The organism is Streptomyces hokutonensis (genome assembly GCF_000376565.1).
Classification (GTDB): Bacteria; Actinomycetota; Actinomycetes; order Streptomycetales; family Streptomycetaceae; genus Streptomyces; species Streptomyces hokutonensis.
Genome location: NZ_BARG01000091.1, coordinates 1 through 47,458, shown reverse-complemented (window position 1 = coordinate 47,458; position 47,458 = coordinate 1). Strand labels below are relative to the sequence as shown.

Annotated in this window: 31 protein-coding genes and 2 pseudogenes; 20 read left to right on the top strand and 13 right to left on the bottom strand. The window is 70.9% G+C overall.

All coding sequences use genetic code 11. From position 1 onward, the window contains the following. Positions 1-370: 370 nt before the first annotated feature. From SSP08S_RS46320 to SSP08S_RS46305, 4 genes are all read right to left on the bottom strand, one after another. Positions 371-874: an ATP-binding protein gene (locus tag SSP08S_RS46320; protein ID WP_019074483.1), complete on the bottom strand. Its 504-nt coding sequence runs from the start codon at positions 872-874 to the stop codon at positions 371-373. 285 nt (positions 875-1,159) lie between these two features. Further along, entirely contained in the window at positions 1,160-1,927 is a 768-nt protein-coding gene (locus SSP08S_RS46315; protein WP_019074482.1) for an enoyl-CoA hydratase/isomerase family protein, read from the bottom strand. An 85-nt stretch (positions 1,928-2,012) separates the two neighbouring features. Further along, on the bottom strand, positions 2,013-3,263 hold the full coding sequence (locus tag SSP08S_RS46310; protein WP_078532773.1) for a L,D-transpeptidase: 1,251 nt from the start codon (positions 3,261-3,263) through the stop codon (positions 2,013-2,015). Positions 3,264-3,430: 167 nt separating this feature from the next. Next, entirely contained in the window at positions 3,431-4,663 is a 1,233-nt protein-coding gene (locus SSP08S_RS46305; RefSeq protein ID WP_019074480.1) for a L,D-transpeptidase, read from the bottom strand. Between the two features lie 152 nt (positions 4,664-4,815). Between SSP08S_RS46305 and glgX the strand changes: the two genes are divergently transcribed. Beyond that, on the top strand, positions 4,816-7,107 hold the full coding sequence (gene glgX / locus SSP08S_RS46300; RefSeq protein WP_019074479.1) for a glycogen debranching protein GlgX: 2,292 nt from the start codon (positions 4,816-4,818) through the stop codon (positions 7,105-7,107). Between the two features lie 395 nt (positions 7,108-7,502). Beyond that, the gene (locus SSP08S_RS46295) at positions 7,503-8,921 is read left to right on the top strand and encodes a sulfatase family protein (protein WP_019074478.1); all 1,419 of its coding nucleotides are present in this window, start codon (positions 7,503-7,505) and stop codon (positions 8,919-8,921) included. 15 nt (positions 8,922-8,936) lie between these two features. On the opposite strand, the gene SSP08S_RS46290 is transcribed toward SSP08S_RS46295, so the two are convergent. Genes SSP08S_RS46290 through SSP08S_RS46275 form a run of 4 tightly spaced genes read right to left on the bottom strand, consistent with a single transcriptional unit; the run spans position 8,937 to position 12,511 of the window. Next, the gene (locus SSP08S_RS46290) at positions 8,937-9,581 is read right to left on the bottom strand and encodes a response regulator (RefSeq protein ID WP_019074477.1); all 645 of its coding nucleotides are present in this window, start codon (positions 9,579-9,581) and stop codon (positions 8,937-8,939) included. Continuing rightward, positions 9,574-10,842, bottom strand: coding sequence for a sensor histidine kinase (locus tag SSP08S_RS46285; protein ID WP_019074476.1), 1,269 nt, complete (start codon positions 10,840-10,842; stop codon positions 9,574-9,576). The genes SSP08S_RS46290 and SSP08S_RS46285 overlap by 8 nt, the downstream gene beginning before the upstream one ends. A gap of 26 nt (positions 10,843-10,868) precedes the next feature. After that, positions 10,869-11,603, bottom strand: coding sequence for an ABC transporter permease (locus SSP08S_RS46280; protein ID WP_019074475.1), 735 nt, complete (start codon positions 11,601-11,603; stop codon positions 10,869-10,871). Then, positions 11,600-12,511 carry an ABC transporter ATP-binding protein gene (locus SSP08S_RS46275; protein WP_019074474.1) on the bottom strand — a complete coding sequence of 304 codons (912 nt, stop codon included), beginning with the start codon at positions 12,509-12,511 and terminating at the stop codon, positions 11,600-11,602. The genes SSP08S_RS46280 and SSP08S_RS46275 overlap by 4 nt, the downstream gene beginning before the upstream one ends. 183 nt (positions 12,512-12,694) lie before the next feature. Here SSP08S_RS46275 and SSP08S_RS46270 point away from each other — a divergent pair, with 183 nt between their 5' ends. From SSP08S_RS46270 to SSP08S_RS46225, 10 genes and pseudogenes are all read left to right on the top strand, one after another. Continuing rightward, a complete protein-coding gene (locus SSP08S_RS46270) occupies positions 12,695-14,533 on the top strand; it encodes an ABC transporter ATP-binding protein (protein WP_019074473.1) in 1,839 nt (612 codons plus the stop codon). Further along, a pseudogene (locus SSP08S_RS57340) lies at positions 14,530-16,388 on the top strand (ABC transporter ATP-binding protein). The gene SSP08S_RS46270 and the pseudogene SSP08S_RS57340 overlap by 4 nt, the downstream one beginning before the upstream one ends. Positions 16,389-16,605: 217 nt before the next feature. Continuing rightward, complete coding sequence (locus SSP08S_RS46260) at positions 16,606-18,882, top strand: hypothetical protein (RefSeq protein ID WP_019074472.1); 2,277 nt, start codon at positions 16,606-16,608, stop codon at positions 18,880-18,882. Next, positions 18,879-20,024, top strand: a complete 1,146-nt coding sequence (locus SSP08S_RS46255) for a GTPase (protein ID WP_019074471.1) — start codon at positions 18,879-18,881, stop codon at positions 20,022-20,024. The genes SSP08S_RS46260 and SSP08S_RS46255 overlap by 4 nt, the downstream gene beginning before the upstream one ends. 62 nt (positions 20,025-20,086) lie before the next feature. Then, positions 20,087-20,986, top strand: a complete 900-nt coding sequence (locus SSP08S_RS46250) for a hypothetical protein (RefSeq protein WP_019074470.1) — start codon at positions 20,087-20,089, stop codon at positions 20,984-20,986. A gap of 44 nt (positions 20,987-21,030) precedes the next feature. Continuing rightward, positions 21,031-21,522 carry a hypothetical protein gene (locus tag SSP08S_RS46245; RefSeq protein ID WP_019074469.1) on the top strand — a complete coding sequence of 164 codons (492 nt, stop codon included), beginning with the start codon at positions 21,031-21,033 and terminating at the stop codon, positions 21,520-21,522. A 12-nt stretch (positions 21,523-21,534) separates the two neighbouring features. Then, positions 21,535-24,984 carry a CHAT domain-containing protein gene (locus SSP08S_RS46240; protein WP_019074468.1) on the top strand — a complete coding sequence of 1,150 codons (3,450 nt, stop codon included), beginning with the start codon at positions 21,535-21,537 and terminating at the stop codon, positions 24,982-24,984. A gap of 32 nt (positions 24,985-25,016) precedes the next feature. Next, positions 25,017-26,966 carry a caspase family protein gene (locus SSP08S_RS46235; RefSeq protein WP_078532772.1) on the top strand — a complete coding sequence of 650 codons (1,950 nt, stop codon included), beginning with the start codon at positions 25,017-25,019 and terminating at the stop codon, positions 26,964-26,966. 157 nt (positions 26,967-27,123) lie between these two features. Next, positions 27,124-28,848 (top strand): ABC transporter ATP-binding protein, encoded by a 1,725-nt coding sequence (locus SSP08S_RS46230; RefSeq protein ID WP_019074466.1) that lies wholly within the window; start codon positions 27,124-27,126, stop codon positions 28,846-28,848. After that, entirely contained in the window at positions 28,845-30,614 is a 1,770-nt protein-coding gene (locus tag SSP08S_RS46225; RefSeq protein ID WP_019074465.1) for an ABC transporter ATP-binding protein, read from the top strand. The genes SSP08S_RS46230 and SSP08S_RS46225 overlap by 4 nt, the downstream gene beginning before the upstream one ends. 359 nt (positions 30,615-30,973) lie before the next feature. On the opposite strand, the gene SSP08S_RS46215 is transcribed toward SSP08S_RS46225, so the two are convergent. Together SSP08S_RS46215 and SSP08S_RS46210 are read right to left on the bottom strand one after the other, a co-directional pair. Continuing rightward, on the bottom strand, positions 30,974-31,192 hold the full coding sequence (locus tag SSP08S_RS46215) for a hypothetical protein (protein WP_019074463.1): 219 nt from the start codon (positions 31,190-31,192) through the stop codon (positions 30,974-30,976). Continuing rightward, positions 31,189-31,395 (bottom strand): hypothetical protein, encoded by a 207-nt coding sequence (locus tag SSP08S_RS46210; protein ID WP_019074462.1) that lies wholly within the window; start codon positions 31,393-31,395, stop codon positions 31,189-31,191. The genes SSP08S_RS46215 and SSP08S_RS46210 overlap by 4 nt, the downstream gene beginning before the upstream one ends. A 168-nt stretch (positions 31,396-31,563) precedes the next feature. On the opposite strand from SSP08S_RS46210, the gene SSP08S_RS46205 reads away from it, so the two are divergent. The 3 genes from SSP08S_RS46205 to SSP08S_RS60190 all read left to right on the top strand — a co-directional run bounded on the left by SSP08S_RS46205 (position 31,564) and on the right by SSP08S_RS60190 (position 34,275). Beyond that, on the top strand, positions 31,564-32,319 hold the full coding sequence (locus SSP08S_RS46205) for a DUF6879 family protein (protein WP_019074461.1): 756 nt from the start codon (positions 31,564-31,566) through the stop codon (positions 32,317-32,319). A 17-nt stretch (positions 32,320-32,336) separates the two neighbouring features. After that, positions 32,337-33,188, top strand: a complete 852-nt coding sequence (locus SSP08S_RS46200; RefSeq protein ID WP_019074460.1) for a helix-turn-helix domain-containing protein — start codon at positions 32,337-32,339, stop codon at positions 33,186-33,188. 208 nt (positions 33,189-33,396) lie between these two features. Next, on the top strand, positions 33,397-34,275 hold the full coding sequence (locus SSP08S_RS60190; protein WP_158697306.1) for a PIN domain-containing protein: 879 nt from the start codon (positions 33,397-33,399) through the stop codon (positions 34,273-34,275). 68 nt (positions 34,276-34,343) lie between these two features. Here SSP08S_RS60190 and SSP08S_RS46190 read toward each other — a convergent pair whose 3' ends face one another. Then, complete coding sequence (locus SSP08S_RS46190) at positions 34,344-34,679, bottom strand: P-II family nitrogen regulator (RefSeq protein WP_019074458.1); 336 nt, start codon at positions 34,677-34,679, stop codon at positions 34,344-34,346. Positions 34,680-34,700: 21 nt separating this feature from the next. After that, positions 34,701-36,137: an ammonium transporter gene (locus SSP08S_RS57335; protein WP_019074457.1), complete on the bottom strand. Its 1,437-nt coding sequence runs from the start codon at positions 36,135-36,137 to the stop codon at positions 34,701-34,703. A gap of 340 nt (positions 36,138-36,477) precedes the next feature. Between SSP08S_RS57335 and SSP08S_RS57330 the strand changes: the two are divergent. The 3 genes and pseudogenes from SSP08S_RS57330 (at position 36,478) to SSP08S_RS46170 (ending at position 41,010) form a co-directional block, all read left to right on the top strand. Then, positions 36,478-38,506 (top strand): annotated as a pseudogene (locus SSP08S_RS57330) (M4 family metallopeptidase). Between the two features lie 256 nt (positions 38,507-38,762). Beyond that, the gene (locus SSP08S_RS46175) at positions 38,763-40,418 is read left to right on the top strand and encodes a M4 family metallopeptidase (RefSeq protein WP_019074454.1); all 1,656 of its coding nucleotides are present in this window, start codon (positions 38,763-38,765) and stop codon (positions 40,416-40,418) included. 82 nt (positions 40,419-40,500) lie between these two features. Further along, complete coding sequence (locus tag SSP08S_RS46170) at positions 40,501-41,010, top strand: DUF1990 domain-containing protein (protein WP_019074453.1); 510 nt, start codon at positions 40,501-40,503, stop codon at positions 41,008-41,010. Positions 41,011-41,078: 68 nt separating this feature from the next. On the opposite strand, the gene SSP08S_RS46165 is transcribed toward SSP08S_RS46170, so the two are convergent. Next, positions 41,079-43,697: a glycosyltransferase family 1 protein gene (locus SSP08S_RS46165; protein WP_019074452.1), complete on the bottom strand. Its 2,619-nt coding sequence runs from the start codon at positions 43,695-43,697 to the stop codon at positions 41,079-41,081. Between the two features lie 212 nt (positions 43,698-43,909). Between SSP08S_RS46165 and SSP08S_RS46160 the strand changes: the two genes are divergently transcribed. Further along, the gene (locus tag SSP08S_RS46160) at positions 43,910-45,121 is read left to right on the top strand and encodes a S8 family peptidase (RefSeq protein ID WP_019074451.1); all 1,212 of its coding nucleotides are present in this window, start codon (positions 43,910-43,912) and stop codon (positions 45,119-45,121) included. Positions 45,122-45,339: 218 nt separating this feature from the next. Then, a complete protein-coding gene (locus tag SSP08S_RS46155; protein WP_019074450.1) occupies positions 45,340-47,439 on the top strand; it encodes an alpha-1,4-glucan--maltose-1-phosphate maltosyltransferase in 2,100 nt (699 codons plus the stop codon). Positions 47,440-47,458: the final 19 nt, after the last annotated feature.

Here is a 47,458-nt window from a genome sequence, read left to right as displayed (position 1 = left end):
GGCGGGGCCGGTCGTGGCACATCCGGCGGCGAGTGCGCCCCCGGCGACGAGCCCGGCACCCGCACGCAACGCCGTACGGCGGTCGGTCGTGGTCACCCGGTCCATTTAAGGGGCGTCGAGTAAGAAAGCGGGGCATTAACCCGATCGAGGGACCCTCACGGGTCGCACCTCGAACGGTCGTCCGCACGGGGATACTCGGCCGGTCCAACTGCGGTTCGGCAGCGCCCCATAGGGGCGCGGGGCGGTATCGATGTGCGGCTCCGCCGCGCGGGCGCGACCAGCTCGGCAGCGCCCCAAAGGGGCGCGGGGAGCTGCGCGACCAGCCACAACGGCGCCGCAGAAAACCGACGAGCTGCCCCCAGCGGAGCGCTCAGCGGTCGGCGACCCGCATCTCGAACCAGGTCGTCTTGCCCCTCGGCAGCAGGTCGACCCCCCAGCGGTCGGAGAGTTTGTCGACGAGGAAGAGCCCGCGACCGCTCAGGTCCATCTCCTGGACCGGCATCAGACAGGGCAGGCCTCTGGACGGGTCGCGGACCTCGACGCGGATCCAGCCTCGCCGACGCTTCATCCGCAGTCCGAACACCCGGGCGCCAGTGTGCCGTACGGCGTTTCCGACCAGTTCCGAAACCAGCAGGACCGCGTCCTCGGTCATTTTCGGGCTGAGCCCCCAGTGCCGCAGGACGACGATCTGGGTGAGCCGGCGGGCCGCGGCGGCGGACTCGGGGCGGGACGGGAGCGGAACCTCCGCCTCCGTCGGATCGCCGAACAACTCGATCGCTTTGAGCGCCCGCTCGTCCTCGACCGCAGGCGACCAGCGCGCCGCGGTCGCACGGCCTTGTCCCCGCGGCTGTCCGATACCTTCCAGCCCCGCCATGCGTCCATCATGGCCGCCACGGACGGCCTCCGGGGCGGTTCCGGAGGAATACGCCCCCCGGAAGCCCCCGTTCCGCGACATCCGATTGACATATGCCAAGGGCATTTCGGTCTCGGCCGCAACCCCTCCGACCTGCGGTGAAGGCTCTGTTGGCGGCAATCGACAGGCTCCCTCGACAAGGCAGGCTTAAGGTCACCTTAAGGTTCCCATAAACCATCCCGTCGAGGTACCTGTATGAGACGTCGCGTCAATTGCAAGTGGCTGAGCCGTATTTGACCGTCCGGTTCAGCGGAACTTCGCCTTGCCGGGGCCCTCTTCGACGAAACTGCGCATCCCGGTCTCACGGTCCTCGGTCGCGAACAGCCCCGCGAACCAGGTCCGTTCGACCGCGAGCCCGGTCTCGATGTCCGTCTCCAGACCGGTGTCGATCGCTTCCTTCGCCGCACGGAGCGCGATCGCCGGTCCCTGCGCGAGCTTCGCCGCCCACGCGTGCGCCTCGGCGTACACCTCGGCGGCCGGCACCAGCCGGTCCACCAGGCCCAGTTGGAGCGCCTCGTCGGCCTTGACCATACGGCCGGTGAAGATGAGGTCCTTCGCCTTCGACGGGCCGATCAGCCGGGCCAGCCGCTGCGTGCCGCCCGCGCCCGGAATCAGACCGAGCAGGATCTCCGGCTGCCCCAGCTTGGCGTTGTCCGCCGCGATCCGGAAGTCCGCGCACAGCGCCAACTCGCAGCCCCCGCCCAGCGCGTAGCCGGTGACGGCCGCGACCACCGGCTTGGGGATACGGGCCACCGCGGTGAACGAGTCCTGCAGCGCGCGCGAGCGCACGACCATCGCCGCGTGGTCCATGCGCTGCATCTCCTTGATGTCCGCGCCCGCGGCGAACACCTTCTCCCCGCCGTAGATCACCACGGCCCGCACGTCCTCGCGGCGCGTGGCCTCCTCGGCGAGCTCCTTGAGGCGGTCCTGGGTGGCAGTGTCCAGCGCGTTCATCGGCGGGCGGTCGAGGCGGATCGTGCCGACGCCCTCGGCGACTTCGAGATTCACGGTCATGCAGGCAGGTTAACGTGCGCTAACGACAACGGGCCCGGTGCTGTCGGTCACAGCACCGGGCCCGCGGTACGTCTCTAGGAAGGTGTCACGCGGTCCACTTGGCCCACGACATGTTCCAGCCGTTGAGCCCGTTGTCGGGTGCCACGGTCGCGTCGTTGGAGTTCTTGACGACCACGACGTCACCGAGGATCGAGTGGTTGAAGAACCACGCGGCCGGGACGGTCTTGCTGTAACCGCCCTTGACGTCCCGGAGGCCTATGCAGCCGTGGCTGGCGTTGTAGTTGCCGAAGGCGTCGCCGCCCCAGTAGTTGCCGTGGACGAAGGTGCCGGAGTCGGTCAGGCGGGTGGCGTGCGGGACGTCCTTGATGTCGTACTCGCCGCCGTAGCCGACCGTTTCACCGTTCATCCGGGTCACGGTGAGCTTCTCGCTCATGACCATCTGGCCGTTCCAGGTGTCGTAGCCGGGCTTGCCGGTGGTGACCGGGATGGTCTTGATGGTCCTGCCGTCCTGGGTGACCTTCATCGTGTGCTTCTTGGCGTCGACGATGGAGACCTGGTTGCGGCCGATGGTGAACTTGACCGTCTTGGTCTGCTTGCCGTAGACGCCCGAACGGCCTTCGACGCCGTCGAGGTTGAGCTTGACGGTGACCTTGGTGCCGGACTTCCAGTAGTTCTCGGGGCGGAAGTCGAGGCGGTCGTTGCCGAACCAGTGGCCCTCGACGTCGACGGCCGGCGAGGTCGTGATGCTGATGGCCTTCTTGACGTCCTCGGGGTGTGTGATGCCCCGGGTGAAGCGGATGGAGAACGGCATGCCGACGCCGACCGTGGAGCCGTCCTCGGGGGTGAAGTAGCCGACGAAGGTGTTGGCCGGGGTCAGCGTGGTGAAGCTGGAGTCCTCGGCGGCGACCCGGCCCGCGGAGTCCTTGGCGACCGCGTGCACGGTGTACTTGGTGGAGGCGGCGAGATGCGTCGCGGGAGTCCAGGTCGCGCCGCCGCCGGTGATCGCGCCGTCGACCTTGTCACCGCCCGCGTCCTTCACGGTGACCTCGGTCAGCTTGCCCTTCGCGGCGCTGATCTTGAGGGCACCGCTGGTGTCGACGGACTTCGAGCCGTCCTTGGGGGCGATGGTGACGACGGCCTGCGACTGCTTGGTCTGGGCCGTGTCCGAGGCCTTGTCCTTGGCATCGCCGGAGCCGGAACCGGAGTCGGAGCCACCGCCACCGCCTCCGCACGCGGTGACGGCGAGCAGCAGCACGCCGAGGATCAGCGCCAGCAAGCCCTTGTTTCTCCGGCCGCGCGCGTCAACCGACGCCCCCGATATCGGTCGCACGTTCAAGACTTTCTCCCCTCGCCGGGCCCGGTCCGGCCCGCACCCCTTTGCGCATCTGACGTGCGCGTCCGCGCATATTAACTGCCAGGATTTGAGCTTCGTGTCAGGTGATTGTCACCGTTCGGTCGCAACTTCAACTGCCGCCTGACACAGGGAGCCCACCCCTTCTCCGGTCACTTGAGCGAGCTGCCCGCCTTCCACTCCTTCCAACCCATGTTCCACCCGCCGAGGCCATTGTCCGGAGCGACCTGTTTGTCGTTGCTGTGCACGACCTCGACCACGTCCCCGACGATGCTGCGGTCGAAGAACCACCCGGCCGGGGTGTCCGAGCCGCCGCCCTTGACGTCCCTCAACCCCACGCAGCCGTGGCTGACGTTGACGTGTCCGGGGGCGGTCGGCGCCCAGTAGTTGCCGTGCAGGAAGGTGCCGGAGTCGGTGAGCTTCATGGCGTGCGGGACGTCGGGGATGTCGTACTCGCCGCCGAAGCCGACCGTGCGGCTGTTCATACGGGTCACCTCCAGCATCTCCATGACCACCATTTTCCCGTTGTACGTCGTCCTTCCGGGGGCGCCGGCGGTGATCGGCACGGTGGCCAGGAGGTCGCCGTCGCGCCGTACCTCCATGGTGTGCCTGGCCGCGTCGACCAGGGAGACCTGGCTGCGGCCGACGGTGAAGGAGAAGGTCTTGTACTGGAGGCCGTAGACGCCGGGCGCGCCTTCCACGTCCCGCAGGCGGAGGGAGACGGTGACCTGGGTGCCGGGCTTCCAGTAGTTCTCGGGGCGGAAGTCGAGGCGGGCCTTGCCGAACCAGTGCGGGCGGACCTCGACGGCCGGCTTCGCGGTGACGTGGATCGCGCGCTCGACGGCGGCCCGGTTCTCGATCTCCCGGTTGAAGCCGAGGGAGACGATCATTCCGGTGCCGACGGTCGCGCGGTTCTCGGGGGTGACGTATCCGATGAACCGTTCGTCGGGGACGAAGGTCGTGAACGTGGTGTGCCGGGCGGAGCGGCGGCCGTCGCCGTCCTGGGCGACCGCGTCGACGGTGTAGCGGGCGGCCAGGGCGAGTTTCGGGTCCTCGGGTTCCCAGCGCAGTCCGTCGTCGGAGATACGGCCGGGGACAGGGGTGTCCTGGGCGTCCTGCTCCTTGACGACCTGCACCGACTCCAGGCGTCCGCTGGGCACCTTGACCAGCAGCCGCTGGTCGGGTTTGACGCCCTTGGCGGTGTCGTCGGGCGAGATCCGGATCACATCCTCGGGCGCCGGTGCCTTGCCGAAGAGCTCGTCGATGCCGCTTCCGCCGGAACCGTCGGAAGTACAGCCGGTGGCTCCGGCCAGCAGTCCTGCCCATGTCAGTACGGCGGCCAGTGCGACCCCTGCGCGCCGCGCGCGCCCTTGTGCATGCCTCACGGGGTGCCCAACGAGCGGCCCTGCCTCAGGGAAACGTGAGTGCGACCCAAGCTCTGGGCAGAACAGTGGGGAGGATGACAGGACAGGGGTTCGCGACCGGGACGTCGGGCGCCCTTCACCTCGTCGTTCCATGAGCCGCAGGAGGCCGGACGGTGTCGAGCGCAGCCGAGCAGGAGGCCGTGCAGGAGGGGCGCGTCGACGGCGACGGCGTGCCGGTGGAGCGTGCCGTGGAGGCCCTCCCGGCACCACGTGCCGCCCCCGTGCTGAACGGCGCCCCGCACCCGGCACCGACCGTGCCCGTGTGGCCGGGGACGCCGATGCCGCTGGGGGCCCGGTTCCGGGTCGGCCCGGACGGGGTGGCGGGCACCAACTTCGCGCTGTGGGCGGGGGGCGCGGAGGCGGTCGAGCTGTGCCTCTTCGACGAGCGGGGGGTGGAGACCCGCGCCCCGCTGACCGAGCTGACGCACGAGATCTGGCACGGCTTCGTGCCGGGTGTCATGCCGGGACAGCGCTACGGCTTCCGGGTGCACGGCCGCTGGGACCCGTGGACCGGCGCCCGCTGGAACCCGGCGAAGCTGCTCCTCGACCCGTACGCGCGGGCGGTGGACGGCGAGTTCGGGCTGCCGCCCGAGGTGTACGCGCACGTCCGGGACTGGCCGCAGCAGCAGGTCGCCGACACCGTGCGCGACGACCGCGACTCGGCGCCGTACGTCCCGAAGGGCGTCGTCGTCCACGACGACACCACCGACGACGAGTGGATGGACGACCGCCGCCCGAAGACCCCGTGGGCGGACTCGGTGATCTACGAACTCCACGTGGGCGGCTTCACCAAGCTGCACCCCGGGATACCCGAGGAACTCCGGGGCACCTACGCCGGGTTGGCGCACCCGGCGGCGATCGAGCACCTGGTGAAACTGGGCGTGACGGCTGTGGAACTCCTCCCCGTCCACCAGTTCGCGCACGAGGACCATCTGCTGCGCAAGGGCCTGAAGAACTACTGGGGTTACAACTCCATCGGCTACTTCGCCCCGCACGCGGCCTACGCGGCGACCGGTACGGCGGGCCAGCAGGTCGGCGAGTTCAAGCGGATGGTGCGGGCGCTGCACGAGGCCGGGATCGAGGTCATCCTCGACGTGGTCTACAACCACACAGCCGAAGCGGGCGAGTTGGGCCCGATGCTGTCGTTGAAGGGCATCGACAACCGCGGCTACTACCGCCTCCAGAGCGACGCCCGCCGCTACGCGGACTACACGGGCTGCGGCAACACCCTGCACGTCGTCCAGCCGCACGTGCTCCGGCTCATCACCGACTCCCTCCGCTACTGGGTCACGGAGATGGGCGTCGACGGTTTCCGCTTCGACCTCGCGGCGGCGCTGGCCCGCTCCATGCACGACGTCGACATGCTGTCCCCGTTCCTCGCGGTCATCGCCCAGGACCCGGTGCTACGACGGGTGAAGCTGATCGCCGAGCCGTGGGACGTCGGCTCCGGCGGCTACCAGGTCGGCGCCTTCCCACCCCTGTGGACGGAGTGGAACGACCGCTATCGCAACGCCGTCCGGGACTTCTGGCGCGGCGCGCTGCCGGACGTACGGGACCTCGGGTACCGCTTGTCCGGCTCCAGCGACCTGTACGCGTGGGGCGGCCGGCGCCCCTACGCCTCGGTCAACTTCATCACCGCGCACGACGGTTACACGCTCCGGGACCTGGTGTCGTACGAGCGCAAGCACAACGAGGCCAACGGCGAGGGCAATCGGGACGGTACGGACGACAACCGGTCCTGGAACTGCGGGGTCGAGGGCGAGACGGACGACGAGCGCGTAAAGGCGCTGCGGCGAAGGCAGTTGAGGAACCTCCTCACCACGCTGCTGCTCTCCACCGGGGTGCCGATGCTGGTCGCGGGCGACGAACTGGGGCGGACGCAGCGGGGCAACAACAACGCCTACTGCCAGGACAACGAGATCAGTTGGGTCGACTGGGAACTGCGGGACGACCCGGGCTGGCGGGCACTGACCGACCTCACCGCCCGGCTGATCGACCTGCGCCACCGCCACCCGGTGCTGCGCCGCCGGGCGTTCTTCTCCGGCCGGGCCCGATCGGCGGACGGCATAAGGGACTTGGCCTGGTTCACCGCACGCGGCACGGAGATGACGGAACGGGACTGGTACGCGCCCGCCGCCACCCTCGGCATGTACCTCTCCGGACGGGACATCCCCGGCCGCGACGAACGCGGCGACCCGATCCTCGACGACAGCTTCCTCGCCGTACTCCACGCGGGCGACCGCCCGGCGAGCTTCGTACTGCCCGGGCCGCCGTGGGCGGAGCGGTACGAGGTGGTCGTAGACACCTCACGGGAGGAGCAGACGGAGGCACCCGGGGTGGTGCACCGGGCAGGCTCGGCGATCACCGTACCGGCCCGGGCGGTGCTGCTACTGAAGGTCGGCTGAGGGGCGGCTCGGCAACTCGGGGGGGGCGGCCGAGCCGCCGGCTGAGGCAACGGCCGAGGGCGGCCGACGGGACGGCCGACCGACGGCCGGGAGCGCGCCGAGAGGGCGGCTGGGGCGACGGCCGAGAGTGGGCCGACAGGACAGCTGAGACGACAACCGGCCCAGCCCCAGGGACAGTTGAGGCGACAGCCAGGGCGGCCGAAGGGACGGGCGGGGCGACAGCCGGGGCGGCCGATGGAGCGGGCGGGGCGACAGCCGGCGCGGTCGAAGGGACGGGCGGGGTGACGTTTCAGCTCCGTGAACTCCCGGGCAGATGCCTGGGCACGGGGGTGGGTCGGCTGATCGCATGGAGGGCACGCCCCCGTCGATTCCACTGCCTCCCCAAAGGAACCCGCATGCCCGAATTAACGCGACGCGCCTTCGGTGGCCTCGTCGGTGGCGGTGCTGTCACCGCTGTCGCCGGTACGGCCGCCGGCGCCGAGGCCGCCGAACAGGCCCCCGCGGAACGCCCGTTCAGGGCCCGCCCCGCCGCCTCCGGGAGACGTCCCAACCTCCTCGTCATCCTTGGCGACGACCTGGGCTGGGCCGACCTCTCCTCCTACGGCGCCCCGCACATCAAGACGCCGAACCTGGACCGGCTGGCCCGGCAGGGGGTGCGGTTCACCGACGCGTACTCGGGGTCGGCGACCTGCTCACCGACCCGGTTCAGCCTCTACACCGGACGCTATCCGGGCCGTACGCCGGGCGGGCTGGCCGAGCCGATCAACAACCGGTCGCAGGGACTCGACCCCAGCCACCCGACCCTCGCCTCGCTGCTGCGGAAGGCGGGCTACTCCACCGCCATGATCGGCAAGTGGCACTGCGGCTGGCTGCCCCAGTACAGCCCCACGAAGTCGGGCTGGGACGAGTTCTTCGGCAACCACGGCGGTGTGCTGGAGTACTTCTCCAAGCTCGGCCAGCTCGGCGACTACGACCTCTACGAGGGTGACGCCACCTACCAGGACCTGCGCTACTACACGCAGGTGCTGACCGAGCGGGCGGTGGAGTACGTCGGCCGGGAGCACGCCAAGCCGTGGCTGCTGAACCTCAACTTCACCACCCCGCACTGGCCCTGGCTCGCCGAGGGCGACGCGGAGACCGGTGCCGAGATCGCCGCCAAGATCCGGGCGGCGACGAGCCAGCTGGAGATCAGCGACGCCCTCAACCAGTGGGACGGCGGCTCGGTCGCGAAGTACACGGAGATGGTGCAGAGCCTGGACGCGGCCGTCGGCGAGGTGCTGGCCGCGCTGCGCCGGTCCGGGCAGGAGGAGCACACGCTGGTGTACTTCGCCAGCGACAACGGCGGTGAACGCTGGTCGTATCTCTGGCCGTTGAGCGGCGAGAAGTTCGTGCTCCAGGAGGGCGGCATCCGGGTGCCGACGATCCTGCGCTGGCCGCACCGCATCGACGGCAACCAGGTCAGCCACGAACCGAACTTCTCCCCCGACTGGACCGCGACCTTCCTGGAACTGGCCGGCGCCCGCCCCGACCCCGCGTATCCGCTGGACGGCACGAGCCTGGCGGGCTATCTGCTGAAGGGCGAGGAGCTGCCCGAGCGGGACCTGTTCTGGCGGGTGGAGGCCAACCGGGCGCTGCGGCGCGGCGGTTGGAAGTACTACCAGGACGAGGACGGCGACGACCACCTCTTCGACCTCGCCGCCGATCTGCGCGAGCAGGCCGATCTCGCCCCGGACAAGCCGGAGTTGCTCGCCGAACTGAAGGCCGCCTGGGAGCACATCGCCTCCGGCCTCCTCCCCTACCCGGACACGGCCTAGGTCTAGGTCTAGGTCCTAGCCGAGGATCCCCCGGTCGTACGCCGTAGCCACCGCCGCCGCGCGGTCCTTGACGCCCAACTTGCCGTACAGGTGGGTGAGATGGGTCTTGACGGTCGCCTCGCTGATGAAGAGTTCGCGGGCGATCTCGCGGTTGGAGGTGCCCTTGGCGACGAGCGCCAGCACTTCGCGTTCGCGGGCGGAGAGCGGTTCGTTGCCGGGGGTCTGCGGGCCGCGCACCGCGGAGACGAGGCGGGAGGCGACGGCGGGCGAGAGGACCGTACGGCCTTCCGCCGCCGCGCGGACGGCGGTGAACAGCTCGTCGCGGGGCGCGTCCTTCAGCAGATAGCCGGTCGCGCCCGCCTCGATCGCGGGCAGCGTGTCGGAGTCGGTGTCGTACGTCGTCAGCACGAGCACCTTCGCGCGGGCGGCGCGGCGAGTCAGCTCCCGGATGGCGTCGACTCCCCCGCCGGCCGGCATCCGCAGGTCCATCAGGATCACGTCCGGGTCCAGGGCGGCGGCACGCTCCACGGCCTCGACGCCGTTCGACGCCTCGCCCAGGACGCGGAATCCGGGCGCGGACTCGAACATGCCGCGCAGACCGTCCCGTACGACGGGATGGTCGTCGACGATCAGCAGGGAGATCAGGGGCTCGTCACTCATGGCGGACCAACGGTACGCGAGCCGACAGGGCGGTGCCGTGACCGGGCTCGGACTCGACCGCGAGCGTGCCCGCGATGCGCTCGGCGCGGGCCCGCATGCCGTCGAGGCCGAAGCCGCCGGTGCGGGTGCGTTCGGGCAGCGCGAGCGGGTCGAAGCCCTGGCCGTCGTCGCGGATGTCGAGGATGACGTCCTCGCCGAGGAAGGAGAGCGTGACGCCGACCCGGGTGGCCCGGGCGTGCCGGGCCGCGTTCGACAGGGCCTCCTGGGCGATGCGCAGCAGGGTCGCCGAGACCTCGTCGTGGAGCTGTTCGGCGATGCCGGTGACGGTGAACTCGGCGCGGACTCCGGTGCGTTCGCCCCACTCGGCGACCGTGTTCTTCAGCGCCTCGGGCAGTCCGTCGTTCTCCAGGGCGATCGGCGCGAGGTTCTGCACGGAACGGCGGGCCTCGCCGAGGCTGTGCCGGGCGAGGGTGGCGGCGCGGTCGAGGTGAGTGCGTGCGGTCGTCAAGTTCGGTGCATTCGCCACGACTTGGAGCTGGGCGATGATGCCGGTCAGGCCCTGGGCGATGGTGTCGTGGATCTCGGCGGCCAGCCGGCGGCGTTCGTCGGCGACCCCGGCCTCCCTTGCCTGGACGAGGAGTTGGGCGTGCAGGGCGGCGTTCTCGTCCAGGGCCTGTTGCAGGGCGGTGTTGGTGCGTTCGAGTTCGGTGATGGTCTCGGTGCGCTCGCGGGCGCGCCGGGCCTCCTGCTCGGTCATGTGGGCGATCGCCATCTGGAGAACGGAGTTGGCGAGCACGAGCGCCGCGAAGAGGATCCACTGGAGCCCGCTCCCGAGCGGCAGCCCGCCGGCCTGCGCTCCGGCCACGGTGACCGCGCTCGCGAACAGCCCGACCCGCTGCCCCACCGTGCCCGGGATCAGCTCGTCGGCGTCCATGAAGCCTGAGGCCGCGTAGAACGCGAAGAACGGGTCGATCCAGGTGAGGACGAAGGCGACGGCCCAGCGGACGACGTAGTACGCCGTCCCCGTCCGCGAGGGGGTCCGGCCGCGCCCGGGACGGCGGACCCGGACGGCGTGCCACCACAGCTGGAGGACGAGCGCGAAACCGGCCAGGGACCAGCCGGCCCACCACTGGGCGGCGCTGTAGTCGAACAGACCGGAGGAGGCGAGCGCGAGGACGACACTGATACCGAGCAGCCCGTACGGCCCCCAGGTGTGCAGTTGTTCCCAGCGGCGTTCGATCTGCCGGTCCCTGGTGGTCATCTCCCCAGTCTGCACGGCCACCGCCCCTACTCCCAGCGGAACCAGCGCGAGGCGCCGACCGTCAGCAGGACGGTCCAGGCCACCAGGACGCCCAGGTGTGTCCAGCCGGGCCAGTGCCCGGCCGCCGCCCGGTTCAGGGCCTCGGCGGCGGCCCCGAACGGCGTGTAGCCGACGATGCGGGCCATGACGTCCGGCATGGAGTTCACCGGGATCCAGACCCCCGCGCAGAACATCATCGGGAAGAACACCGCCGACCCGATGGCGCCCGCGATCTTCGTCGTCCGCGACAGCGCAGACACCACCGCGCCCAGCGCGAGCGCGGCGAGGATCGCCAGGAGCAGGGCGAGGAGATAGCCGAAGGCCTGCTTGGGGAGCCGTACGTCGAAGGCGAGGCGGCCGACGGTCAGCGCGAGCAGGGCGGAGGCCAGGGCCGCCGCGCCGTAGACCACCATCTGGGCGGAGAGGAGGGCGGAGGGGCGGACCGGCGTGGCGGACATCCGGCGCAGGATGCCGCGTTCGCGGTAGCCGGTGAGGGTCTGCGGCATCGACTGGAGCGCGCCGACGATCATGCCGAGCAGGACGGTGACCGGGACGTACACGTCGATCGTGCGCAGGCCGCCGAGGTCGGCCTGGTGGTGGCGGAAGCCCGGGATGGAGCCCAGGATCACCAGGAGCAGGGTGGGGAAGGCCAGGATCCAGAAGAGGGCGCCCGGTTCACGGCGGAAGAGGCGCAACTCGGTGCGCAGGACTGCGGTGTTCATCGGGCGACCTCCGTCAGGTCCAGGAAGGCGTCGTCCAACGTGGCGTCGGAGACCCGGAGTTGGTGGGCGGTGATATGGCCGCGGGCGAGCAGGGTGATGACGGCGTTGACGGTCTCGTCAGTGCCGGAGAGCGTGATCCGGCCGTCCTTGCGGGCCACGGAGGTGAGCGCGGGCAGCGCGTTCAGGTCGCCGTCGTCGAGCGGCGCGGAGGGCGTGAAGCTGATGACGGTGGAGCCGGCCGAGCGGCGGATCAGCCCGTCCGGGGTGTCCAGTGCGGCCACCTTGCCCTGGTCGATCACGGCGATCCGGTCGCAGAGGCGCTGCGCCTCCTCCATGAAATGGGTGACGAGCAGCACGGTGACCCCGCCGGCCCGGACGTCCTCGATGAGCTGCCAGGTGTCGCGGCGGGCGCGCGGGTCGAGCCCGGTGGTCAGTTCGTCCAGGACGACGACCCGGGGGTTGCCGATCAGCGCGAGCGCGATGAACAGGCGCTGCTTCTGGCCGCCGGACAGCTTCGCGAACCGGGTGGTCAACTTGTCGGTCAGACCGAGGCGTTCGGCCAGCGGCCGCCAGTCGGCGGGATGCGGATAGAGGGCCGCGTACAGCTCCAGGGCCTCGCGGACGGTGAGCTTGGCCTGGAGTTCGCTCTCCTGGAGCTGGGCGCCGAGGACGCGGGCGACCTGCTCGTGGTCGGCGACCGGGTCCAGGCCGGTGACACGGACCCGGCCCGCGTCCGGGACCCGCAGGCCCTCGACGCACTCGACGGTGGTGGTCTTGCCGGCGCCGTTCGGGCCGAGGATCCCGAAGATCTCGCCCTCCTCGACGGCGAACGAGACACCGTCCACGACGGCCCGGCCGCCGTAGGACTTGCGCAGTGCGGTGACTTCGATGACAGGTGTGGCTGACATGTTCCGAGGGTCCCGCCGGGGCCGGGTCGGCCACATCGCCCATCGCGCTCGACCGCGCATCAACCGATCGGTTGATGCGCCGCTACGACCCCCCGGACCCGCAGGTCGTAGGACCAGCGGCGGATCCGGGTCCGGCCAAAACTCGGTGGGCACTGTCAGTGGTGGTCCGTAGGCTCGCCCGTGATGTCGACAACGCATGCACCCACCAAGGACCGATCCGCCGCCCGTACGCTCGCGCGGCTGTGGCCGTACGTCCGCCCCGTGCGGGTACGGCTGTTCGCCGCGGCCGGGGTGGCCGTCGTCGCGTCCTGTACAGGGCTGGTGTTCCCGCTCGTCCTGAAGTGGATGGTGGACGGCCCGGTCGCCGACCGGGACTCGGCGGGCGTGTGGCTGGGGGCGCTGTATCTGCTGCTGCTCGGCATCGCGGAGGCGGGCCTGTTCGGGCTGCGGCGCTGGCTGGTGGCCCGGCCGTTGTCACGGGTGGAGGCGGAGATGCGAGCGGATCTCTACCGCCATCTTCAACGGCTCCCTGTGGCCTTCCACGACAGATGGCCATCCGGCCAGCTCCTCTCCCGGGGCACGACCGACCTCATGCTGCTGCGCATGTTCCTCGCCTTCCCCCTCACATTCCTGCTGGTCAACGCCGTGACGATCCTGGTGGGCGTGATCATCATGCTGCTCCAGGACTGGACACTGGGACTGGTGATCCTGGGGCCCGCCGTGCCGGTGATCGTCACCTGCGTGATCTTCGAGCGGCGGTACGCGCACGTGGCGCGCCTCGCGCAGGACCAGGTCGGCGACCTGACCACGGTCGTCGAGGAGAGCGTCCTCGGCATCCGCATCATCAAGGGCTTCGGCCGCCACCGCAGCCAGGCCAGGGCGTTCCGTGAACTGTCGCGGAAGCTCCGCGGCACCGAATTGCACAAGGCCCGCCTCCTCGCCACGATCTGGGGCGTCATCGTGACCCTCCCAGAGCTGGCACTCGGGGCGACGCTGGTCCTGGGCACGGTGCAGGTCGCGGACGGCAGCCTGTCCGCGGGCACGCTGGTGGCCTTCCTCTCCACGGCACTCGCACTCCGGTGGCCGGTCGAGTCGATCGGCTTCCTCCTGGCGATGAGCCAGGAGGCGGCAACGGCGACGGAGCGATTCTTCGAGGTAATGGATGAATCACCGGAGACTCATTTGACTCCGGTGGAGGAGGCGCCCTTCAGGGGCGCGGGGAACTGCGCGACCAGCCCCAACGGCGGTGCACCCAACAACGACGGCATCCGCTTCACCTCAGTCTCCTTCCGCTACCCGGACGCCCCACCGGATTCCCCACCCATCCTCGACCGCATAGACCTGCACATCAGACCGGGCGAATCCATGGCCCTGGTCGGCGCCACCGGCACAGGCAAGACGACCCTCACCGCCCTCGTCCCGCGCCTCCACGAGGTGACATCGGGCCACATCACCCTGGACGGCGAGGACATCACGGCGATGCCCCGCGAGGAACTGCGCGCACTCGTTTCCGTGGCCTTCGAGGAACCGACCCTGTTCTCGACCAGCGTCGGCGACAACGTCCTGATGGGCGCCGAAGAGGGCGCGGGACAACCGGAGTTGGACCGCGCACTGGCCGTAGCGCAGGCGGATTTCGCCCACGCGCTCCCCCAGGGCACGGACACCAAGGTCGGCGAACAGGGCCTGAGCCTCTCCGGCGGCCAGCGCCAACGCCTCGCGCTGGCAAGGGCGGTGGTCGGCAAGCCCCGCTTCCTCGTCCTGGACGACCCGCTGTCCGCACTGGACGTCCACACCGAGGCCGCCGTAGAAGCCGCGCTGCGCGACGTCCTCGCCGACACCACGGCGTTGATCGTGGCCCACCGCCCGTCCACGGTCCTGCTCGCCGACCGCGTGGCCCTGCTGTCGGAGGGCCGTATCACGGCGGTGGGCACCCACCAGGAACTCCTGCGCACGAACGCGGAGTACGCGCACTTGATGTCGGGCGTCCAGTCGGCCAACCCGGAGCAGGAGGACGAACGATGACCGCCCCCACCACATCGGCGCCCACCACCGACAACACCCCCGACCCCCCACACCCGCCCGCCGCGGGCGACCCCTTCGACCACGACGTCCTGCCCACTCCCCCGGGTGCGACCACCGCGCTGCTGCGTTCCCTGCTCGCGCCCATGAAGGCCCGCGTCACCGTCACCACCCTCCTCCTGCTGCTCCAGCAGGCGGCCGTGCAGGTGGGCCCGCTGCTGGTGGCGTACGCCATCGACCGCGCGGTGCCCGCCTTCCGCGATCACGACCACGGGCCGCTGATCGCCGTGGCCGTCGGTTATCTGCTCTGCGCGCTGCTCTCCGGCGGACTCCAGTACGCGTTCATCGGCGCCTCCGCCCGCGTCAACCAGGACGTGCTGCCGATCTGCGCGGCCGGATCTTCCGGCACGCGCAGGCGCTGAGCATCGACTTCCACGAGCGCTACACCTCCGGCCGGCTCATCTCCCGTTCCACCACGGACGTCGAGGCGCTGCGCGAGCTGCTCAGCGAGGGTCTCCAGGAGCTGATCACGGTCATCCTGTCGTTCGTCTACATCTCGGCGATGCTGCTCTGGCTGGACCTGGGGCTCGGCGCGGTCGCGGTGGCGTCCTTCGTGCCGCTGTATCTGCTGGTGCGGGTCTACCAGCGGCGCGCGGTACGGGTGTACGCGGTGCGGTCCACGGCGATCGCGCGGGTGATCGTGAAGTTCGTGGAGACGATGAACGGCATCCGCCCGGTGCGCGCGTTCCGGCGCGAGGCGGTGAACGACGCCGACTTCCGGATCCTCAACCAGCGGCACGAACGGTCCAACGGCGACGCCCTGTTGGAGATGGCCCGCTATGTCACCGGCTCCCGCCTGGTCGCCAACACGGCGGTCGCGGTGATCGTGCTGTGGGGCGCGAGCCGGGTCGCGGACGGCTCACTGGAACTGGGCGTCCTGGCCGCCGCAGTGCTGTATCTACGACGGCTCTACGACCCGATCGACCGGCTCGGCATGTTCCTCAACTCCTACCAGTCGGCCGCCGCCTCCCTGGAGAAGATCGCGGGCCTGCTGGCCCAGACACCCTCGGTCCCCGAGCCCTCGACTCCCGTACAGCTCCCCGCACTCGAGTCGGAGCAGCCCGGCCGCGAGGTGGTCTTCGACGGGGTCCGCTTCGCCTACCGCACCGGCGGCGAGGTCCTCCCCGTCTTCGACCTCACGCTCCCCGCCGGACAGACGGTCGCCGTGGTCGGCTCCACCGGCGCCGGCAAGTCCACCCTGGCCAAGCTGCTGGCCCGCTTCTACGACCCCTCGGACGGGCGGGTGCTGCTCGACGGCGTCGACCTGCGCGAGCTGTCCGGGCCCGAACTGCGGCGCGGGGTGGTGATGGTGACGCAGGAGGCGTTCCTGTTCTCCGGCACGGTCGCCGAGAACATCGCGATCGGCCGCCCGGACGCGCCGCGCGAGGAGATCGAGCGGGCCGCGAAGGCGATCGGCGCGCACGACTTCATCAGCGCCCTGCCCGACGGCTACGACACGGACGTACGCAAACGGGGCGGCCGTATCTCGGCGGGTCAGCGCCAACTCGTGGCGTTCGCGCGGGCGTTGCTCGCCGACCCGGCGGTCCTGATCCTGGACGAGGCGACCAGTTCCCTCGACGTCCCGGGCGAACAGGCCGTGCAGCGCGCCATGTCGACGGTCCTGCGGGGCCGTACCGCGGTGGTGATCGCCCACCGGTTGTCCACGGTCGAGATCGCCGACCGGGTGCTGGTCATGGAGCACGGCCGGATCGTCGAGGACGGCCCCCCGGCCGAACTCGTCGCGGGGACAGGGCGGTTCTCGGACCTGCACCGGGCTTGGCGGGACAGTCTGGTGTGAGCGGTCGGGTCCGGACGCCCGGTCACCAGGATGTCCAGCCACCCGCAGCTGCCGAAGATCCCGCGGCTCGCCCGCCGGGGCGCGTGGCGCGTACCCCCGGCGCACAACAAGTCGTCGCGCAACGGATAGTTCATCCCCTATCGTCCGCCAACTGCCCGGTCCATACTGCTCGCCCTAGGCTGGCCAACCAATTCGTCACGCCTCGGGGGAAGCGTTCATGGAAAACACCGCCGTACGTCTGGCTGCCCTGCTCGCCGCACGCAAGGAACGGCTGGCGCAGGTCGAAGCCGCCACTCACCGATGGAGCGCAGTCAGCGCGGCACTGGCCGAACTGGGCCGGTCCCTGCGGATGCTGGCCGCCCACCCGGATCTCTCCGACGAGTCCAGGGCCCAGCTGTCGGCACCGTCCCTCCCACCGGCCCAGGCCTCGATCGCCGAACTGCACGAGCTGTTACGCGCCGCGGCGTCCCGCTTCGCCCGGGACACCGTGAACATCGGGGTCAGCGGCCGCGCCCGGGTGGGCAAGAGCACCCTGCTCCAATCCATATCCGGGCTGTCGGACACCCAGATCCCCACCGGTTCGGGGCTGCCGGTCACCGCGGTCCGCAGCCGGATCTTCCACACGCGCGGGCCGGAACGGGCCGTGCTCCGCTTCCACGGGCCGGAATCCTTCCTGACCGAGGTGGTACACCCGTACCACGCCCAGATCGGCCTTCCGGCCGCGCCGGCGTCCCTGGAGGAGTTCCGGGGCTGGCGCTACCCGGAGCCGGAGGATTCGGCGGACTCGGAACCCGTGGCCCTGCTGGTGCGACTACGGCAGATGCAGCAGGCCCTGTGGTCGTACGAGGCCGACCTCACCGGGGGCGAGCGCCTCCTCGACCTGGACGAGCTCCGCCCCTATGTCGCCTACCCCACCGACAAGCAGGTGGAATCGGGGGACGACTGCCCCCGCCCGTACCTCGCCGTGCGCGACGCACGGATCGACTGCTCGTTCCCGCACACCGATGTGGCGAGCCTGGGAATCGTGGACCTGCCGGGCCTCGGGGAGAACGAGGCCCAGTCGGAGAAGCACCACGTCGCCGGGCTGCGCCACGAAGTGGACCTGGTCGTGCTGGTGAAACGGCCGGTGGAAGGCATGGGGTACTGGGGCAAGGAGGACGCGAAGGCGCTCAGCCTGCTGGACGAGGTGCGCGGCTTCATCCGGCAGCGGGGGGACTTCGTCGAGCTGCTGCTGAACGTCGGCACCCCCGAGGACCACAGCAGCGCTCCCGCCCTGCGGAACCACATCAAACGTGAGGTCAACGGCGGTCAGGACGGCCGCTGGTACACGGTCCGCGAGACGAACGCGAAGGATCCCGAGGCGGTGGGCGCGCAGCTGCTGGGTCCCCTGCTCGACCGGCTCGCCCACACGCTGCCGGTCATGGACGACGACATCCTCGACGGGACGGTCCGGGCCGAGCAGACGGCTGCGCAGCGGGTCGGGGCCGTGCTGGCCGAGGCGCGGCAGGCGCTGACCCGGGCCCGGTCGCACAGCGCGGCACCGGCCGAGGACCTCGAAGTCCGGGTCCAGGAACTCCGGCGGTCCCTGGCCGTCGATCTGTCGGTGCTGCTGGACGAGCTGCGCACATACGCGTACGCGGAGGACCAGGACCCCGACTACGAGGCCGCCGTGGAGGCCGCCCACCGCGGGCTGCGCTCCTGGCTGACGCTCGGTCTGGGCACGGGCGGGCAGGACGACGACCCGGAGACGGCGCGGGCCGCCTGGTGCGAGGAGGCACTGCGCGTCATGCGCGTAGAGCTCTCCAGCGGCGGGCTCGTGGCCGACGAGCTGCACCGGATCCGGGTGGAGACCGGACGCCACTTCTCCCGGGTCGACGTCTACTTCGACCGCCGGGTCACCTGGCTGTGGACCAAGGCGAGCGCCCTGCTGGCCGGGCACACGGGGACGCTGCTCGCGGAGCGGCCGGGCGAAGAGGGGCTGCGTGCCCTCGCCGGATTCGCCAGGGCCGCGGCGGAGCCCTGCCCCACCCTGGAGGAGGCCGTACAGGGGCTGCTGGACCTGCGGCTGGACTACCGCAGCCAGCTCCACCCCAGGGTCCACGGCGAGTTGGAGCGGCTCCGCCCACAGCAGCGGGACCCTCTGACCGGCATGCCGCAGTCGCAGATCGCGGTCGAGATCAGTCCGGCCGGAGCGGGGGAGTTGTACGAGTTCCTCACCGAGCGCGCCGAGCAGACTGCCCACCGGACGCGGCAGGCCCTGCTGCGCGAGTCGATGACGCCGGCCACGGTGCTGCTGTCGGCGATGGAGCACTTCGACGACCTGCTGATCCGCTCGGCCGACGCCGAGCGCGACCTGCGCCGCTTTGCCAGGAGCTACCGCAACGAGCTGTGGCCGGGCGTCTACGAGGGGCTGGACTCGGGTCACGCCCGCTTCGCCGCGGTGGAGTCGGCGTGCCGGACCGTCCAGGAGACGCTGGAAGGAGCGACGGCATGATCCCGACCAACCAGCCGGCCCCCGAGTTCAAGATCGGCGTACTGGGTCCCAGCCGGGTCGGCAAGACCTCACTCATCGCGTCCATCCTGGCCGACAGCTCGCGCTTTCTCGGCGGGACCAAGGTGACGCTCAAGCCGCGGACCAAGGACACCGAGATCCGCATCATGAACCGACGCGACGATCTGGACGGTGCCGTACTCGCCGGGCACTTCGACCATGTCGCACTGGCCGGGACCCAGGAAGCGACCCGCTTCGACCTGGCGCTGGAGACCGGGGCATCGGGTGCCGGCCTCCGGCTGACCCTGCTGGACTTCCCCGGCGGCTGGCTGAAGGCGGCCAACCGCCCGCCCGAGCAGGAGGAGGAGTGGCAGAAGTGCCGTGAGTTCATGGCGGAGAGCAGTGTGCTGCTCATCCCGATCGACGCGACCGTACTGATGGAGGCGTCCACCCCTCGGCACCGGAGGGCGCTCCCCGCCACACTCAACACCGCCGAGGTGCAGTCCGTCGCCGAGGACTGGGCCACGGAACGGCTGATGCGGCCGGACGAACCCGCACTGGCGATCCTGGTGCCGGTCAAGTGCGAGAGCTACTTCGCCGACAACGGCGGGACCGTGGCGGCCGGCCAGGTGCTGCTCGAAACGGTGCAGCAGGTGTACGGAAGCGTCCTGGACGTCATCCGGGCCAACGACCCCAACGCGAAGATCCTTTACTGCCCCGTGGACACCCTGGGCTGTGTCGAGCTCCGCAGCGCCGAGTGGGAACCCGCGCCCAAAGCACCGGGCGGACTCTCCTTCGAAGCCAGGTTCAGCATCCGCAAACCGGCCAAGATCTCGGTGCGCGGCGCGGAGGACGTGCTGATCGCCATCTGCCGGCTGCTCACCTCCGCCCGCCGGGAGACGGAGCAGGAAGAAGTCATCCACCGGCAGGAACTGGCGCTCCACGCCGAGGCGCTCGCCCGGCAGCCGGAAGGCTTCCTCCGCAGCATCTGGCTGTGGGCCAACGGCACGACGGCCGCCCGGCGGGACGACGCGGACGACAAATCACGGCTCGCGGAGATCAGCCGGAGGCGGGCACTCCTCCTCGCCGAGGCCGTCGACACCTTGGCGAGGCGCACGTACAGCGACCGGGTCAGGAGGTTCTAGCCGGTGCGACAGCCCACGACGCCACAGCCCGCGCGACGACGGCCCTCCGGGGAAGGGAACCGATGGACGGATATGTGATGTCCCGCGGCCGGGACCGGGACCAGGACTACGGCTACCTCGGCGCCGCGCCCCCCGCCGCATGGTGGCGGTCCTACTCGGGCGTCGCCGACTTCGAGTACCCGACGCTCCTCGTCGAGTCGGACGCAGGCGGCTGGCGCGCCTACCTCAGCGGCATCCGCTCGGAGCGGACGGACGCGGTGGGCACGCCCCTGCGCTTCACTCTGGTGCTGTCCGGCGGCCCTGCGGACGAAACAGCCCCGCGGGTCGCCCGGTTCGCCGCCCAATGGCTGGAGGACATCGCCGCCCGGCGGCCCGCGGGCGCGGTGGCCGCGTGCCTCGACCGCCACTTCCCGGCCGAGGAGGTCGAACGGCTGCTGGGGCTGCGCGACGGCGCCGCGCTGGACGAGACCCGGCGGCTCCTGGAGGAGACCTTGGCCGATCCGGCCGGGCCGGCGGGCGGTGAGAAGACCGCGGACGGCGATCCCGGCCACGGGACGCCTCGCTCCGCGCCCCCGTCCTGGATCAACACGGTGCAGGACGGCCTGTCGCGGGAGTGCTTCGCCGTACGCGTCGGGGAGTTGCTCTCCGGCACTCCGGGCCGCGCCCTGCTCCTGAACCTGGCCACGGAGGCGGGGGACGTACCGGACACAGGCCCGGACGGCCGGGTGGCGGCGCTCGTCGTCCACCCGAAGCGGGACTTCGGTCCGGGGCCGGTGGCGATTCCGGGAAAAGTCCGGGGCCTGGTGGAGGCCGGGCCGGCGCGCAGGGCGACTCCCGGAATCTGGCAGAGCACGAGCACCGGGCAGAAGGCGCTGATCGCGCTGGGGGCGATCGTGCTGGCGGCGGCCGTGGGAGCGGCGGGCCACGCCATGGGGGCCTGGAACATCTGGGACCTGTTCTAACCGAGGGCCCGGAAGACGGCCCGGCCGGATCCGGGCAGCTGGTGATGCAATGCCGGGAGGACGGCGTCTCCTATGTGTTCACCGTGGACTGGCACAGTCCACCACCGGCGGAAGGTACCGGGCGGGCGGAGTTCACGGCCCGGCAGGACTGCCCGGCCGCGGCCGGACTGTCGGGGGATTTGGACGTCACGGTCCATTCGGGTGGGCCCGGCGTCGGCCAGTTCGTCGGCGGAGTGGCCAAGCTCTGGTCGGCGGGCTACAACTTCAGCCAGTGGCGCCCGGGCAAGGCGTTCGACGAGATGACGGACGGCTTCGGCGAACTCGTGGGCCTGCGGACCAGGGTCGATCTGACGGTGCGCTTCCACGCGGCGGACGGACAGCCGTCCACCCCGCTCCGGGTGACCGGCCGCACGGCGTCGCCGCTGGCGGACACCGACCGGGCGGTGGAGTGGGACGACTTCCGCCTCCGGACGCCCGACTCACCAGCGCACCGGAGAGCCGTCCTGACCCTCTCCCTGCCGCCGATACGCCGCTGAGGAGACTCCCGCGTGGTGGTGACCCGTGACCTTCTGCTGTCCCTTCTCCTCGCCGGACACGGCACCGCACCGCCCGGCGGCGTCCCGCCGGCGGAACGCCCCCTGGCCGAGGCGGCAGCCGCGCTCGCCGCGGGCGAACCGAAACGCGCGCTGCGGGCCCTGGGCCCCGGCACGGGACCGGCCACATCCGCCGGGCGCACGGCCGTGGACGACGTGGCGAACGCGCTCCGCGTCGCCGCGCTCGCCCAGGACCTCAACTGGTTCCCGGGCGACGGCGGGGCGGTGCTGTCCGAGGAGGACGTCGACCGCGCCGCCCGCCCGGTACCCCGTCCGGTGGCCGACCCCGACGCCGTCCTCCTCGTCCTGGTCGCCGCCCGGCTGATACCCGACATCAGGAGCGCCCGGGCCGTCGCCGACAACTCCCGGACCGCCCAGGACGTCCTCTCGGCCCGGCGGGCGCTGGACCAGCTCACGGCGTGGGAAGCCCGACTGGCCACGCTCGCACCGCCGTCGGTACGCGCCCATCTGTGGATCGCCGCGGCGGACGTGGCCCACCGTGCCGGGCTCGGGAACGAGACGGCGGCGGCCCTGAAGACCGCCCGGTCCCTCGCGGGCGCCGACCCGGCGGCCCTCGCCCAACTGGCCACCCTCGAAGGGGACATGGCGCTGGAGCCGATGTCCCGGCCCGAACTGCTCGGCCTGCGCCTGGACATGGACCTCCCGGAGCTCGTCCCGCCCGATGCCCGATCGGCGCGCGCACACTACGCCCGTGCCGACGCCCTGTTCACCCGGCTCGGCTCCGGCGGTGGGCGCGCCGCCATCGCACTGCGGCGGGCCCAACTGGCCCGTCGTGCCGACGACTTCACAATGTGTACGGCGTTCCTGGACGCGGCAGGGCGCGCCGCGTGGGAGTCGGGTGCCGGAGCCCTCGCACGGCTCGTGGAGGCGCACCGGGCCGTCGACCGGATCGGCGGCGGCGAGGACGTCCCGGCCGAGGCGCTCGACGAGCTGTCCCGCTGGTCCCGGACCGACGGGAGCGGCAGCTTCGCCCGCGGTCTGGTCCGGCTGCTCGTCGTGCGCTCCCGCACCTGGCGGGACCGGGGCGCGGCCCTGCCGGCGCTGCGCTGTCTGCGGCTGGCGCGTCGCCTGTCCGTGTCGCTGGACGCGTCGGCGGAACGCGAACTCGTCGAACGGGCCCACGTCGAGCTCGCGGACCGGCTCAACGTCCGCCGGGCATCGTCCGTGTTGCTCGCCGCCGACACCGCGGAGGCGATCGCCGGGCTCGGCGACGGACCCGTCGACGAACTCGCCTTCGGGCGCGCCGCGAGCCTGGCGATCGGCTTCGACAACACCGTCCAGGCCCTGGGCGACCCAGACTTGGCCGTCGTCGACGCGGCGCGGCTGGAGGAGCTGTGCCGGCTGTCGGCGCGGGTCACCGACGTCTCGCCGATGGGCACGCAGATCATCGCCATGGTGCATGCCACCGCCCGCGAGGCGGCACTGATGCTCCCGTACCACGAGGGGCAGCGGGCGCTGGCCGCCGGGTACCGCGACGAGGCCCGCCGGCACTTCGCCCTGGCGCTCACGGCGGCGGAACGGGAGGGGAACGACTTGCTGCGGTGCCTCCTCCAGTACCTGCTCGACTGCTGGGAAGAGGCCCACGAGGTCGCACTCGACCTGTTCCACCGTGGTGATCTCCACCCCGACCACGCGGTTTCCCTCTTCCTCCGGCTGGCCGACCCGGCCACCGCGGAGCTGGCGCTGGCCGAGCTCGACGCGGTCGGCCGGCCCGGCCCGCCGGACCGGCCGTGGGCGGACCCGGCCCGCCGGGCGGAACTCGCGATGGCCCTGGGCCGGCACCGCGAGGCGGCCCGGCTCTCCGACACGGCCCTCGACCTGTTCGAGCGGCACGCCGCCCAGCTGGTCCGGGACCCGTTGCGCAGCGCGGCCACCGACCACGTCGATGTGGCCGGGATGTTCCATACGGCCGTCCGCGCCCGCCTCGCCCTGGCGTCGGAGTACTCGGACGGTGCCGCGCTCGCCGCCTCCTTCGAACTGTCCGACCGCTGCCGCGGTTTCGCGGTCGACACGCTGCGCTCCCTGGTCGGGCCGGCTTCCGGGCCCGCCCGGGACGCCGCCCGCGGCTGGCTGCGGGCGGGCTCCCGATGGGCGGCGGCGTACGAGGAGTTGACGGGCGCGGCGCTCGCCACGGAGCCCGTGGCCGGCCGTACCGGTTCCGCCCTGCGCCCGCGGGTGCTCGCCGCGGAGGACGCGCTGGACGCGGCGGAGTCCGAGGTGGCCCGCCACGCGCCCGCGCTGCTCATGCGGCACCAGGGGGAGCGGGGTGCGCTGCTGGAAGAGGTGCGGGCGGCTCTGCCCGCCGACACGGCCCTGCTCATGTACGAGTCGTTCGACCAGGAACTGCTCGTCTGGTCCGTCGAGCGGGACCGGGTCCACCACCGGGAACTCCCCGTCCGCGCACGCGATTTCGCCTGTGATGTACGCGCGTTCCACACCGCGTGCGCCACCGGTGGCGTGGACCGGGTGGGGGCGTCTGCCCTCGCAGAGCGGCTCCTCGGGCCCGTCGCCGCCGCGGTCGACGCGGGCCGGCGGCTGTACGTCGTCCCCCATGGCCCCCTGTCCCTGCTGCCGTTCCACGTGCTGCCCCACCGCGGCCGGCCACTCGGTGTGTCCCGGACGGTCTCGTACCTGCCGTCGGCCGCGCTGCTGACCCTGCCCGGGGCCGGCGAGCGGCCCCGGCCCGGCGCCCCGGCGCTGCTCGTCGGCGACCCCGCGTACGCCCCGGAGCAGGGCCTGGCCCGGCTGCCGGGCACGGCGACGGAGGTGGCCGCCGTCGCGCGCCTGCTCGGAACGGGTCCTCCGTTGACGGGTGCGGAGGCGACGGCACGGAACGTGGCCGCCGGGGCGGCGGGTGCCTCGGTGCTCCACTTCGCGACGCACGGTCTGGTGGACGAGCACGGCCCCAACCTCGGCCGTGTCGTCCTGGCCGGCCACGACCAGCTGGCCGTCGGCGACTTGATGGGACTCGACCTGACCGGGGCCCTGGTGGTGCTGTCGGCGTGCCACACAGGGCGCGGCACCGCCACGATCGGCGGCGACGTCGTGGGTCTGACCCGGGCCGCGGTGACGGCGGGCGCCCGGCACGTCGTCGTCTCGCTGTGGCCGGTGGACGACGAAGCGGGCTGCCTGACCATGGTCGCGCTGTACGAGCGACTGGCCGGGGGCCTGGGGGTGGCGGAGGCCCTGGCCGCCGCCCAGCGCTGGGTGCGCGGTCTCGGCGCGGCGGGCCGGCATTCCGCCTACGAGGCCCTACGGGCACGGGAGGGCACCGCGGCGGCGGCACCCTGGGCGAGGGACGGCCAAGTGCCGCCCTTCGCACGGGAGGAGGACCGGGACGACCTGCCCTACCACTGGGCACCGTTCGTCCACATCGGCGGCTGACGGGCGGACCGACCGCCCCGGAGAGGACGGACATGCGCAGAAGGGCATTGCTGATCGGCTGCCAGACCGGGGGCCTCACAGGTGTGGACGCCGACGTGGAGCTCATGGACGGCGTGCTCGGCCCCTTCGGATTCGAGACCACCCTGCTCACCGGCGAACGGGCGACGCGCCACGGCATCGAGGACGCGTACCGGAGGCTGATCGCCGACAGCCGGCCCGGGGACGCCGCCCTGGTCTACTACTCCGGGCACGGCGGTCGTGCCCGCAACCCGGCGCCTGCGGACGACCCTTCCGTACCGGCCTGGCTCCCCTACCTGTGCCCCCAGGACCTTGGCGGCACAGGGTTCCGCGGCTTGCTGGCCGCCTCGCTGAGCCGGTATCAGGAGCGGCTGACCCGGCGGACGGCGAACGTCACGACCGTCCTCGACTGCTGCTTCTCGGGACGCATGGCCCGCGGGAAGTCCCTGCCCAGGGCACACCCACGACCGGGCGGGACGCCCTGGGAGGAAGCGCGTGCAGCCTGGGAGGCGGAACGTGCCGCGTTCGGCGGGGCCGGTGTCCCTGCCGTGGACGCCAATCCCCTGGCCGTCCGGCTCGTGGCCTGCGCCCCCGACCAGAGCGCGTACGAGACCGACGTGCCCGGCCTCGGACGTCATGGGGTGCTCACGGCCTCGCTGGCCCGGCTGCTCCGGCGCCCGGACGCCGCACGCCTGACCTGGCGTCAGCTGATCGGGCAGCTGCGGCCCGCCGTCGCCCATCTTGAGCCGTTCCAGCGCCCGGACGTGGAGGGTCCGGCGGACCGCTTCCTGTTCGACGTGCGCGAGACGTCGGGCAGTGGCGTACTGCCCGTACTGGCCGCGGGACACGGGGTGTTCATCGACGCCGCAGAGCTCTTCGCGGTCGAGGAGGGCGACGTCTACGCCCTGGTGGGGCCGGGCGGAGAGGCCCGCGCACCGCTCGCGACGGCGGTGGTGGACCGGGTCACCGACGGCCGGGCCCGGCTGCGGCCGGTGGCCGGCGCCCCCACGTTTCCCGCGCTGCCGGAGGGGACCGAGGCCCATCCCCTGCGGGTGTCCCTGGGGCGCAGGGCGATCGCCGTGTTACCGGCGGATCATCCGGACCGCGAACGCACGGCCCGGGCCCTCATGAGCGCGGCGCGCGTACGGGTCGTGGGGGCACCGGAGCCCGTGATGGCCACCGTCGTCCTGTCCGACGACGGCGTCGGGCTCCTGGACGAGCTGGGCGAGCCCTTGGTGGACCGGCCCCGCGCCCGTACCCCGGAGGCACTCGCACTGACCGGCGCCGACCTGCGGCGTCTCGCGAGGGCAGCGCAGGTGCGGGAGCTGGTCTCCGGCACGGGGCCGGCAATGCTCGACGGCGGGCTCGACTTCGGCTACGTACGGCTCCTGCCCGACGGCTCCGAACGGCCGCTGGAGCGCTCCGGCGAGCATCTCTTCCGCGGCGACCAGGTGGTCGTCCGGATCCGCAACCGGGGAACGGCCCGTAGGTTCGTCTCGGTCTTCGACATCGGTCTGCGCGGCACGATCTCGTTGCTGACGACGAGCGAACGGTCCGGGGTCGGCATCGGTCCCGGCGAGTGCTACGAGCTCTACCGGCACCCGCAGACTCACGAACTGGCGGGCGTCACCCTCTTCTGGCCGGACGGCCTGCCCCAGGGGTCCCCACGACCGGGCACCTTCCTGGCCGTTGTCACCGACCGCCCCCAGGATCTCTCCCGGCTGGCACAGGAGGGTGTCAAGCACACGTCCGAGGCGCGGGACTCGTCCGTGCAGCGTCTCCTGGACGATCTGCTGAACGGCGTGCGCGACGGTCACGGTCCGGCGTGGGCCGACGGAAGGGAGCAGGTCGTCCGGTACCAGGTGGAGCGGTTCGAGACGTACCTGCACCCGGAGCGGCGCTCCTCGTCCGTGTGGACGGACAGCGCGCCGCCGGACCGCCCAGGGGCAACTCCCAGCGGATGAACACCTGATGGGGCCGGTACGCGTGAGCCGCGCACCGGCCCCGTGGCGTGAATTATTCGATGGGCAACCGCGCTCACGCTCGGTAATCTTCGAGGTCTCCAACCACACCGGGATCGCTCACGGCTGCCCGCGTTCGGCGGCCTGGGCAAGGAGGCACATGATCGACGCGTACGAGGATCCGGGGACACCCGACTGTCGGGGCGGCTGGCATTTCCTGTGGTGGCTGGTGATGCGGCAGCGGTGGCGGGCGGTGTCCGGGGCGCTGTTGTCGAGTGTCTGGATGGTGCTGATGGCGGCGGCGCCGTATCTGATGGCGCGGGCCGTCGACGACGGTCTGGTGCCGGGGCATCTGGGCACGCTGGCCTGGTGGACCGGGGCGCTGTTCGTGGTCGGGGCGGTCAACTCGTGGCTGAGCATCATGCGGCACCGCACCATGACCCGCGTGCGCATGGACGCCAACTTCCGCACGGTGAAGCTGATCGTGGGCCAGGCGGTCCGGCTGGGCGCCGTGCTGTCGCGCCGGGCGCGGGCGGGCGAGGTCATCACGATCGGCGTCGGCGACGTGTGGACGATCGCCCAGTCCCTGACCGTCGTCGGCCCCGGCTTCGGTGCCCTGGTCGTCTACGGCGTGGTGGCCGGGGTGCTGCTGTCGATCTCGGCGCCGCTGGCCGCCGTGGTGCTGCTGGGTGTGCCGGTGATCGCGCTGCTCGCGGGGCCGCTCACCCGGCGGCTGCAGGGCGTGGAGACGGAGTACCGGGAGCGGCAGAGCGTGCTGACCGCGCGTATCGCCGATCTCTCGGGCGGCCTGCGTGTTCTCAACGGGCTTGGTGGCAAAGGGCTGTTCGCGGACGCGTTCCGGCGTGACTCGCAGCGGCTGCGGCGGCAGGGCTACCGGGTGGGCGCGGTGGCCAGCTGGGTGCAGGCGATCGGGGTCGGGCTGCCGACCCTGTTCCTCGCCGTGGTGACCTGGCTCGCGGCCCGGCTGGCGGCCCAAGGGCAGCTCAGCGTGGGCGAGTTGGTCGCCGTGTACGGCTATGTCGCGGTCCTGGTGGGCCCGGTGGCCTTCTTCGTGCAGATGGTCTACGAGCTGAGCCGGGGCGTGGTGGCCGCGCGCCGGGTCGTACGGCTGCTGGCGCTCCAGCCCGAGGCGGACACGGGCACGTCGGCCGCGCCCGCCGAACCGGCCGCCCTGCACGATCCCGACTCCGGTGTGCGGGTGCTGCCGGGGCGGCTGACCGCGCTGGTCGGGGCGCGGCCCGGGGAGACGCTGGCCGTGGTCGACCGGCTCGGCCGGTACGGGCCGTCCCGGGTCACCTGGGGCGGGGTCGCGCTCGACACGATTCCGCTGGACCAGGTCCGGTCCCGGATCCTGGTCGCGGACAACGAGGCCGACCTGTTCGCCGGACCGCTGCGGGAGGTGGTGTCCGGGCGGCGGGAGCGGTCGGCGGAGGCGGTCGCGGCGGCCGTGTTCGCGGGTGCCGCCGACGACATCGTGCAGGGGCTGCCGGAGGGTCTTGACTCGCTCGTGGCCGCGCAGGGCCGCAGTCTCTCCGGCGGGCAGCGCCAACGGGTGCGGCTGGTACGGGCGTTGCTCGCCGAGCCCGAGGTGCTGCTCGCGGTGGAGCCGACCTCGGCCCTGGACGCGCACACGGAGGCGGCGGTCGCCCGGCGGCTGCGCGAGGCGCGCTCGGGCCGTACGACGGTGGTGACCACGACGTCCCCGCTGGTCCTGGACCAGGCGGACACCGTGCTCTACCTGGTCGACGGCAAGGTCGCGGCCGGCGGCGACCATCGCGAGCTGCTGGCGAACGAGCCCGGTTACCGCGCGTTGGTGGCCCGGGACGCGGGTGCGGACGCGGACACGGAGGAGGTCGTACGGTGACGGCGGACAAGGGTCAACTCCCCGTCGCCGAGCGGGCCGAGGTGCGGCGGGCCGCGGTCCGGCTGATCCGGGTGGACCGGCGGGCGTTCGCCGTCGTGCTGGTGGTGAACGCGCTGGCCGCCGCGGCCGGGCTGGCCGGGCCGTGGCTGCTCGGGCGGATCGTGGACGAGGTGCGGGCCGGGGCCGGGGTGGGGGTCGTGGACCGGCTGGCCCTGGTCATCGTGGTGTGCTCGCTGGCCCAGTTGCTGCTGGCGCGCTGGGCGCGGTACGTGGGGTACCGGTTCGGGGAGCGCACGCTGGCCCGGGTCCGGGAGGGCTTCGTCGACCGGGCGCTGGCGCTGCCCGCGTCGGTGGTGGAGCGGGCCGGGACGGGCGATCTGACGGCGCGCGGCACGTCCGACGTGGCGACCGTGGGCACAACCCTGCGGGACGTCGCGCCCGAACTGCTGGTCTGCTCCGTGCAGGCGCTGTTCGTGATGGGCGCGGTGTTCGCGCTCGACCCGCTGCTCGGTCTGTTCGGAGTGCTGGGTCTGACGCCGGTCGGGTTGGCGCTGCGCTGGTATCTGCGCCGGGCCCGGGACGGCTATCTCGCGGAGGGCGCGGCCAATTCGGAGGTCGCCGAGATCCTCACGGCGACCGCGTCGGGAGCCCGTACGGTGGAGGCGTTCCGGCTCCAGGAGCGACGGGTCGCCGCGAGCCGCGACACGCTGCGTACGGCCATGCGGAGCAGGCTGTACACGCTGTACCTGCGGACCGTGTTCTTCCCCGCGGTCGAGATGACGTACACCGTCCCGGTGGCAGGGGTGCTGCTGGTGGGCGGGTGGCTGCACGGGCGCGGGGAGGTGGGCCTGGGTGCGGTGGTGGCGGCCGCGCTGTATCTGCGGCAGTTCGCCGAGCCCCTGGACCAGATCCTGATGCGGGTCGAGCAACTGCAGAGCAGCGGTGCCTCGTTCGCCCGGGTGGAGGGGCTGGCCCGGGCGCCGCGCGCGGAGGGTGACGGGGACGCGCCGGCTCCGGCGGACGACCGGATCGATGTGACCGGGGTGCGGTACGCCTACGAGCGCGGCGGCGAGGTGCTGCACGGCGTGGACCTGTCGGTGCGGCCGGGCGAACGGCTCGCGGTCGTCGGCCCGTCGGGCGCCGGCAAGACCACGCTGAGCCGGCTGCTGGCGGGCGTCGACGCGCCGACCGAGGGCACGGTGACCGTGGGCGGGGTGCCGGTCTCCGGACTCTCGCCGGAGACGCTGCGCCGCCAGGTCGTGCTGGTCACCCAGGAGCACCACGTGTTCCTGGGCTCGGTTCGCGAGAACCTGCTGATCGCCGAACCGGCCGCCACGGACGAGGAGTTGTGGGCGGCGCTTTCGGCGGTCGGCGCGGAGGAGTGGGTACGCGAACTGCCCGACGGTCTCAACACCCCGCTGGGCGCGGACGGTCGGGCCACGGACGGCTCCCAGGCCCAGCAACTCGCCCTGGCCCGCGTGGTGTTGGCCGACCCGCACACACTGATCCTGGACGAGGCGACGGCCCTCCTCGACCCGGCCACCGCCCGCCACACCGAACGCGCCCTGGCCGCCGTACTGGAGGGCCGTACCGTCATCGCCATCGCCCACCGCCTCCACACCGCCCACGACGCGGACCGGGTCGCGGTGATGGAGAACGGCCTGCTGACCGAACTCGGGCCGCACGAGGAGCTGGTGACGGCGGGGGGCGCGTACGCGGCGCTGTGGCATTCGTGGCACGGGAACGGGCGGGCGTCGGGTGACTGACGTGAGGCAGTTCGGGAGCGATCACGTCTACGTCGTCGGCATGATCGCGGTGCGCCCACGCATCCCACCCCGGAACCGAGTTGGACTGCTCGTGCAGGACGATCACGCCATTGTCCGGGTCCTCGATCACCTCGTCGCAGGCGCGGCACGCGCGCACGCTCTTGGCCATGACGCGCCCGCCTTCCGGTAGCGGTGGCAGACGCATCCGCACCGCCGCTGAAGCAGCAGGCCGCCGCCGTACGGGAGTGGGATGTCCTTGGTCTGGCGGCACTCGCCGTGGAGGTCGCCGTAGCCGCGCTGCTTGCCGACGATGCACTCAGGGGACAGTTCAACATCGTCGGTCGATGCCGTTGGCGCGCTCACAGCTCGCCCCGACTGCGCGCGTTGGCCAGGGCCACGCCCGCTGACAGGCGCTCGGTGTCCGTGGGAGGTCGCAGCGGGCCGGAGGTGTCCCATTCGCGCCCGCCGCCGGTCGGCCGGAGCTGCCAGTACGGACCCTCATGACCCATCACCCGGCCGACCCGACAGGTCGCCACGTCGAACACGAGATCGCCGACCTCCGGCGTGAACTCACTCATGCGCACCCCCGCCGGAGGACGTCCGCGAGCCGCAGCGCGACGTCCGCGCGCACCCGCCCCAGATTGATCAGATTCAGGTCAGGTGAGGCCGCGTCGGCTCCCAGGGACGGCAGGACGATCCCCGCCAACGTCAGCGCTCCGCGCAGCACTTCGACTGCCTCGACGGTGGCTTCGGCTGTGCCTGATTTCTGTGCTGTGGTCATGAACTCATCGTCACGGCTGGGCGGTTGAGCCGGCGAGCAGGTATGCGCAGATATTCTCAAGGGGATGAGTCTTATGCCTGAGAATTCGTACGAGGTGACAGGGAGGCCATGGCGGAGCGGGATGCCCCGGCGACAAGATGATCGAAAACCCGGCGAAAGGAACTGATCATGGCTCGTCGCCTGCGCTTCAACGGCACTGGGAGCGGCGTGAACGGCTGCCCGGCCGTCCACGAAGACCTGGACACCGGTGAAGTGATCATTCACGGACCGGCGTTGACCGACCCCGACGACATCGCGCGTCTCCGCCACCTCGGACAGGGCGAGGTACCGATCGTGGTCCCGCGTGAACTGCTCGTCGACTTCGGCCCCAAGGAGGTCACACGCGTGCCGGACATCATCGGCCTGGACGAGTTCGACCGGCTGTTCACGCAGTTCGAGCACACCGCCTGGCGGCTGGAGACGCGCCGTCGGTACGCCTCGGACGAGATCACCGACACCTACGCACAATTCACCCGGGGCGAGCCCGTGGACTGGTCCGGCAAGGACGCGGAATGGTGCGTAGAGCGGCGCGCACAGACCGCGCTCGGCAAGCGGTTCGAGCGGGTGCGCATCGTCGACAGCCCGCCCACCCCGGGGCAGCTCTACCTGCTCGACAACGCCCGGCGGAACAGCGCCGTCGGCGAGGACATCCGCAACCTCTCGCGTGCGGAGGCCGATCGGCTCCAGCTCCCCCAAGAGGACTTCTGGATCTTCGATTCGCGGCTGGTGGCGCTGCTCAATTTCGACGACGCCGACGACTTCGTGAGCGTGGAGCTGATCACGGAGCCGGTCGAGGTCAACCGGTACGTCCAGGCGCGCGACGCGGCGACGCACTACGCCGTGCCGTACGAGGAGTTCGCGGCACGACTCGCCGCCGGCGAGTAGACGGGAGATCGGTACCGGTGACCACGGACTACCAGCAGGCGCGTGAAGCGCTCGGGATACGCCTGCGCGAGCTGCGCATGTCTGCCCCGGACGGCCGTCTCACCGGTACAGAACTCGCCCGGCGGCTCGGCTGGCCCCAGCCCCGGGTCAGCAAACTGGAGAACGGCAAACAGACCGCCGCGCCCGAGGATCTCCGGGCTTGGGCCGATGCGACCGGCCGGCCGGACGCCTATGACGAACTCCTGGCCCGGCTACGGGGGTTCGAGTCCCACATCCGCTCATGGCGACGGCAGCTCGCTTCGGGGCACAAGGCCGTGCAGGACACACACCTGAGCGCGCACACCGACGCCTCCGTGTTCCGGGGCTGGGAGTCCTCCATGATCTTCGGGATTCTCCAGACACCGGACTACGCGCGGTCGATCTTCACGCGATACGCCGACCTCCAGCAGTCCCCCCGGGACACGGAAGAGGCCGTGCGGTCCCGCATGCAGCGCCAACAGGCGCTCTACGACCCCGTGAAACGCTTCCACCTGATCCTGTGGGAGGCCGCATTGCGGGCGCTCGTCTGCCCGCCGTCGGTGCTCGCCGCGCAGCTCGACCGTCTCTCCGGCGCCGTCGGCCTGGACACGGTCGAACTCGGGATCATCCCTTTCCGTGCCTCCCTGAAGATCCCGCCCGCCACTGCCTTCTGGATCTACGACGACGAACGCGTGATCGTCGAGACGTGGCACTCCGAGCTGTGGATCGAGGACGACGCCAGCGTGAGTACCTACCTGCGCACCTGGAACACGCTCCGCGAGAGCGCCGCGTACGGGGCCGACGCCCACCGGATCATCAGTGCGGCGCGCCAGGCACTCAACATCACCTGATCACCCGGCCGAAGCACTGTGCGACAGTCTGCGGGCCGTAGCGGTGCGGGTGCGCGGAAGACTTGATCGCCCGAGGGCTCGAACGCGTCTCCTCGTGGCCAGGACGCCCCAGTACGGCGGCAGTTCGGCCCTCACACCGCCAGCCGATCTGATCGGCCGCGACGATTCTTCGCTCCTCTCGTGGCTGGACGGGTGCCAAGATCTCCGCATGAGACTCAAGCCAGGGATCACTCTGGAGCACGCCGACGATGTACTTCGCCGTGCGGAGACGACGTGGGGGAACGCGCAAGGCGCGCAGGACTACTACCGTGCTTACACCGACGCGGTCCATGACACTTACCCATCCTTGAGTCAGGCTTTCGCCGCTCCAGACCTCGCTGCCGGTCTGCACTCCACGGCTTATTGGAACCTGCTTGCCATCGGAGACGAGCGTCCCGATCTCGTCTACACCGAAGATCCCGATGTGGCGCGGAGCAGGCAACGAGCCCAGCGAGTGCGGAACCATGCGCTCTCGACGGAGATCGAGAACCAGATAAGGGCCCTGGAGCAGGCACGTGCCGAGATGGAGGAGCTGAAGAAACTCGTGGCCCGGGAGGGGCTGCCCGTCGTCTATGACACCAACATGCTCAACCACTGGCAGCAGCCCGGCGACATCCTGTGGCGCAAAGTCTTCAAGGCTCAGGGCGAGAGGGTCCCCGACACGCGGCTTGTCGTACCGCTGCGGGTGATCGATGAACTGGACAAGCAGAAATACGGCCTGGGGGACCTCGCGCGGAAGGCCGCCACGGCCATCCGCTACCTGGAGCGCGCACTCGGGAACAGGCAGCCTGGGGAGCCCGTACGCCTGCGTGACGGCACCACGCTGGAGGTATGGGTCGACACCGACGATCGTGGCGGGGACGCGGACTTGTCGATCCTGCGCTGCGCCGCCGACCTGGACAACCTCCACCCGGCCACGGGAGCCCGGGTGCTTACCGATGACGTCGGCATGCGGCTGCGCGCTCACCAACTGGGCCTGAAGGTGGTGCGCTTGCCGGAGTCGCACCGCAAGAAGGGCACGGCCCTTGACGAGGTGCCGCCGGAGTAGGACCTCGCGCGTGATGGTTTGCCTCAACTTGGCGGACGCGGCACAGACCCCGCCCGACAGTTCACGGCTCACACCGCGTCCGGCCCCCGCTCCCGCGTCCTGATCCTCACCACCTCCTCCACCGGAGTCACCCACACCGTGCCGCCGCCCGTGCCGCGGGCGCCCGCGGCGCGGATGACGCGGATGAGGTCGGTCGCGTCGAAGTCGAGGGTGAGGATGTCGAGCCGGAGCTGCGGGAAGAGGTTGACCCTGAACTCGCTGCCCCGGTAGACCTCGACCCGGCTCGGCCGCGGCTCGTACGCCCGCACCTCGGTCACGGTCACTCCCCGCACCCCGAACGCCTGAAGGGCCTTCATGACGTCCGGGACACGGTGGGGAGGGAGGACCGCAGTAACGAGTTTCACCGGTCCTCAACTCCGGTCATTTCAGCTGGAGTCCGATTCCTTGGCCTTCTCCGCAGCCGGAGCCGGAGCCGGTGCCGACGCCACCGCCACCGCCACCGGTTCCGGCGCCGACGTCACCGCCGACTCCGTCGGGTACGCCTCCTCGTCGTGGACCGCGAGGTCGCCGCTCTCCAACACCTCGTCGGGCGCCCGGAGTTTCACGAACAGGCCGATGCCCTTGAGGATGAGGAAGGTCATCACGGCGTCGTAGAGGATGATCGTCCCGGCCGAACCCGCCTGTTTCCAGAGCTGGTCGAGGTTGCCGTAGAGCCAGCCACTCGTGGAGAACGCCGTGGAGCCGTCCTTGTTGAGGTACACGGCCACCGCCGGGTCGGCGAAGATGCCGACGAGCATGCCGCCGGCGAGGCCCGCGATGCCGTGGGTGTAGACGACGCCGAGCGCGTCGTCGACCTTGTTGAACGGCGGGACCTTGGAGAGGTAGTTCCAGGCCAGCCAGACGATCGACGAGGCGATGATGCCGATGTAGATCGCGCCGATCCCGCTGACGAAGCCGGCCGCCGGGGTGATCGCCACCAGGCCGACGATCATGCCGTTGATGCCGCCGAGGAACGTCGGCTTGCGCTGCGGGCCGACGAACATGTCCCAGAACACCCAGACCAGCAGGGCAACCGCCGTACAGAGGTTGGTGTTGAGGACCGCGACCGCCGCGTTGTGGCCGCCGAAGTACATGTCGCCGCCGTTGAAGCCGTTCCAGCCGAGCCAGAGGATGCCCGCGCCGACGGCCACCATGGGGAGGTTGTTGGGCACGCCGTGGGCGCGGTCGCGGGCGAGACGGGGGCCGATCACGGCCGCGGCCACGAAGCCCGAGGTGCCGGCGGCGAGGTGGATGACGTAGCCGCCGGAGTAGTCGAGCGCGCCCTTGGCCGCCCACCAGCCGCCGCCCCACAGCAGGAAGGCGTTGACCGTGTAGACGAGGGTCGACCAGATCGGGACGAAGAGCAGCCACGCGCGGATGTTCATCCGGCCGATCACGCTGCCCATGAAGAGCAGCGGGGTGATCGCCGCGAACGCGAAGTGGAAGTAGGCGAGCGTGGACTGCGGGAAGTGGAAGCTCGGCATCAGGTCGTTGCCGTTGACGAGCGGTATCCACGCCTGTTGCTGTTCGCTCGCCGAACCGACGATGGTGCCGGGCCGGCCGACGAACGCGCCGAGGATGCCGGGCCAACTGGAGTTCAGGGGTTCGCCGAACCCCATCTTGAACTCCCAGAGGACCCAGCCGACCAGGACCAGCGAGAAGCCGGTGAAGGCCATGAACATGGTGTTCACGACCCACTTGCGCTGGACCAGGCCGCCGTAGAGGATCGCGATGCCGGGGATGCTCATCAGTCCGACGAGTGTCGCCGCGACGAGCTGCCAGGCGTTGTCGCCCGCGTCCAGCCAGTTGGGATAAGGAATCACTGCAACCGTCAACTCCCCTCGTGGGAGCGGCGGTCCGGCAGGACCGCCGGTTGCACGGCAGGATCGTGCCGGATCTTTTTCGGGTTGGTTCCGGGGGCATGTCGGCCGGGAAAATTTCTGTTCACGGTCAAAGATTCGCCAAGTGGCGCTCCGTATAGCGGACATGAACACCCGGACAACGAACGAATTCCGGCCAAGTTCCTGACGCGCTCCTGACAGAAAGCGCGAGCTGGTGCCACTCTTCCCACTGGCGCTTCACAGCAACCCCACAGCTTCACTCCTGTGATCCCTGTGATCTCCCCTGGTCGCGCGATCCGCGACCGTCCTGAAGGAGTCAGTGTTGAGAAGCAATTCCTCGCGCAGACGCACCTCCCACATAGTCGCCGTCGCCGGCGTCACCGCTCTGCTCGCCGCGGCCGTCCAGGCGGGCGCTACCTCCTCCGCCGCACCGGCCAAACCCCTTGCAGCCAAGGGGAATCCGGCGCACATGGCCCTCTCGCTCTCCGCCTCGCAGCGCGCCGAGCTGCTCCGCGACGCCCAGTCGGCGCGGACCGCGACCGCCAAGGACATCGGCCTGGGCGCCAAGGAGACGCTCATCGCCCGTGACGTCATCAAGGACGCCGACGGCACGGTCCACACCCGCTACGAGCGCACCTACGCCGGACTCCCCGTCCTCGGCGGCGACTTGGTGGTCGACACCGCCAAGTCGGGCGCCACCGAACGGGTCATCAAGGCGACCAACGCCACGATCGCGGTCGCCGACCTCACCCCGAGCGTCGCCACCGCGACCGCCGAGAAGCAGGCCGTCTCCCGCGCCAAGGCCCTCGGCTCCACCAAGTCGGCCGCGGACTCGGCCCGCAAGGTGATCTGGGCGGCGAGCGGCAAGCCGGTCCTCGCCTACGAGACGGTCGTCGGCGGCCTCCAGGACGACGGCACCCCGAACCAGCTGCACGTCATCACGGATGCGGCCACCGGCAAGAAGCTGTACGAGTACCAGGGCATCGAGAACGCCACCGGTACCGGCAACACCCAGTACAGCGGCACGGTCTCGCTGACGACGACCCAGTCGGGCTCCAACTACAACCTCACCGACGGCGACCGCGGCGGCCACAAGACGTACAACCTCAACCACGGCACCTCGGGCACCGGCACGCTGTTCTCGCAGACCAGCAACACCTGGGGCAACGGCACCACGTCGAACGCGGCGACGGCCGGCGCCGACGCGCACTACGGCGCCGCGGAGACCTGGGACTTCTACAAGAACACGTTCGGCCGCAGCGGCATCAAGAACAACGGTGTCGGCGCCTACTCCCGTGTCCACTACGGGAATTCGTACGTCAACGCGTTCTGGGACGACAGCTGCTTCTGCATGACCTACGGCGACGGCTCCGGCAACGCGGACCCGCTGACGGCGCTGGACGTGGCAGGGCACGAGATGAGCCACGGCGTCACGTCGAACACGGCCGGGCTCAACTACACCGGTGAGTCGGGCGGGTTGAACGAGGCGACCTCCGACATCTTCGGCACCGGGCGTCGAGTTCTACGCCAACAACAGCAGCGATGTCGGCGACTACCTCATCGGCGAGAAGATCGACATCAACGGCGACGGCACGCCGCTGCGTTACATGGACAAGCCGAGCAAGGACGGCGGCAGCGCGGACAGTTGGTACTCGGGGGTCGGCAACCTCGACGTGCACTACTCGTCGGGCGTCGCCAACCACTTCTTCTACCTGCTGAGCGAGGGCAGCGGCGCCAAGGTCATCAACGGCGTCAGCTACAACTCGCCCACCTCGGACGGGCTTCCGGTCACCGGCATCGGCCGGGACAAGGCGCTGCAGATCTGGTACCGCGCGCTCACCACGAAGTTCACGTCCACCACCAACTACGCGGCGGCCCGCACCGGGACGCTCGCGGCGGCCGGTGAGCTGTACGGCACGACGGGCGCCGAGTACAAGGCGGTGCAGGACGCGTGGGCGGCCGTGGCGGTGGGCGCGCGCTCCGGTGGCGGCGGCGGTGGCGGTACGTCGTTCGAGAACACGGCCGACGTATCGATTCCGGACAACGGGGCGGCCGTCACGTCGTCCGTCACGGTGTCCGGGCGGACCGGCAACGCCCCGTCGAACCTCGCGGTCACGGTCGACATCGTGCACACCTGGCGCGGTGACCTGGTGATCGACCTGGTGGCCCCGGACGGGTCGACGTACCGGCTGAAGAACTCCAGCTCGTCCGACTCGGCGGACAACGTGCAGGCCACCTACACGGTCAACGCGTCCTCCGAAGTCGCCAACGGCGTCTGGAAGTTGAAGGTCCAGGACGTAGCGGCACAGGACACCGGCTACATCAACAGCTGGAAGCTTACGTTCCCGTAAAAACCAGCCGTCCACTTCAGGCCGCACAAACAAGGCGCCGTCCCGGGGTTTCAACTCCGGGGCGGCGCCCTGTTGTGGACGTTTACATTGCCGCAACGTTCACCGGACAGTCGATTTTCAGCCAACATCACTTCGGGGTCCTGACATGTACGCGCCCCTGATGCCAGTCTTCCCTCACGCCGCTTCAGCACAGCCAATTCACATCGCTCCGGTCGGTAACCCCACGCCGTCCGGACTCCCCCACAGAGGAGCTTGCGTGACCCCCCTCTACGCGCGTCACAAGCGCACCACCCTGGCCATCGCCACCGCGGTGGCCGCAGGCGCCCTGCTCGCCACCGGTGTCACCACCGGTGCCTCCGCCCAGCCCGCCACGGGCAAGGCGGCCCCCCTCGCCGCCGCCCCGCAGCTGCTCTCCAACGCCGCGCGCACCGCGCTGGTCAAGGAGAAGCAGGCCGACGCGGCCGAGACGGCCACGCAGATAGGCCTCGGCACCAAGGAAAAGCTGGTCGTCAAGGACGTCGTCAAGGACGTCGACGGCACGGTGCACACCCGCTACGAGCGCACCTACGCGGGCCTCCCGGTCCTCGGTGGCGACCTGGTCGTCCACACCTCGCCGGCCGGCAAGACCGAGGGTGTCACCAAGGCGCACTCGGCGGCCATCAAGGTCGCCACCGTCACGCCGAAGATCACGGTCGCCAAGGCCGAGAAGCAGGCGCTGACCGCCGCCAAGGCCGCCGGTTCGGACAAGACCGCCGCCGACGGTGCCCGCAAGGTCGTCTGGGCCGGCGGCGCCACCCCCGTCCTCGCCTACGAGACGATCGTCGGCGGCCTCCAGGACGACGGCACCCCGAACCAGCTGCACGTCATCACCGACGCCGTCACCGGCAAGAAGCTCTTCGAGTACCAGGGCATCGAGAACGCCACGGGCACCGGCAAGACCCTGTACTCGGGCACGGTCAGCCTCACCACCACGCTGTCGGGCACGACGTACTCGCTGACCGACGCCTCGCGCGGCAGCCACAAGACGTACAACCTGAAGCACGGCACGTCCGGCACCGGCACCCTCTTCACCAACACCACCAACACGTGGGGCACCGGCGCCGCGTCCAGCTCCACCACCGACGTGACCGCCGCCGCGGACGCCGCCTACGGCGCCCAGGAGACGTGGGACTTCTACAAGGACACGTTCGGCCGCAGCGGCATCAAGAACAACGGTGTCGGCGCCTACTCCCGCGTGCACTACGGCAGTTCGTACGTGAACGCGTTCTGGGACGACAGCTGCTTCTGCATGACGTACGGCGACGGCTCGGGCAACACCCACCCGCTGACCTCGCTGGACGTGGCCGGTCACGAGATGAGCCACGGCGTCACCGCCAACACCGCGGGCCTGAACTACTCGGGCGAGTCCGGTGGCCTGAACGAGGCGACCTCGGACATCTTCGGCACCGGCGTGGAGTTCTACGCCAACAACTCGTCCGACGTGGGTGACTACCTCATCGGCGAGAAGATCGACATCAACGGCGACGGCTCCCCGCTGCGCTACATGGACCAGCCCAGCAAGGACGGCGGCTCCGCCAACTACTGGTCCTCCTCGGTCGGCAACCTCGACGTGCACTACTCGTCGGGCGTCGCGAACCACTTCTTCTACCTGCTGTCCGAGGGCAGCGGCGCGAAGACGATCAACGGCGTGAGCTACAACTCGCCCACGTCCAACGGCTCCACCGTCACCGGCATCGGCCGCGCCAAGGCGCTGCAGATCTGGTACAAGGCGCTGACGACGTACTTCACGTCCACCACCAAGTACGCGGGCGCCCGCACCGGCACCCTGAGCGCGGCGGCGGCCCTCTACGGCTCCGGCTCCACCGAGTACAACGCGGTGGCGGCGGCCTGGTCTGCGGTCAACGTCAGCTGACGACAGCCGAGTTGACAGCCAAGCGGTAAGGGCGGTACCCGGAGCGAAGGCATCTCCGGGTACCGCCCTACTCTTGGGTCCCATGTCCTTCACGTACGACGACGTCGGCGCGACCCGCGAACGAGGCTTCTGCCCTCCGGGCTTCCACCCCCTGTATGTGCGCACGCGGATCGGCGAGGGCGAGAAGGTCTTCCGCCGGGCGTCCGAGGCGGTCCTCACCTGGGAACTCCACCGCGAACTGGGCGTCGGCATCGAGGCGAGCGCCGAGAAGGCGGCCCCCGGCGTGGACGTCACGGTCACCCTCGCGGGCCTGATCAAGGCCCCCTGCCGCATCGTCTGGACGGTGGAGGAACACCGAAGGTCGGGCTGGGCCTACGGCACCCTCCCCGGCCACCCCGAGTGCGGCGAGGAAGCCTTCGTGGTCGACCGCACGGGCGACGGCACGGTCTGGCTGACGGTCTCGGCCTTCAGCCGAGGCGCGAAGTGGTACGCCCGGTTGGGCGGCCCGGCGACACGGGGCTTGCAGCACGCGTACGCGAGGCGGATAGGCAGCACGCTGCGACAGATGTGCGCGCCGTACTCAGAGGTATGAGGGGCCCCGCGCCCCACAGGGGCGCGGGGAACTGCGCGACCAGCCACTACGGCCCTGCAGCCAAAGCACTACCGCATCAAAACCCCAGCCCCCTCCACCGAGTCCTCCGAAGGCACCGCCACCAGCCCCAACTCCGCACTGGACGCCAGCAGTCGATGCGCGGGCAGAATCCGGACCGTGTATCCATAGGGCCCGGTCCGGTCAAGGGAAAGCGGCCCCTCGAACAACCAGTGCCCCTCCGAATCCGGACCCCCAACCGGCTTGAGCGGCACCGCCACCCCGTCCCCGATCCGGTCCTCCGGGTCCACGCGGCCGGACACCGCCTGCACCTCCACATCGTCCGGGCCGAGCCCGCCCAGCCCCACCCGCACCCGTAGATTCAGCGTCGTACCGAGTTCCGCCGTGGCCGTAGCCGCGGACGTCTCGACGTGGTCGACGGTCACCCCGTGCCAGGCACCCCGCACCCGCCCCTTCCACGCGGCGAGTTCACGCGCCGCGTCCGGGGTCATCGTGCGGTGGGCGTGCGCGGCCGGGGCGTACAGCCGCTCCACGTACTCGCGGACCATCCGGCCGGCCAGCACCTTCGGGCCGAGCAACGTGAGTGTCTGGCGGACCATTTCGATCCAGCGGTCGGGCAGCCCGTCCTGGCCGCGTTCGTAGAAGCGCGGGGTGACGCGCTGCTCCAGGAGGTCGTAGAGGGCCGCGGCCTCCACGTCGTCGCGGTGGTCGGGGTCCGTGCCGGTGCCGTCGGCCGTGGGGATGGCCCAGCCGAAGTCGGGCTGGAACCACTCGTCCCACCAGCCGTCCAGGACCGAGAGGTTGAGGCAGCCGTTCAGGGCCGCCTTCATTCCGCTCGTGCCGCAGGCCTCCAGCGGGCGGAGCGGGTTGTTGAGCCAGATGTCGCAGCCGGGGTACAGCTTCTGCGCCATCGCCATGCCGTAGTCGGGGAGGAACACGATGCGGTGGCGGACGCGCGGGTCGTCCGCGAACTTCACCAGTTCCTGCACGAGCCGCTTGCCGCCGTCGTCCGCCGGGTGCGCCTTGCCGGCCACCACGATCTGGATCGGGTGGTCCGGGTGCAGGAGGAGGTCCATCAGCCGGTCGCGGTCGCGCAGCATCAGCGTCAGGCGCTTGTACGACGGGACGCGGCGCGCGAAGCCGATGGTGAGGACGTCGGGGTCGAGCACGCCGTCGATCCAGCCCAACTCGGCCGATCCCGCCCCGCGTTGACGCCAGGAGGCGCGCAGCCGCTCCCGTACCTCCACGACCAGCTGCTCGCGCAGATCGCGGCGCAGCTCCCAGATGTCCTGGTCGGGGATCTCCGCGACCGCGTCCCAGCGGTCCGAGCCGCCGACCGACATCGCGTCCTCGGTGCGCTGGGCGCCGATCTGCCGGGCGCCGAGCCGGAACACCTCGGGGGCGACCCAGGTCGGCGCGTGCACGCCGTTGGTGACGGAGGTGATCGGCACCTCCTCCGGGTCGAAGCCCGGCCACAGGCCGGAGAACATCTCTCGGCTGACCTGGCCGTGCAACAGCGAGACGCCATTGGCGCGTTGACCCAGGCGCAGGCCCATCACGGCCATGTTGAAGAGGTTGGGTTCGCCGCCCGGGTAGGTCTCCATGCCCAGCCGCAGGATGTTTCCGACGTCCATGCGCGGGAGTTCGGCGTCGGGCCCGAAGTGGGTGGCGACCAACTCCCGGTCGAAGCGGTCGATTCCGGCCGGGACGGGGGTGTGCGTGGTGAAGACCGTGCCGGCCCGCACCGCCTCCAGGCCCGCGTCGAAGTCCAGCCCGGCGTCGCAGAGTTCGGCGATCCGCTCCAGGCCGAGGAAGCCCGCGTGACCCTCGTTGGTGTGGAACACCTCGGGCTCGGGGTGACCGGTGAGGCGACAGTACGTCCGTACGGCCCGCACACCCCCTATGCCGAGCAACATCTCCTGGAGCAGCCGGTGTTCGCTGCCGCCGCCGTAGAGGACGTCGGTCACTCCGCGGGCGCCGAGGTCGTTCTCCTCGACGTCGGAGTCGAGCATCAGCAGCGGCACCCGGCCGACCTGGGCGAGCCAGATCCGGGCACGCAGCGAGCGGCCGCCGGGCAGGGCGATGGAGACCTGGGCCGGGGAGCCGTCGTCCTCCCGCAGCAGTGCCACGGGGAGTTCGTTGGGGTCGAGGACGGGATAGGTCTCCTGCTGCCAGCCGTCCCGGGACAGCGACTGGCGGAAGTAGCCGTGCCGGTAGAGGAGTCCGACGCCGATCAGCGGTACGCCGAGGTCGCTGGCCGACTTGAGATGGTCGCCGGCGAGGATGCCGAGGCCGCCGGAGTACTGCGGCAGGGCGGCCGTGACACCGAACTCGGGTGAGAAGTAGGCGACGGCGGCGGGCAGTTCACCGGACTGGGCCTGGTACCAGCGGTCGCCGCCCACATAGTCGGCGAGATCGCCGGCGACCTCGGTGAGCCGGCGCAGGAAACGGCTGTCCCCGGCCAGCTCCGCGAGCCGCTCGGCCGAGACGCTGCCGAGCAGTCGTACCGGATCGCCCTCCGAGGCGGTCCAGCGCTCGGGATCGACGGACTGGAAGAGATCGCGGGTTTCCGCGTGCCAGGACCAGCGCAGGTTGCGCGCCAGATCACTGAGCGGCCGGAGGGGTTCGGGGAGAACGGGACGGACGGTGAATCGACGGATCGCCTTCACAGCTCCACCTTGCGCGTTCGCTGGATGACACACGGCAATGTGCGTCGTCGTCTCTGAAGACGGTACCGGTGACCGTGCGGACGTCGTCCTGGAATGCCGCACGGGCTGGATGATGCCGACCTGGGCCGAAAAGGTCCCCTCATGCGCCCTTGTGGTGCTTCGCACCGCACGAGAGGCTGCCCAGTGGAGAGTTGAAGGAGGGGAACTCGACCATGGCACGGACGCGTACGCGGCGTCTGCGCCGGGCGGGGGGACTGACCGCGGTCGCCACAGCCGTGGTGTTTTCGGCCATCACCCTGCCCGCGCACGCCGCACCGGAGGGGACCATACTCGGCGCCGGCGCACCCGGCACCGTCAGCGGCAGTTACCTGGTGACACTCAAGGGGGGAACAGAGGCTCCGTCGGCAGCCGGAAAAGGCCTCGCCGAGAAGTACGGGGCGAAAATAAGCCACACCTACGGCACGGCCCTGAACGGCTACGCCGTCGAGGCGAACGAGAGACAGGCGAGACTCCTCGCCGCGGACCCGCGGGTCGCCTCGGTCGCCCAGGACACCCGCGTGACCCTGGACAGCACCGGCCGCACCGAGCGCAACCCGCCGTCCTGGGGCCTGGACCGCCTCGACCAGCCGAGCCTGCCGCTCGACAAGAGCTACACCTCGCCGGACTCCGGGGGCAGCGGCGTGACGGTGTACGTGATCGACACCGGCATCCGCGTCACCCACAAGGACTTCGGCGGCCGGGCGGGCTACGGCTGGGACTTCGTCGACGACGACGCCACCGCCCAGGACGGCAACGGCCACGGCACCCATGTCGCCGGCACGATCGCCGGGAGCACGTACGGCGTCGCCAAGAAGGCCAAGGTGGTCGCCGTCCGGGTCCTGGACAACGCGGGAGCCGGTACGACCTCGCAGGTCATCGCGGGGATCGACTGGGTCACGCGGCACGCGCACAAACCGGCGGTGGCCAATCTCAGCCTCGGCGGCTACCACAACGCCCAGCTCGACGCCGCCGTACGCAACTCGATCGCCTCCGGAGTCACCTACACGGTGGCGGCGGGCAACGACGGGCTGCCGGCCGGCCTGTACTCCCCCGCCGACGTGAAGGAGGCGATCACGGTCGGCGCCACCGACCGCACCGACGCCCGGGCGGCCTTCTCGAACTTCGGCCCCGCCGTCGACCTGTTCGCCCCGGGCGTCGCGATCACCTCCGCGACGGACACGAGCGACACGGCGAAGGCGACCTTCTCCGGTACGTCGATGGCGTCGCCGCACGCGGCCGGCGCGGCGGCGGTCTATCTCGGCACTCACCCGCGCGCCACACCCGCACAGGTGTCCAAGGCGCTCGTCACGGGGGCGGTTTCCGGCAAGGTGTCCGGTGAAGGGCTCGGTTCGCCGGACAAACTTCTGCAAGTACCGCGGTCGTAGTGCGGGAGTGACGGCTCCGGCCCCGTTCGCCCAGGACGGGGCCGGATCTTTCGTGGAGATCTGCGCGTAAGTAGTTAGCAACCTGCCGGATTGCTAACCCGAATAGGGTGGGAAGGCTCCACCGGTACACCCCCAGACGCAGCACGGGATCTCCTTCGCAGGACCCACCTCCCCACATCCATCCGCCCACACCCACGTTGACGCGGACAGGAGCGGTCATGCCCGCCACGCACCACTCGTCACCACCCCCGACATCCGGCACGGCCACGCCCCCCGTGCGCCCCGCCGGCACGGCACCACCCGCCCCGGAGCCACCCTCCGCGGTCGGCACGTCCCCCGGCATCGGACGCATCCCCGTCCTCGATGTCCGGCCGGTCGTCCAGCACGGCCACCGGGCCGCCAAAGCGGTCACCGGTGAGACGTTCGAGGTCTCGGCCACCGTCTTCCGCGAGGGCCACGACGCGGTCGCCGCCAATGTCGTCCTGTACGACCCGGACGGCCGCCCCGGCCCCTGGACCCCGATGCGGGAGCTCGCCCCGGGCACCGACCGCTGGGGCGCCACCGTCACCCCGGACGCGCCAGGCCACTGGTCGTACGTCGTGGAGGCCTGGAGCGATCCGGTCTCCACCTGGCGCCACCACGCGGGGATCAAGATCCCGGCCGGAATGGACACGGACCTGGTCCTGGAGGAGGGCGCGCGCCTGTACGAACGCGCCATCGCCGGGGTACCGAAGGGCAGGGGCCTCCGGCCCGTCCTCCGCACCGCCGTCACCGCCCTCCGCGACGAGACCCGCCCCGCCGCGGCCCGGCTCGCCGCCGCGCTGACACCGGAGGTGGACGAGATCCTCGCCCGGTATCCGCTGCGGGAACTGATCACGGTCTCCGAGCCGCGCGCGCTGCTGGTGGAACGGGAGCGGGCGCTCTACGGCTCCTGGTACGAGTTCTTCCCGCGCTCCGAGGGCACGGCTGCCGAGCCGCACGGCACCTTCCGTACGGCGGCGAAGCGGCTCGCGGGGATCGCTGCGATGGGCTTCGACGTCGTCTATCTGCCGCCGATCCATCCCATCGGGACGACCTTCCGCAAGGGGCCGAACAACACCCTCTCCGCCGGGCCCGAGGACGTCGGCGTGCCCTGGGCCATCGGCTCCCCCGAGGGCGGGCACGACGCGATCCACCCCCGGCTGGGGACGCTGGAGGACTTCGACGCGTTCGTCGCGCGGGCGGCCGAGCTGGGCCTGGAGATCGCGCTCGACTTCGCGCTCCAGTGCTCGCCGGACCACCCGTGGGTGGACAAGCACCCGGAGTGGTTCCACCACCGCCCCGACGGCACCATCGCCTACGCGGAGAACCCGCCGAAGAAGTACCAGGACATCTACCCGATCGCCTTCGACCGGGACATGGACGGCCTGATCGCGGAGACGCTGCGGGTGCTGCGGCACTGGATGGACCACGGGGTACGGATCTTCCGCGTCGACAACCCGCACACCAAGCCGGTCGTGTTCTGGGAGCGGGTCATCGCCGACATCAACGCCACCGACCCGGACGTGATCTTCCTGGCCGAGGCGTTCACCCGCCCCGCGATGATGGCCACCCTCGCCCAGGTCGGCTTCCAGCAGTCGTACACCTACTTCACCTGGCGCAACACCAAACAGGAACTCACCGAATACCTGAGTGAGTTGTCGGGCGAGGCGGCCGCCTACATGCGGCCCAACTTCTTCGTGAACACCCCCGACATCCTGCACGAGTTCCTCCAGCACGGCGGCCGGCCCGCCTTCGAACTGCGAGCGGTGCTGGCGGCGACGCTCGCGCCGACGTGGGGGGTGTACAGCGGGTATGAGTTGTGTGAGAACACTCCGCTACGGCCCGGTAGCGAGGAGTATCTGAACTCCGAGAAGTACCAACTCCGCCCGCGCGACTGGGCGTCGGCCGAGCGGGAAGGACGTAGCATCGCGCCATTGCTGGGCAAGCTGAACGACATCCGGCGCCGCAGCCCGGCGTTGCGGCAGTTGCGCGACCTCCACTTCCATCACACGGACCAGGAGGCGGTGATCGCCTACTCGAAGCGGAGTGGTTCGAACACGGTTCTGGTGGTTGTGAACCTGGACCCCCACCACACCCAGGAGGCCACGGTCTCGTTGGACATGCCGCAACTCGGCCTGGAATGGCACGAGTCGGTGCCGGTGCGCGACGAGCTCACCGGTGAGACCTATCACTGGGGCAGGGCCAACTATGTGCGCCTGGAGCCGGGCAACCGGCCCGCACACATCCTCACCGTCCTGCGACCGTCCCCGCAGATCGGAGGGTCACCCACAATATGATCGTCAACGAGCCCGTCCC

Coding starts and splice junctions, on each gene's coding strand:
- SSP08S_RS46320 (WP_019074483.1), bottom strand. CDS start 874: ATGGCGGGGCTGGAAGGTATCGGACAGCCGCGGGGACAAGGCCGTGCG.
- SSP08S_RS46315 (WP_019074482.1), bottom strand. CDS start 1,927: ATGACCGTGAATCTCGAAGTCGCCGAGGGCGTCGGCACGATCCGCCTC.
- SSP08S_RS46295 (WP_019074478.1), top strand. CDS start 7,503: ATGCCCGAATTAACGCGACGCGCCTTCGGTGGCCTCGTCGGTGGCGGT.
- SSP08S_RS46290 (WP_019074477.1), bottom strand. CDS start 9,581: ATGAGTGACGAGCCCCTGATCTCCCTGCTGATCGTCGACGACCATCCC.
- SSP08S_RS46285 (WP_019074476.1), bottom strand. CDS start 10,842: ATGACCACCAGGGACCGGCAGATCGAACGCCGCTGGGAACAACTGCAC.
- SSP08S_RS46280 (WP_019074475.1), bottom strand. CDS start 11,603: ATGAACACCGCAGTCCTGCGCACCGAGTTGCGCCTCTTCCGCCGTGAA.
- SSP08S_RS46275 (WP_019074474.1), bottom strand. CDS start 12,511: ATGTCAGCCACACCTGTCATCGAAGTCACCGCACTGCGCAAGTCCTAC.
- SSP08S_RS46270 (WP_019074473.1), top strand. CDS start 12,695: ATGTCGACAACGCATGCACCCACCAAGGACCGATCCGCCGCCCGTACG.
- SSP08S_RS46260 (WP_019074472.1), top strand. CDS start 16,606: ATGGAAAACACCGCCGTACGTCTGGCTGCCCTGCTCGCCGCACGCAAG.
- SSP08S_RS46255 (WP_019074471.1), top strand. CDS start 18,879: ATGATCCCGACCAACCAGCCGGCCCCCGAGTTCAAGATCGGCGTACTG.
- SSP08S_RS46250 (WP_019074470.1), top strand. CDS start 20,087: ATGGACGGATATGTGATGTCCCGCGGCCGGGACCGGGACCAGGACTAC.
- SSP08S_RS46245 (WP_019074469.1), top strand. CDS start 21,031: ATGCAATGCCGGGAGGACGGCGTCTCCTATGTGTTCACCGTGGACTGG.
- SSP08S_RS46235 (WP_078532772.1), top strand. CDS start 25,017: ATGCGCAGAAGGGCATTGCTGATCGGCTGCCAGACCGGGGGCCTCACA.
- SSP08S_RS46230 (WP_019074466.1), top strand. CDS start 27,124: ATGATCGACGCGTACGAGGATCCGGGGACACCCGACTGTCGGGGCGGC.
- SSP08S_RS46215 (WP_019074463.1), bottom strand. CDS start 31,192: ATGAGTGAGTTCACGCCGGAGGTCGGCGATCTCGTGTTCGACGTGGCG.
- SSP08S_RS46210 (WP_019074462.1), bottom strand. CDS start 31,395: ATGACCACAGCACAGAAATCAGGCACAGCCGAAGCCACCGTCGAGGCA.
- SSP08S_RS46205 (WP_019074461.1), top strand. CDS start 31,564: ATGGCTCGTCGCCTGCGCTTCAACGGCACTGGGAGCGGCGTGAACGGC.
- SSP08S_RS60190 (WP_158697306.1), top strand. CDS start 33,397: ATGAGACTCAAGCCAGGGATCACTCTGGAGCACGCCGACGATGTACTT.
- SSP08S_RS46170 (WP_019074453.1), top strand. CDS start 40,501: ATGTCCTTCACGTACGACGACGTCGGCGCGACCCGCGAACGAGGCTTC.
- SSP08S_RS46160 (WP_019074451.1), top strand. CDS start 43,910: ATGGCACGGACGCGTACGCGGCGTCTGCGCCGGGCGGGGGGACTGACC.
- SSP08S_RS46155 (WP_019074450.1), top strand. CDS start 45,340: ATGCCCGCCACGCACCACTCGTCACCACCCCCGACATCCGGCACGGCC.